Origin of the sequence: Paenibacillus sp. P32E (assembly GCF_001909085.1) — a bacterium.
In the GTDB taxonomy this organism is placed as follows: Bacteria; Bacillota; Bacilli; order Paenibacillales; family Paenibacillaceae; genus Paenibacillus_AQ; species Paenibacillus_AQ helianthi.
Genome location: NZ_LVYY01000004.1, coordinates 173,015 through 228,488, shown reverse-complemented (window position 1 = coordinate 228,488; position 55,474 = coordinate 173,015). Strand labels below are relative to the sequence as shown.

The 55,474-nt window shown below is 51.8% G+C and carries 51 protein-coding genes, 2 tRNA genes, 2 pseudogenes and 1 riboswitch; of the genes and pseudogenes, 18 read left to right on the top strand and 37 right to left on the bottom strand.

The window, feature by feature from the left end; genetic code table 11:
- The 4 genes and pseudogenes from A3848_RS06010 to nrdR form a co-directional block, all read right to left on the bottom strand.
- Window positions 1-567: pseudogene (locus A3848_RS06010) on the bottom strand (hypothetical protein); the annotation flags it as partial.
- A gap of 810 nt (window positions 568-1,377) precedes the next feature.
- A tRNA-Lys gene (locus tag A3848_RS06005) sits at window positions 1,378-1,450 on the bottom strand.
- Between the two features lie 12 nt (window positions 1,451-1,462).
- A tRNA-Ala gene (locus tag A3848_RS06000) sits at window positions 1,463-1,538 on the bottom strand.
- Window positions 1,539-1,843: 305 nt separating this feature from the next.
- Complete coding sequence (nrdR, locus tag A3848_RS05995) at window positions 1,844-2,320, bottom strand: transcriptional regulator NrdR (protein ID WP_074084047.1); 477 nt, start codon at window positions 2,318-2,320, stop codon at window positions 1,844-1,846.
- Window positions 2,321-2,485: 165 nt separating this feature from the next.
- On the opposite strand from nrdR, the gene A3848_RS05990 reads away from it, so the two are divergent.
- Complete coding sequence (locus tag A3848_RS05990) at window positions 2,486-2,704, top strand: alpha/beta-type small acid-soluble spore protein (RefSeq protein WP_074084046.1); 219 nt, start codon at window positions 2,486-2,488, stop codon at window positions 2,702-2,704.
- A gap of 119 nt (window positions 2,705-2,823) precedes the next feature.
- On the opposite strand, the gene A3848_RS05985 is transcribed toward A3848_RS05990, so the two are convergent.
- From A3848_RS05985 to pnpS, 9 genes are all read right to left on the bottom strand, one after another.
- A complete protein-coding gene (locus tag A3848_RS05985; protein WP_074084060.1) occupies window positions 2,824-3,387 on the bottom strand; it encodes a lytic transglycosylase domain-containing protein in 564 nt (187 codons plus the stop codon).
- Entirely contained in the window at window positions 3,384-3,980 is a 597-nt protein-coding gene (gene coaE, locus A3848_RS05980) for a dephospho-CoA kinase (RefSeq protein WP_074084045.1), read from the bottom strand. The genes A3848_RS05985 and coaE overlap by 4 nt, the downstream gene beginning before the upstream one ends.
- Window positions 3,981-3,989: 9 nt before the next feature.
- Window positions 3,990-4,736 (bottom strand): manganese efflux pump, encoded by a 747-nt coding sequence (locus tag A3848_RS05975; protein ID WP_074084044.1) that lies wholly within the window; start codon window positions 4,734-4,736, stop codon window positions 3,990-3,992.
- A gap of 195 nt (window positions 4,737-4,931) precedes the next feature.
- Window positions 4,932-5,768, bottom strand: coding sequence for a DNA-formamidopyrimidine glycosylase (mutM, locus tag A3848_RS05970; RefSeq protein ID WP_074084043.1), 837 nt, complete (start codon window positions 5,766-5,768; stop codon window positions 4,932-4,934).
- A 50-nt stretch (window positions 5,769-5,818) separates the two neighbouring features.
- Window positions 5,819-8,491, bottom strand: coding sequence for a DNA polymerase I (polA, locus tag A3848_RS05965; RefSeq protein WP_074084042.1), 2,673 nt, complete (start codon window positions 8,489-8,491; stop codon window positions 5,819-5,821).
- A gap of 206 nt (window positions 8,492-8,697) precedes the next feature.
- Window positions 8,698-9,357 (bottom strand): phosphate signaling complex protein PhoU, encoded by a 660-nt coding sequence (gene phoU, locus A3848_RS05960; protein ID WP_074084041.1) that lies wholly within the window; start codon window positions 9,355-9,357, stop codon window positions 8,698-8,700.
- A gap of 68 nt (window positions 9,358-9,425) precedes the next feature.
- Window positions 9,426-10,181 carry a phosphate ABC transporter ATP-binding protein PstB gene (gene pstB, locus A3848_RS05955; protein ID WP_074084040.1) on the bottom strand — a complete coding sequence of 252 codons (756 nt, stop codon included), beginning with the start codon at window positions 10,179-10,181 and terminating at the stop codon, window positions 9,426-9,428.
- A 241-nt stretch (window positions 10,182-10,422) separates the two neighbouring features.
- The gene (locus A3848_RS05950; RefSeq protein ID WP_074084039.1) at window positions 10,423-11,151 is read right to left on the bottom strand and encodes a response regulator transcription factor; all 729 of its coding nucleotides are present in this window, start codon (window positions 11,149-11,151) and stop codon (window positions 10,423-10,425) included.
- 195 nt (window positions 11,152-11,346) lie between these two features.
- Window positions 11,347-13,140, bottom strand: a complete 1,794-nt coding sequence (gene pnpS / locus A3848_RS05945) for a two-component system histidine kinase PnpS (RefSeq protein WP_074084038.1) — start codon at window positions 13,138-13,140, stop codon at window positions 11,347-11,349.
- Between the two features lie 250 nt (window positions 13,141-13,390).
- On the opposite strand from pnpS, the gene A3848_RS05940 reads away from it, so the two are divergent.
- Window positions 13,391-13,744, top strand: a complete 354-nt coding sequence (locus tag A3848_RS05940; RefSeq protein WP_074084037.1) for a LacI family DNA-binding transcriptional regulator — start codon at window positions 13,391-13,393, stop codon at window positions 13,742-13,744.
- A gap of 147 nt (window positions 13,745-13,891) precedes the next feature.
- Here the strand turns inward: A3848_RS05940 and A3848_RS05935 are convergent, their stop codons facing one another.
- Window positions 13,892-16,867, bottom strand: a complete 2,976-nt coding sequence (locus A3848_RS05935) for an alpha-amylase family glycosyl hydrolase (protein ID WP_074084036.1) — start codon at window positions 16,865-16,867, stop codon at window positions 13,892-13,894.
- Between the two features lie 416 nt (window positions 16,868-17,283).
- On the bottom strand, window positions 17,284-18,957 hold the full coding sequence (locus A3848_RS05930; protein WP_074084035.1) for a fumarate hydratase: 1,674 nt from the start codon (window positions 18,955-18,957) through the stop codon (window positions 17,284-17,286).
- A gap of 103 nt (window positions 18,958-19,060) precedes the next feature.
- On the opposite strand from A3848_RS05930, the gene yfbR reads away from it, so the two are divergent.
- On the top strand, window positions 19,061-19,720 hold the full coding sequence (yfbR, locus tag A3848_RS05925; RefSeq protein WP_074084034.1) for a 5'-deoxynucleotidase: 660 nt from the start codon (window positions 19,061-19,063) through the stop codon (window positions 19,718-19,720).
- A gap of 167 nt (window positions 19,721-19,887) precedes the next feature.
- On the opposite strand, the gene thiH is transcribed toward yfbR, so the two are convergent.
- From thiH to A3848_RS05900, 5 genes are all read right to left on the bottom strand, one after another.
- Window positions 19,888-21,000: a 2-iminoacetate synthase ThiH gene (gene thiH, locus A3848_RS05920; RefSeq protein ID WP_074084033.1), complete on the bottom strand. Its 1,113-nt coding sequence runs from the start codon at window positions 20,998-21,000 to the stop codon at window positions 19,888-19,890.
- Window positions 21,001-21,030: 30 nt separating this feature from the next.
- On the bottom strand, window positions 21,031-21,795 hold the full coding sequence (locus A3848_RS05915; protein WP_074084032.1) for a thiazole synthase: 765 nt from the start codon (window positions 21,793-21,795) through the stop codon (window positions 21,031-21,033).
- A gap of 140 nt (window positions 21,796-21,935) precedes the next feature.
- Complete coding sequence (gene thiS / locus A3848_RS05910; protein WP_074084031.1) at window positions 21,936-22,139, bottom strand: sulfur carrier protein ThiS; 204 nt, start codon at window positions 22,137-22,139, stop codon at window positions 21,936-21,938.
- 65 nt (window positions 22,140-22,204) lie between these two features.
- The gene (locus A3848_RS05905) at window positions 22,205-22,807 is read right to left on the bottom strand and encodes a thiamine phosphate synthase (protein WP_074084030.1); all 603 of its coding nucleotides are present in this window, start codon (window positions 22,805-22,807) and stop codon (window positions 22,205-22,207) included.
- Window positions 22,808-22,931: 124 nt separating this feature from the next.
- Window positions 22,932-23,033: riboswitch (TPP riboswitch) on the bottom strand.
- A 168-nt stretch (window positions 23,034-23,201) separates the two neighbouring features.
- The gene (locus A3848_RS05900) at window positions 23,202-24,071 is read right to left on the bottom strand and encodes an SDR family oxidoreductase (RefSeq protein WP_074084029.1); all 870 of its coding nucleotides are present in this window, start codon (window positions 24,069-24,071) and stop codon (window positions 23,202-23,204) included.
- A 236-nt stretch (window positions 24,072-24,307) separates the two neighbouring features.
- Here A3848_RS05900 and A3848_RS05895 point away from each other — a divergent pair, with 236 nt between their 5' ends.
- Complete coding sequence (locus A3848_RS05895; RefSeq protein WP_074084028.1) at window positions 24,308-24,733, top strand: NUDIX hydrolase; 426 nt, start codon at window positions 24,308-24,310, stop codon at window positions 24,731-24,733.
- Window positions 24,734-24,815: 82 nt separating this feature from the next.
- Here the strand turns inward: A3848_RS05895 and A3848_RS05890 are convergent, their stop codons facing one another.
- The 4 genes from A3848_RS05890 to citZ all read right to left on the bottom strand — a co-directional run bounded on the left by A3848_RS05890 (window position 24,816) and on the right by citZ (window position 28,951).
- The gene (locus A3848_RS05890; RefSeq protein WP_074084027.1) at window positions 24,816-25,241 is read right to left on the bottom strand and encodes a hypothetical protein; all 426 of its coding nucleotides are present in this window, start codon (window positions 25,239-25,241) and stop codon (window positions 24,816-24,818) included.
- A 122-nt stretch (window positions 25,242-25,363) separates the two neighbouring features.
- Window positions 25,364-26,305, bottom strand: coding sequence for a malate dehydrogenase (gene mdh / locus A3848_RS05885; protein WP_074084026.1), 942 nt, complete (start codon window positions 26,303-26,305; stop codon window positions 25,364-25,366).
- A gap of 90 nt (window positions 26,306-26,395) precedes the next feature.
- A complete protein-coding gene (gene icd / locus A3848_RS05880; RefSeq protein ID WP_074084025.1) occupies window positions 26,396-27,691 on the bottom strand; it encodes an NADP-dependent isocitrate dehydrogenase in 1,296 nt (431 codons plus the stop codon).
- A 147-nt stretch (window positions 27,692-27,838) separates the two neighbouring features.
- The gene (gene citZ / locus A3848_RS05875) at window positions 27,839-28,951 is read right to left on the bottom strand and encodes a citrate synthase (protein ID WP_074084024.1); all 1,113 of its coding nucleotides are present in this window, start codon (window positions 28,949-28,951) and stop codon (window positions 27,839-27,841) included.
- A gap of 388 nt (window positions 28,952-29,339) precedes the next feature.
- Here citZ and ytvI point away from each other — a divergent pair, with 388 nt between their 5' ends.
- Window positions 29,340-30,455 (top strand): sporulation integral membrane protein YtvI, encoded by a 1,116-nt coding sequence (ytvI, locus tag A3848_RS05870; protein WP_074084023.1) that lies wholly within the window; start codon window positions 29,340-29,342, stop codon window positions 30,453-30,455.
- A 115-nt stretch (window positions 30,456-30,570) separates the two neighbouring features.
- Here the strand turns inward: ytvI and A3848_RS05865 are convergent, their stop codons facing one another.
- The 3 genes from A3848_RS05865 to A3848_RS05855 form a co-directional block, all read right to left on the bottom strand.
- Entirely contained in the window at window positions 30,571-30,969 is a 399-nt protein-coding gene (locus A3848_RS05865; RefSeq protein ID WP_074084022.1) for an FxsA family protein, read from the bottom strand.
- Window positions 30,966-31,493: an acyl-CoA thioesterase gene (locus A3848_RS05860; protein ID WP_074084059.1), complete on the bottom strand. Its 528-nt coding sequence runs from the start codon at window positions 31,491-31,493 to the stop codon at window positions 30,966-30,968. The genes A3848_RS05865 and A3848_RS05860 overlap by 4 nt, the downstream gene beginning before the upstream one ends.
- An 80-nt stretch (window positions 31,494-31,573) precedes the next feature.
- Entirely contained in the window at window positions 31,574-32,755 is a 1,182-nt protein-coding gene (locus A3848_RS05855) for an MFS transporter (protein WP_074084021.1), read from the bottom strand.
- 117 nt (window positions 32,756-32,872) lie between these two features.
- On the opposite strand from A3848_RS05855, the gene A3848_RS05850 reads away from it, so the two are divergent.
- A complete protein-coding gene (locus A3848_RS05850) occupies window positions 32,873-33,616 on the top strand; it encodes a G1 family glutamic endopeptidase (protein WP_074084020.1) in 744 nt (247 codons plus the stop codon).
- Between the two features lie 123 nt (window positions 33,617-33,739).
- Here A3848_RS05850 and pyk read toward each other — a convergent pair whose 3' ends face one another.
- The 6 genes from pyk to A3848_RS05820 all read right to left on the bottom strand — a co-directional run bounded on the left by pyk (window position 33,740) and on the right by A3848_RS05820 (window position 42,119).
- Window positions 33,740-35,164 carry a pyruvate kinase gene (gene pyk, locus A3848_RS05845; RefSeq protein ID WP_074084019.1) on the bottom strand — a complete coding sequence of 475 codons (1,425 nt, stop codon included), beginning with the start codon at window positions 35,162-35,164 and terminating at the stop codon, window positions 33,740-33,742.
- Between the two features lie 330 nt (window positions 35,165-35,494).
- Complete coding sequence (locus A3848_RS05840; protein WP_074084018.1) at window positions 35,495-36,496, bottom strand: acetyl-CoA carboxylase carboxyltransferase subunit alpha; 1,002 nt, start codon at window positions 36,494-36,496, stop codon at window positions 35,495-35,497.
- Between the two features lies 1 nt (window position 36,497).
- On the bottom strand, window positions 36,498-37,391 hold the full coding sequence (gene accD / locus A3848_RS05835) for an acetyl-CoA carboxylase, carboxyltransferase subunit beta (RefSeq protein WP_074084017.1): 894 nt from the start codon (window positions 37,389-37,391) through the stop codon (window positions 36,498-36,500).
- A 75-nt stretch (window positions 37,392-37,466) separates the two neighbouring features.
- A complete protein-coding gene (locus A3848_RS05830) occupies window positions 37,467-37,655 on the bottom strand; it encodes a glutamate decarboxylase (RefSeq protein WP_074084016.1) in 189 nt (62 codons plus the stop codon).
- 146 nt (window positions 37,656-37,801) lie between these two features.
- Window positions 37,802-38,302, bottom strand: a complete 501-nt coding sequence (locus A3848_RS05825; RefSeq protein ID WP_074084015.1) for a phosphatidylglycerophosphatase A family protein — start codon at window positions 38,300-38,302, stop codon at window positions 37,802-37,804.
- Window positions 38,303-38,375: 73 nt separating this feature from the next.
- Complete coding sequence (locus tag A3848_RS05820) at window positions 38,376-42,119, bottom strand: DNA polymerase III subunit alpha (RefSeq protein WP_074084014.1); 3,744 nt, start codon at window positions 42,117-42,119, stop codon at window positions 38,376-38,378.
- Between the two features lie 146 nt (window positions 42,120-42,265).
- Between A3848_RS05820 and A3848_RS05815 the strand changes: the two genes are divergently transcribed.
- The 4 genes from A3848_RS05815 to A3848_RS05800 all read left to right on the top strand — a co-directional run bounded on the left by A3848_RS05815 (window position 42,266) and on the right by A3848_RS05800 (window position 44,340).
- Window positions 42,266-42,589, top strand: a complete 324-nt coding sequence (locus A3848_RS05815) for a YtrH family sporulation protein (RefSeq protein ID WP_074084013.1) — start codon at window positions 42,266-42,268, stop codon at window positions 42,587-42,589.
- A gap of 7 nt (window positions 42,590-42,596) precedes the next feature.
- Entirely contained in the window at window positions 42,597-43,100 is a 504-nt protein-coding gene (locus tag A3848_RS05810) for a sporulation membrane protein YtrI (protein ID WP_074084012.1), read from the top strand.
- Between the two features lie 69 nt (window positions 43,101-43,169).
- The gene (locus tag A3848_RS05805) at window positions 43,170-43,457 is read left to right on the top strand and encodes a YtpI family protein (RefSeq protein WP_074084011.1); all 288 of its coding nucleotides are present in this window, start codon (window positions 43,170-43,172) and stop codon (window positions 43,455-43,457) included.
- Between the two features lie 31 nt (window positions 43,458-43,488).
- Window positions 43,489-44,340, top strand: coding sequence for a leucine-rich repeat domain-containing protein (locus A3848_RS05800; RefSeq protein ID WP_074084010.1), 852 nt, complete (start codon window positions 43,489-43,491; stop codon window positions 44,338-44,340).
- A gap of 159 nt (window positions 44,341-44,499) precedes the next feature.
- Here A3848_RS05800 and A3848_RS05795 read toward each other — a convergent pair whose 3' ends face one another.
- Together A3848_RS05795 and A3848_RS05790 are read right to left on the bottom strand one after the other, a co-directional pair.
- Complete coding sequence (locus A3848_RS05795) at window positions 44,500-45,834, bottom strand: DRTGG domain-containing protein (protein WP_074084009.1); 1,335 nt, start codon at window positions 45,832-45,834, stop codon at window positions 44,500-44,502.
- A 206-nt stretch (window positions 45,835-46,040) separates the two neighbouring features.
- Window positions 46,041-46,328: a hypothetical protein gene (locus tag A3848_RS05790; protein WP_074084008.1), complete on the bottom strand. Its 288-nt coding sequence runs from the start codon at window positions 46,326-46,328 to the stop codon at window positions 46,041-46,043.
- A 175-nt stretch (window positions 46,329-46,503) separates the two neighbouring features.
- Between A3848_RS05790 and A3848_RS05785 the strand changes: the two genes are divergently transcribed.
- Complete coding sequence (locus tag A3848_RS05785; protein WP_218618690.1) at window positions 46,504-47,079, top strand: LURP-one-related family protein; 576 nt, start codon at window positions 46,504-46,506, stop codon at window positions 47,077-47,079.
- Window positions 47,080-47,185: 106 nt separating this feature from the next.
- On the opposite strand, the gene A3848_RS05780 is transcribed toward A3848_RS05785, so the two are convergent.
- Window positions 47,186-47,530 (bottom strand): YlbF family regulator, encoded by a 345-nt coding sequence (locus A3848_RS05780; protein ID WP_074084006.1) that lies wholly within the window; start codon window positions 47,528-47,530, stop codon window positions 47,186-47,188.
- A gap of 137 nt (window positions 47,531-47,667) precedes the next feature.
- On the opposite strand from A3848_RS05780, the gene A3848_RS05775 reads away from it, so the two are divergent.
- The 6 genes from A3848_RS05775 to A3848_RS05750 are packed head-to-tail and all read left to right on the top strand — an operon-like array spanning window position 47,668 to window position 54,377.
- The gene (locus A3848_RS05775; protein ID WP_074084005.1) at window positions 47,668-49,035 is read left to right on the top strand and encodes a YheC/YheD family endospore coat-associated protein; all 1,368 of its coding nucleotides are present in this window, start codon (window positions 47,668-47,670) and stop codon (window positions 49,033-49,035) included.
- A gap of 10 nt (window positions 49,036-49,045) precedes the next feature.
- Window positions 49,046-50,188 (top strand): YheC/YheD family endospore coat-associated protein, encoded by a 1,143-nt coding sequence (locus A3848_RS05770; RefSeq protein WP_074084004.1) that lies wholly within the window; start codon window positions 49,046-49,048, stop codon window positions 50,186-50,188.
- A gap of 40 nt (window positions 50,189-50,228) precedes the next feature.
- Window positions 50,229-51,602, top strand: a complete 1,374-nt coding sequence (locus tag A3848_RS05765) for a YheC/YheD family endospore coat-associated protein (RefSeq protein ID WP_074084003.1) — start codon at window positions 50,229-50,231, stop codon at window positions 51,600-51,602.
- Window positions 51,599-52,711 carry a YheC/YheD family endospore coat-associated protein gene (locus A3848_RS05760; protein ID WP_074084002.1) on the top strand — a complete coding sequence of 371 codons (1,113 nt, stop codon included), beginning with the start codon at window positions 51,599-51,601 and terminating at the stop codon, window positions 52,709-52,711. Before A3848_RS05765 ends, A3848_RS05760 begins: the two co-directional genes overlap by 4 nt.
- Before the next feature lie 32 nt (window positions 52,712-52,743).
- Window positions 52,744-53,265, top strand: coding sequence for a GNAT family N-acetyltransferase (locus A3848_RS05755; RefSeq protein ID WP_074084001.1), 522 nt, complete (start codon window positions 52,744-52,746; stop codon window positions 53,263-53,265).
- Window positions 53,247-54,377: a YheC/YheD family endospore coat-associated protein gene (locus A3848_RS05750; RefSeq protein WP_074084000.1), complete on the top strand. Its 1,131-nt coding sequence runs from the start codon at window positions 53,247-53,249 to the stop codon at window positions 54,375-54,377. The genes A3848_RS05755 and A3848_RS05750 overlap by 19 nt, the downstream gene beginning before the upstream one ends.
- Before the next feature lie 297 nt (window positions 54,378-54,674).
- Here A3848_RS05750 and A3848_RS05745 read toward each other — a convergent pair.
- A pseudogene (locus A3848_RS05745) lies at window positions 54,675-55,061 on the bottom strand (transposase); the annotation flags it as partial.
- Window positions 55,062-55,123: 62 nt separating this feature from the next.
- Here A3848_RS05745 and A3848_RS05740 point away from each other — a divergent pair.
- The gene (locus A3848_RS05740; protein WP_371916012.1) at window positions 55,124-55,333 is read left to right on the top strand and encodes an ImmA/IrrE family metallo-endopeptidase; all 210 of its coding nucleotides are present in this window, start codon (window positions 55,124-55,126) and stop codon (window positions 55,331-55,333) included.
- Window positions 55,334-55,474: the final 141 nt, after the last annotated feature.

Below are 55,474 nucleotides of genomic sequence, written 5' to 3'. Positions count from 1 at the left end.
CCAATCATATCTTACTCGAATTAAATTGATTTTATTGTTCCATGCTGAAAAATCTTTTGTATCATCCATCTGTTCATCAATATCAATAGCTTTATTAAAATCATCATAGGTTACTATGTTATTACTGGAATAGACCCCTTTTTCATTAAAACCAGATGTATAAAACGTTTTAGCTGATTTATCGTGTCCATGTAACAACACATCATGGGGAAAGTGCCAGCACATATAAGGTTTTGTATTAGGTATGTAATACTCATCTATATAGGTTATTACATAAAGGTTACGATCAATTGCATCTGTAAAAAAATCTACCAACTGGTTCTTGTTAGGGATTAATTCCTTTTCAATATAAAATCTTTCGATTATTGGGCATAAAATAAAATAATCCCAAAAGGAATAATAATTCAAAGGGTTTAGCGTATCTTCTTTAGAAAGACTAATTTGTATATAATTCGAGCAAAACCAATTCATAAAATCTGGATGGTTTGCAGCAATCGATAAGGGAAAAGCGTGATGTTGGTATGTTGTTATGATTGGTTCTTGTATCGGAAGTTGTATTTTCGTCAAATTACTTCACTCCTCTTTGTCTTAGAGCTTGTTATCTAAATACAAGAATTACATAAATTCATCGTGGAAATTTTCATCATAAGCAGTTATCAATTATTATTCGTCAAATAGAGTATTGATTCTCACGGGCAAGTTTGATAATTTCATTATTGTTTTCAAAATTGACATCATTCAATTTCAATTCGCACTTTCTTATTCGGTTGTATTCGAAAATCTTTGATATAAGAATACCTCTATCGTACTTCCAAATAATCCCTATGTAAACTTATTACAGTTGAATACTGTTAAAAAAATATATTCAATGACAAATTCTAGAATTGGTTGACAAATCAATCATAGAAACCGCTTTCGGGAACAGCAATAATTTGAAGATAATTAACCCGTTAATTTGATAGCTCTGAATTAATTGATGATCTAGTTCCTTTTCAGCTTCTCTTATACCATTTGCTTTTATGGATATCGACTGTAAATAGTCCTCAACACATCTATTTAAGTAATCTAAGAACATATGAAGTTACGACATAAAACAAGAACAAACTCATGAAACCAGTATCTTATTGCCGCAGGTAACGGCATTGCTCCCAAATCAAAGGTATTTCTACCTCTCGTTCTGCTTGCTAGCCCGCTTATGGCGAGATCAGAGGTATTTCTACCTTTCATTCTGCTCTCTAGCCCGTTCACGGTTAGTTCAGAGGTATTTCCTTTCCCCTGGTCTCTTTCTTCACGTTTATCCCTCTAACTTTCATCGGAGTTATCACAGTATAATTCCCTATACAGCAAAGAAACGGCATTTCTGCCGTTTCTTTAGGATGGACTCTCAGGGGCTCGAACCCTGGACAAATAGATTAAGAGTCTACTGCTCTACCAACTGAGCTAAGAGTCCATATGATGTTATTGGTGGAGCCAAGGGGGATCGAACCCCTGACCTCATCGCTGCCAGCGATGCGCTCTCCCAGCTGAGCTATGGCCCCATGAAGCCTTTTAGAAGTACAATATGTATTCTAAAAACTGACTTTATCTGTAACGTTCATGTCACTTAGAAGTTAATTTGTTTCGTAGGCGACTTCTATATAATATAAAATTCCGGACTCAGTGTCAACACTTTTGTTAAAAAAGTTTTTGGAGTGATCCTCTGACCGTCCGCCTAAGGATTTAGGAGTAGCAATAAACCACCTTACAGTACGGCGGCTTATTGCTTCACAGGGACAGTTCCACTCAGCTTGCAGGCTAAAGAGAGAACGCTCTCACTCCACGTAGTATAACCTTCAGCAGCTCCCTATAATCCCTCCAGCTCTCCGGTACTCTTGGACAATAGGCCTTTGAGCTCCTTCATGAACATGTTGATGTCCTTGAACTGGCGATAGACAGAGGCGAACCGGACGTAAGCGACTTCATCTACAGGGTAGAGCTGCTCCATAACGAGCTCGCCGATCTGACGGCTCTCCACTTCGGCCAAGGCGATACCGCGCAGGGACTTCTCGACTTCGGAGACGATGACCTCCAGGCGCTCGACGGAGACGGGACGTTTCTCGCAGGCGCGGATCAGGCCGCGCAGGATTTTGTCGCGGCTGAATTCTTCGCGGCTGCCGCCTTTTTTGATCACAATCAGTGGCGTTTCTTCGATCATCTCAAACGTGGTGAACCGCCGACTGCATGACTCGCATTCCCGCCTGCGGCGGATTGACTTATTTTCATTGGCCGGACGGGAGTCCAGCACTTTGGTATTCGTGTGATCACAGTATGGGCATTTCATAAGCTTAATCACTTCCTTTTGCAATATAGGTGTCGTCCCGGTCCGGCAAGGAATCCGGCTTTGAGGCGCTCATTCTAATTTCCATAAATCACCGTTTATTTATTGTTATGAAGATGGCAAGTCCAGCACATAATACAGTTACCAACCGATAGGAGGTGAACAGTAATGAGCCAAAATAACAGCTCCAATAACCTGGTAGCTCCAAATGCACGCGGTGCCTTGGATCAACTGAAATACGAAGTTGCCCAAGAACTCGGTATTACGCTCTCCCCAGATGGATACCAAGGCAATAAAACTTCTTATGAAAATGGTTCGATCGGTGGTTACATCACTAAACGTCTTGTAACCCTGGCTGAACAATCACTGGCAGGTCAGTTCAAATAAACATTTCACCATAAGTTTGCCAAGAAGTATTATTCGACTTTTGGGTCGTGTAATACTTCTTTTTTGCATAAACAGGGGACTAACTTAAGGAAATTACAGAAAATGTAAGATTATGCACTCTAGAACTCATTATAGATCTCTGTGTACTGTTCATAATAATAAATGACACGCTGCACATAATGACGGGTCTCGCCAATCGGAATATCTTTCACTGCCGCCTCGCTCCCGTCCCAGTCCCCTTCATCCAACCAGCGCTGCACCTTGCCTGGGCCAGCGTTATATGCAGCAATAACCGCTATGCGGTTGCCGTCAAACTTGCGGGACAGCGAAGACAGATACCAGGTACCCAGCTCAATGTTAGCGGATGGCTCTTCCTTAAGCCTGTCCAGCGATACATCCGGGAGCTTGGCCTTTTCGAGCGCCCACTTGGCGGTATCCGGCATCAGCTGCATAAGACCTATGGCGCCTTTTTTGGACTCACGTCCGGTTTTATAATTCGTCTCAACCCGGATGATTGCCGCCACAAGGAACGGATCCATCTCATAGGTAAGACTGTGCTTTCGGATCTCATTCTTATAATAAATGGGATAAAACCAGGACATCCAATTCGTACTCAAGAACAGAATGGCTGTAAAGCCAACGAACAGCAGGAGCAGCACTCTTTTTTTACGCAGCCATTTCATGATAGACCCAGCCTGTCCCATAAAGCTGCAACCTGCTGCCTTGTATTATCCAGATTACCACTGTTGTCGATGACATAGGTGGCTTTACTACGCTTCTGCTCAATGTCCATTTGGGCACTCAATCTGCCTTCAGCCTGCTCCATTGTAAGCGTATTGCGTTCCATCAGACGGTCCAGCTGAAGCTCACGGGGAACGTAGACCACGATGATCTCCTGAAACAGATTGTCCAGACGGGATTCATACAAGAGCGGAATATCCACTATAACCAATTGCTGGGGTACTTCCTGTTCCAAAGCATACATACGGTTCTTAATCTCCCGGCGGATCGCCGGATGTGTCAGCTCATTCAGCTTCTGCCGGGCATCAGGATCGTGAAAAACGATCTCTCCAAGTCTGGCCCGGTTCAGCGTTCCATCCGGCTGCAGGATTTCTTCTCCAAACTCTTGCACGGCTGCGGCCAGCACCGGAGACTCCGGAAGCATTACCTCTCTGGCAATGACATCGGCATCAACCAGTCGCGCCCCCTTATCCACAAAGATTGCGGATACGGTGCTTTTTCCGGAGGCAATGCCTCCGGTTAAGCCCATAATCATGTACTCACCTCATAATAGCTTCATTATTCCCATTGCAATTAATAATAACGCAGGAAGTAAGGCAGCATGCCTCATCCAGTAGCTTCCTGACAGCTTCAGCCCCGTCTTCATCCCAAGCAGCAGGAAGGTTCCGCTAAAGAGAGCAATCATCAGCGACGTAGAGACCGGACTGAATCCCAGTAATGCTGCTCCAAGGCCCGCGCCGAATGCATCCAGCGACAGTGCAATTCCAAGCACCATCGCTTCCATAGAGGATATGCTGCCGGAAGCATCCATATCGGCGGAAGAAGGTGTGCGAAGAATCTGGATCACTACTCCAAGATGCCTCAGCTCCAGTGAGAAAACTTCCGATTTAGACGGCTCTCCGTCCTCTGCTTCCAAGGAATTCTCAACACCATTGCTCCCGGCAAGAGCAGCAGCCGTCTCCCGTCTAGCCGCGCCGTCGGACTTCCCGCTTTCGTCTTCCGTACGATGCTCTTTTTCCTTCTGCATCAGCATCTGGAACAAAGACCAGCAGCCCATCAAGACGAGAATAACCGCTCCAATACTGGATGCGGCATGAGGAGAAACCACCTTGGCCAGCAGCACACCGACCTGCATAGAGACACCGATAACGATCCCCGAGCACAGCGAGATAATCAGGATCGAGAGCAGCGGTATTTTCATTTTACGCAGCCCATATGTAACACCTACACCAAAACCATCCAAACTCAGGGCAAACGCCAGCAGCAGCAGTGAAAAAAATGGGCTGAACACCCGCAATCCCTCCCGTGAAGAACCGGCAGCCCGCCCGGATGGCTCCGGGCAAGGCTCCGTTCGCTCTAATCAGCATTCTTCACACAGTATATGGGCGGGACAGGTATTGAGTGCCTGGCTTTTATTACTGCATGGACAATATTAGCGTAAAACCGGAAGTACAGCAGTGCCAAATCTTACGATGTAACGCTTACTTTAAATTCCCTTTTGCGGCTGACAGTTTGGGCAATAATGCGTGCCTCTGCCGCCCACCACACTTTTCTCGATCAGCGTGCCGCAGCTCGCACAAGGCTGATCCTTGCGTCCGTAGATGAGCAGCTGATGCTGGTAGCTTCCGCTCTCTCCCTGGCCGTTGACATACGATTTCACCGAAGATCCTCCTGCATTCACAGCCTCAGTCAACGTTGCGACAATGGCATGATGCAGCTGATCCAGCTGATTTCCGGTAAGTGACTTGGCGCCCGTTTCCGGGTGAATACGGGCACGGTGCAGTGCTTCATCCACATAAATATTTCCGATGCCGACTACATATTCCTGATTGAGCAGCAGCGGCTTAATTTTGGTGCTTTTGCCTGATACGATTTCCTTGAAACGTTCCGGTGTAAAAGATGGATCAAGCGGCTCCTCTCCCAGCTTCTTCAACGGCGGCAGCAGCAAATCTTCCCCCGGCTGGAACAGATGCATCGTCCCGAACTGGCGCACATCTGTGTACCGCAGCTCCGTACCATCCGTAAAATGAAAAATCACATGGGTATGCTTGTCCAGCGGCTCCTCTCCCTGATAAAGGCCGTAGCGGCCCTCCATCCGCAGATGGGATACCATGACAAGTCCATCCAGCACAAAACGTAAAAACTTCCCTCTGCGCTCCACTTGTACTACAGTATGGCCTGCCAGCATGCCCGCAAAAGCCTGAATATCGTCCGGACGTTGGATGATCCGCGGCAGCCGGACGGTGACGTTCTGTATCTGCTTGCCTGTAATCAAGGCATTAAGTGTTCTTTTGACAGTTTCTACTTCCGGTAATTCCGGCATAATGGCTCACCTCCCCTTCATTATACCGGATATACGATCCTTGCGGGGGCCTATTTCGCCTCATACCAGTTGCTTCCATAACTTACCTCTGCCTTGAGTGGTACAGATAGCTTGAGCGCTCCTGCCATTACCTCCGGCAGCAATTGTTTCATTAGCTCAAGCTCATCTTCGGGTACTTCGAACACCAGTTCATCGTGTACCTGCAGCAGCATGCGGCTTTTAAGACCGCGCTGGTGCAGCGCCTTGTCCATGTGAACCATAGCCAGCTTGATGATATCCGCCGCTGTCCCCTGAATTGGAGTATTCATCGCTGTACGTTCTGCAAAAGAGCGCAGATTGAAGTTCTTCGCATTAATCTCCGGCAGATAGCGGCGGCGTTCCAGCAGTGTGGTTACATAGCCCTGCTTGCGGGCTTCCACTACAATATCGTCCATGTAACGGCGCACACCTTTGAACACTTCAAAATACTGCTCAATGAAATGTGCAGCCTCTTTGCGCGGAATATTCAGATTCTGGGACAGGCCGTAATCACTTATCCCGTAGACAATCCCGAAATTGACCGCTTTGGCGGAACGTCGCATGTTGCTGTCCACTTGGTCGGCGGCAACACCGAACACATCCATCGCTGTTTTGGTGTGAATGTCCATATCCTCCAGAAAAGCTTCCTTCATCCGCTCATCGCCGGAAATATGCGCCAGTACACGCAATTCGATCTGCGAGTAGTCTGCCGCCAGTATCGACCAGCCCGGCTCGGAGGGCACAAAGACCTTGCGGATTTTGCGGCCTTCCTCCAGCCGGATCGGAATGTTCTGCAAATTTGGAAACTGGCTGCTAAGTCGTCCGGTTGCTGCGATCGTCTGACGGTAAAAGGTATGCACCTTGCCGGTCTCCGCAGAGATTTCCTTAAGCAGACCTTCTACGTAGGTGGACTGAAGCTTGGCAATGGTACGGTATTGGAGAATCAGCCTTACAGCATCATGGTAGGGAGCCAGCTTCTCCAGCACCTCGGCATCCGTGGAATAACCAGTCTTCGTCTTTTTGACAACAGGCAGGCCTAGCTTCACGAACAGAATTTCCCCCAGCTGCTTCGGGGAGTTGAGGTTGAACTCAGTACCGCAAATCGAATAAATATCCGATACCAGCCTGGAAATCTGGGCCTCAAACTCCTTGCCGAGATCGACCAAATCCTGTTTGTTGACAGCAATCCCCTGCTTCTCCATGTCAGCCAGAATGCGTGACAGCGGCATTTCCAGATCGACAAACAGGCCGGTCATATCCGTGTCCGTCAACTCCTGCTGCTGTTTCTGCACGATACCAAGCACAGTGGCGCTTTTGCGGGCGACATGATTGCCCAGGATTTCAAGCTCCGGTATTTTATATTTAGCGCCTTTGCCGAATACCTCTTCATCCGGAGACAATCGGGGCAGACCATATTTGGCTGTAAGGTCATTCAGATTCTGGTTGGCTTCCGTAGGGTCCAGCAGATAGGCAGCTAGCTGAACGTCATTAGCGGCTCCGGCAAAAGCAATTCCCTGCCAATGCAGCGCCAGATCTGCTCGGTGCAGATCATATCCGCTTTTGGGTGCTTTCTCATCTTCGAGCCAATCCCGCAGCTTCGCCGCAGCAGGGCTCTTCAGCAGTGCAAAGGGCACGAAAAAGTGCTGCTCTGGCGAGGACAAGCCGATGCCGATCACTTCCGAACGATGCGGATTCTCACCGTTTGTCTCCACATGCAGCGCAGAAATGCCAGGCAAAGCAGCCAGCAGCTCCGGCAGCTCCGGTTCCCCTACGACGGTGATATCCAGCTCCGCAACCGGAGCCGCTTCAGTTCCGTCTTCAGGGTCTTCACCTGCAGGAGCATAGGCGCTCAGTGACAGACGCTCGAGCAGGGACTTGAATTCCAGCTTGGCCAGCGCCGGACCGGCAGTATCCTTTTTGATTCCGGTGAAGACCATATCCTCCCAGGCATGCTCCAGTGGAACCTCACGGTAGATGGTCGCCAGTTTCTTACTCATTACAGCGCTGTCTGCATGTTCCTCCAGCTTCTCCTTCATTTTACCCTTCAGCTCATCCGTTCCGGCCAGCACGCCTTCTACCGAACCGAACTGCTGCAGCAGCTTCAGTGCCGTCTTCTCGCCGACCCCTGGAACGCCGGGGATATTATCACTGGCATCTCCCATCAGACCCTTGAGATCGATGATCTGCTGTGGTGTGAGGTCGTATTTGTCGCGGATTTGCTGAGGCCCGTACATTTCGACCTCGGTAACCCCTTTACGCACCAAAGCCACTGTCGTATGATCCGAAGCCAGCTGAAGCATATCCTTATCCCCGGACACAATCATAACCTGGCGTCCAGCCTCATCGGCTTCCCGGGATATACTTCCAATGATATCGTCAGCTTCGTAGCCGTTAATTTCAAATTGCGGCACACCGAGATTGCGGAGCAGGTCTTTTAGCATCGGAAACTGTTCGGAGAGCTCAGGTGGTGTCTTTTGACGGCCTCCTTTGTAGTCTTCATAGCCTTCATGCCGGAATGTGATCTTCCCTGCATCAAAGGCTACAATCATATGGGTGGGCTTATGCTCTTCAATCAAGCGCAGCAGCATGGTTGTAAATCCGTACACTGCGTTGGTCTGCTGCCCTGCGGTATTCGTCAGCGGCGGCATTGCGAAAAATGCGCGGTAAATAATGTTATTGCCATCTATTAGAATCAACTTGTCCATTTCTGCACCTCGCCTTTATCTTGCATACTTCTTTACATTTTACCATATGCCCTGCTCAAGCAGAAACAGCAAGAGGTCGTTCATCGCGGAAATGCTCTAGTCATACAAAAAAAAGCAAGCCTTCACTGAAGAAAGCTTGCTGTCTGAGTTTCAAAGGCAATATCGCCCCTTCTTATCAACGTGTCTAATGAAAACAGATCATTCTGCTATTGATTCAAATCAGGACGTTTGCCGGTCACCAGGTAGACTACACTCTCGCCAATGTTGGTGGCATGATCCGCAATCCGCTCGATATACCGGCCAACCAGCGTCAGCAGCATCGCCTGATTCAAGAACTCCGGTTTTTCGACCATATAAGCATACAGCTCATTAATCATCCCGCTGTACAGTTGGTCCACCAGGTCGTCATCTTGAGCCATTTTGTAGGCCAAATCGGTATTTTCGTCCAGATAGGATTGAATCGCTTCCGTAATCATTCCCGATACAATCTCTGCCATACGCGGAATATCCACAAGTGGCTTAATCAGCTGTTGACCTTGGATCCGCATAGTGACCTTGGCCACATCCAGTGCCAGATCCCCCATCCGCTCCAGATCGCTTGATATTTTGAACGCTACAATAATACGGCGAAGGTCCTTCGCTACCGGCTGCTGGGTGATGATGAGCCGCGAACCGATTTCCATGATTCTGTCTTCCATGGCATTGAGCCGCAAATCCGCCTTCACGATCTCCTGAGCTCGCTCAGTGTCCAGGTTCTGCAGAGCAAGTACCGCACCTTCCAGCGCGTCTGTTACATGCTCGCCCATCTGCTGCAGCAGGCTGCGCAGCTCTTCCAAATCTTTATCGAATTCTTTTCTGCGAATCATTATAAAAGCGATCCTCCTCAAAAACGTATGGTCAGCCTGTCACTCCGGGAATATGCCAATCAGTTGGATCAGCCGAAGCGTCCTGATATATAGTCTTCAGTGCGGGAGTCCTTCGGATTCGAGAACAGCATCTCGGTATCCGCAGCCTCCACGATTACACCGTTCAGGAAAAACACTGTGCGGCCCGATACCCGTGCGGCCTGATGCATATTATGTGTGACCATGACAATCGTATACTTGTCCCGCAGCTCCTGCACCAGTTCCTCGATCTTAAGTGTGGATACCGGGTCCAGAGCGGAGGTCGCCTCATCCATCAGGAGAATGTCCGGCTGTACCGCAAGCGCTCTGGCAATGCAAAGACGCTGCTGCTGCCCGCCGGAGAGACTGAGAGCCGATTTCTTAAGGAAATCCTTAACTTCCTCCCACAGGGCGGATTGGCGCAGGCTCTGTTCCACCAGCACATCCAGCTCCGCTTTGCCGCGTACTCCGTGCAGACGGGGACCGTAAGCCACATTGTCATAGATCGATTTGGGGAATGGATTCGGCTGCTGGAACACCATGCCTACCTGCTTACGCAGGCTTTCCACTTCCACCTCGTCGCTGTAAATATTTTTGCCGCTAATGTTAACCTTACCTTCAATACGTGTACCGGGGATCATATCGTTCATACGGTTAAGAGTACGCAGAAGGGTGGACTTCCCGCAACCGGAGGGTCCGATAAATGCGGTTACCTGTTTCTCAGGCACTTGAAGGTCCACGCTTTTCAGCGCGTGAAATGACTCATAGTAGAGATCTAGCTTCTCTATGTCAATGATGGATTTCATTAGTTTTTGTGTCTCCTTCTCATCATCTTCGTACCCCATGATAAGCTTTCAGTGTAAATAGAGTTGAAGAGAATTGTTAACAGAATGTTAAATCATATGTAAGGTTTGGATGACAAGACAACAGGAAACAAAAAGCCCTCACATTGTGAGGACTTGCCACGGTCAACCTACGAATCCAATTCATAGCTTTTGCCAAAATGCTAGATATTTATGCATTCACTTATAAAAGAACACCTTTATTTTACATGACCGGGCTTCTTTTTTTGTTCACCACAAGTTTGTAGCCCACTCCGCGGATCGAATCGATATGCACGGATTCCGGATCCAGCTCAAGCTTCTTGCGCAGGGAACTGACATGCACGTCTACGGTGCGCTGTCCTCCAATGTAATCAAAGCCCCAGACGGCATTCATCAGATCATCACGTGTAAGCACCACCCCCGGCTTGCGGGCCAGATACAGCAGAACCTCGAATTCTTTGGGCCGGAGATTGATGCTCTGACCACCCAGTAATACCTCATACCGCTCAGGGTAAATCTCCAGTTGTCCCAGGATTATGGTAGATGCGGGTACTGAAGTATCCGGCTGAACTTCTTCGGCCAGCCCGGAAATCCGGCGCAGAACTGCACTGACACGGGCAAGCAGTTCAGATACGCCAAAAGGCTTGGTTATATAATCATCGGCGCCTGATTTCAGCCCCCGCACCACGTCCTCTTCGGCATTTTTGGCAGTCAGCACGATTACAGGCGTACGGATGCCTTGACCGCGCAGCTTATCCAGAATATCAATCCCATTCATTCCAGGCAGCATCAGATCCAGTACGATTAAGTCAAAAGGTTCTCTAGTCGCACGGTCATATCCTGCCGTTCCATGATCCTCAACGGTGACCTCATAGCCTTCCTGCGTCAAATTATACGACAGCAGCCGGGACAGTGTCGGTTCGTCTTCAATGACAAGCAATCGTTGTGCCATAGTTTCCCCCGTCTTCATATGTTTTCAATTTTACAAAACTGCAGGCAAGCCCATCATATCACCAGAATGTTAACCCGGTGTAAAAAAGCAAAGGATTCATAATTTTTAAGCCTCTAGAATTAATACTAGCTCTTTGAATCCTTGCTGGCAATCCGGGCAGCGAACAAAACTCCCCCTGATATTGACACTGTCCGTTTAGTGAGAACCTTCCTGCAGCAGTGGAAGTTCCAAAATAAAGGAGCTGCCGATTCCAAGGTCGCTTTCTACAGAAATCGATCCGTGATGCAGCTCAACCAAATGCTTGACAATGGACAATCCAAGCCCGGTTCCGCCGGAGCTTCTGGATCTGGCTTTGTCCACCCGGTAGAAGCGTTCGAAAATCCGCGGCAGGTCCTTCCGTGGAATTCCCATGCCGGTATCTCTTACGGTAAAGGTAACCGTCTCTATCCCGTCATTCTTTTGGGTGTTAACCACAATTATATTTACGCTTCCGCCTTCATGAGTGTAATTAATCGCATTGGACAACAGGTTCATGAAGATCTGGCGCAGCTTATCTTCATCCCCCTCCATGAACAGCTCTGCAGGCACATCCGCGCGCAAGCTGATATTCTTCTTCTCGGCTACCTTGCTGAGCGTTTCAAGCACGGAATCGAAGAATTCAATCAAATGCACCGGTGAGCATTCCAGCTGGACGCGTTTGGATTCTATTTTGGAGAGTTCCAGAATGTCTCCGATCAGGCGGTTCAGCCTCTCATTCTCATCATAGATAATTTGCAGAAAAGAGCGCGCGGTTTTCTCGTCAGTGACTCCTCCGCCAAGCAGGGTCTCGGCAAAACCTTTTACTGCAGCGACCGGAGTCTTCAGCTCATGGGATACATTGGCTACGAACTCGCTGCGCATTTTCTCCAGCCGGCGGATTTCCGTTACCTCCTGAAGCAGGAACAGCATCCCCCGGCATGAACCGTCTTGAATCATCGGCACGCCGTCCAGCCGCACGATCCGTTCCGCGGGATTATATATGCTCCGCTCTTCATGGATCGGCTCTTTGCGGGAGACACCCTCCTCGATCAGGCGTGTAAGCTCATAGTGATGCTTCAGCTCCTTGTACGAACGCCCTGCCATCTCACTGTTCTTCACATCCAGCAGCCGCTCAGATGCCCGGTTCAAGAGAGCAATTTCACCTTCTGCATTGATCATTACAATACCGCCGGTCATATTGTCCAGCACGCTCTGCAGCAGATCCTCGTTATTCCGGATCGTCTTGAGCTGGTCCTGAAGACTGTCTGCCATCGCATTGATTGCATTGGCAAGCTGACCGATCTCGTCTCTGCGGTTCATCGGAACCCTTGCATCATAATCCAGATCGGTAATCCGCCGGGCGACTCTGGTAATCTGCTCAAGCGGAGAGGTCATGCTGGAGGCAACCTTGTAACTAACAAAAGTAGCTGCAATGAACAGCAGCACCAGTCCGCCTGCCATGATCATCCAGGCCCGGTTCAATCCCTCTGTGACTGCATCGAGCCCCATGGAGAGCCGGATATAGCCATCGAAGCCCTGATCAGATACAACGGCCCCGGCTACGTACAGCATCTCCCGGTTAAGGGTATCACTGTAACGGATCGCGCGCCCAATCCCTTCTTTCGCTGCCAGTACTTCCTCTTCACGCGTGGAATGGTTGTCCATCTCCATCGGATTTTTCTCTGAATCGCCAATGACTTTGCCGTCTTTCAGAATAAAAGTAATGCGGGAACTGGTTAACTTGGCGATATTCTCTGCCTGCTTAGTATAATAGCTGACTGCGTCCGGACTGGCCGTATCTCTAAATTGAAGGGTGCCGGACAACAGATTTATTTCCCGGGACATGTTTTCTTCCAGCGCGGAAATATGTGAATCCTTAAAGAGCTTGGCCATGGTAATACCTGCACCGATCATGGATATGCCAATCAAGGCCATTAGTATCAGTGTAAGACGAATGCGAAACGGTCTCATGAATTGTATCCTCATCCTTATGATTGTGTCCTTGAGAACATCCTACCTTCATTTTAAGTAAAATACCAGTTCCCGCACCGATTATCAACGCCGTGTAAAATCGGGTAGCGGAATGACCCCGCACTGCAGAAAACAAGCTTAAAGTGCGTGAAATCATGAAACAGATGAACTACATTCCAAGGAGTATGGCTACAGGACTTGCGAAAAAGAGCAGCCATACGATCGAACTCCTGTTTGACATGTACAAAAAGTGAATTGCTGTATTGAAAGCGCATTCGAGCCTCAGGGGTACGAACTGACCTTCTGCAATATTCAGCATCAAGATGCAAAAGGCCATTTTCTAAGCAGACTTGTGCTGAATCAGCGTGTGGACGGCATTATAGCAAATATTTCGGTGTTATCAGAGGATCTGTCCAGGGAGCTGGACCGGCTGGCCTTTCCTTACGTCTCCATTGGTGAAATAGATATTGCTGTAAGCTGGGTGGATTATGACAACGAAGCAGGCGGCAGAATGCTGACCATCCATTTGAAATCGGGCAAGGCTATTGCAAGCCGGCATTTATTGGCGGTGAAAGGAACGAGAGAATCTTCAGCCGCCGGCTAAGCGGCTACCTTCAGGCTTAGGCATTGCCCCTTCATCGCTTTCACAATCCTTCTGTCGGACAATAACAAGGAGCGGCTCTGGACTGAGCCGCTCCTTGTCTGAATGCCTGCATGGTTAAATGTGCTGTTGTCAGCAGCTTTGATCCTGCTATAGATCCTTCCAGCGCTGCACGGTAAGGCTGACGGTCTGCGCCCCACCCGCAGGTGTAAGTGACCGGTTTGCAATATCCGCCCCGCTTGTGCTGGTCTCTACTGACGCCCAGCTGCCGCGTGTAACCTTATATTGTACCGCCGTTCCCGCCGGCAGGCTTAGTGTGATGGAATATACGCCATCACTACCTTTGGTCAGCTGGTACGCAGGGTCCGCTGCATTCCAGCTATTGAAGCTGCCAGTTAAATATACCGGTCCGCTTGCTGGAGTCGTATTTGGAACAGTAACCCTGAAGGTCACACTGTCCGCTTGCGGCACACCTGCTGCGATGCTGCCGTTTACTACACTCCACGTGCCTGCTCCGAAGTGATAATTGCTGCCTCCGTTGTTGTCCCAGGTCCCGCTGCCGTTATTAAAGGCTGCTGTCAGGCCAGCAGCACTTCCCAGCTGAATCGTAGCCGTTTTATAACCCGTGTAGGATGACGACTGCAGCTGCACTCCCGGAGATGTGGTCCAGACTGCCGATCCATCCAGACTATAATGAATATAAGAATTCGTATAAGCGGTATTCTTGTAGTAAATGGTCACTGAATTGCCAACAGGGGTTGCCGTAGGTGAAACTGTTGGCGTTGGGGTCGCTGTTGGTATTGCCGTCGGGGTCGGCGTTGGAGTAGCTGTTGGTGTTGCTGTTGGTGTTGCTGTTGGCGTTGGCGTTGCAGTTGGTGTAGGTGTTGGGGTCGCTGTCGGCGTCACAGGGCCGCCTGCCTTGATGTTTCCGGTTGGCGTGTAGGTCCAGGTGCCAGTGCCAAATAAATAGTTGCTGCCGCCGTTACTGTCCCATGTCCCGCTGCCGTTATTAAAGGCTGCCTCCAGCTGTGTGGCAGAGCCGATATTGATCGTGATTTTATTATAGCCGGTTACTTCAGCTGCTGGCATAGCCACGCCAGGTGATGTCGTCCAGGTTCCGCCTACAGGACGGTAATGAATATATGGCGTCGTGTAGCCTTGCTTGTAATAAATGGTTACACTATTTCCGGGCGGTGTGAAGACCAGAGCGGCTGCGCTAAGTGCCGACAGATTGCCTGCGGCATCAAAAGCTTTTACCGTATAGCTATAGTTAGTCTGCGATGCCAGTCCGTTGTCCGTATAAGAAGTGTTTGCTGTTGTTCCAACTTTGACTCCATTGCGGTAAATTTCATAACCGGTTACCCCGACATTATCCGTGGAGGCAGTCCAGCTTACGAGCACATTGGATGCATTTTGCACAGTAGCTGTTACATTGCTTGGAACAGAAGGAGCCACGGTATCGATTATCGGCTGGGTTTTGGAATAGATCTTAGCCGAATTCGCTCCCACAGTTACAGTAATTTGTTTGCCGGTTGCGCCTCCCGATTGCACGGTTACAGTGTCAGAAGTATTCAGTTGATTAATGAGTACTGTACCTGCAGTTAGTGTGCTTTCTGCGCGCAGCGGGATGGTAACGGTCTGTGAACCGTTGGAAGCATTGCTGAATACAGAGATGACTTCCTGGCCCACATTAGTTCCGCTGTCTACACGCCGAGAGAAGGCATACAGGTTCTGGGCGGACCACATTTCACGCTGGGTACCTGTGCGGAGTGCAGGATTATTTTTGCGGATTTCATTCAGTTTGGCAATATGCTTATAAGTGCTGGTATTCTCATTAAAATAGTTCTCGAGGACATTGCCGCTCGCATCCCGTTTCACCATTGACCAGCGGTTCCAGGTATCAGCGATCCCGCCTGTCATAATCTGGCCGTTGCCGTTGCCTTTATTCTGCTCTGTACCCTGGAAGACCACGGGTGTTCCACGGACAGTATAGATGAAGGACAAAGCATTCTGCAGTTTATCCACGTTGCCGCCAGCTTCCGTCAAAAAACGGTTGCGGTCATGATTGTCGAGAAAGGTAACCATATGGTTCGCATTTCCGTTGTAATAAGTATCCTGAGCAAGCGTGCTTTTGATGTTGGAATCAAAGGACTGCCCGTAAGCAAAACTGTTCAGGACCGAGAAGAACATAGGGAAATCAAGCATGCCCCATTCCTTGTTGTTGCCTACCCAGCGGGAGACAAATTCGGCGTTGCCGTCAAAGTTCTCACCAAAGGTATTCACGCCTAAAAGATTCTGCAGTTCACCGATGTCTGTCGGCTTGACCAGCTTGGCAGCATCCACGCGGGCACCATCTGCACCCGTATAGTCAAACCAGCCTTTAATAGAATTGAATACAGCCTGTTTGGCGGCAGGAACATCAAAGTCGATATCATCCAGCCCGCCGAGATCGTGATTCTCTAAATAATCCTGAGCCCATTGATCGTATCTTCCGTCTGCCAGTGACCAGTTGATATCCCCATTATGGTGATACCAAGCCGGATTATTAAAAGGAGCCGCAGGCTGCAGACCTGCTATATCATAACTGGCCTGACTGCCTAGCATATAGTCCCCAATATGATTCGGCACTACGTCGATAATCACCTTAATCCCAAGCGCATGGGCGGAATCCACCAGTTCCTTAAGCTTCTCTTTGGTTCCAAAGTAAGGATTGGCCTTATTGGGATCCTTTACGTTGTATCCATGGTAGGCTGTATTTTTACCTGTACCATTGTTGTCGCGGTTAGTCATCTGCGGTTCTGCCACCGGAGAAATCCAAATCGCGGTATATCCCATGTTATGAATATAGGGCAGTTTGTTGATGATACCCTGCCAGTCTCCGCCTTTCATATAGCGAAAATCTTCATCGGAAGCTTCTCCGTAACGGATAGCGGCACCGGTGGCATTATTGGAGGTATCCCCGTCATTGAAGCGGTCAACCATAATCTGGTAGATTGTGTCATTCTCAGTAACAGTACCAATACTCGCTGCTTCAACCCGTGCGGTTGGCAGCACAAACAAGTTAGCCGTAATGGACAGAACAATTGACGTGATTAATGCCGGAATAAGCCATAGCTTGCGTTTCATTCCTCATCTCCCTCTCATAAGAGCGCATATCGAACCATACTGCCTGTGAATACCATTCCATCACTTGCAAGACGATGCTGCGGACAAGGAAACCGGTTTCCCTCATAAAAATTACCATGGCTATGTATGCGTTGTCAAGTATAATAATTAGCGTCCGCTGACAGTGATCCCCAGGCTTTTGTACAAAGGTGTCCCGCCCCTGCCCCCGAAAAAACAAAAACAAAATTACCCCGGCGGGTGAACTCAAAGGTACTTCTACCTTTCATTTCCGCAATCAGCCTACCCGGCTCAAATCAAAAGCACTTCTACCTTTCATTTCCCTATTCAGCCCGCTCCCGGCGAATGCAAAAAGCCCTCCCCCATTAGCAATGGAAGAAGGCTTACGGAATATTTACACGCTAGCTTTATTTCACAGCTTATTTAAAAACCGGTTCCCGGAACTGCGCCAGCTTGGCTGCAGAATCCTTTTCCACATCTGCATGCAGACTGTTGCCGTGCGCGTCCATGGTTACAATGGCCGCGAATCCTTCTACTTGTAAATGCCACATGGCCTCCGGAATCCCGAACTCCATGAAGTCGACGCTGTTCACCTTCTTAATGCACTCTGCATAATACTGCGCCGCGCCTCCGATGGCATTGAGATAGACACCGCCAAGCTCCTGCAGCGCCTGTAGTGTCTTGGGTCCCATTCCGCCTTTACCGATTACGGCACGGATGCCGAATTTCCGCATAATATCACCTTGATACGGCTCTTCACGGATGCTGGTAGTCGGGCCTGCCGCTTTTACATGCCAGCCTTCATCGTCCTTCAGCATGACCGGGCCGCAGTGATAGATCACCGCCCCGTTCAGATCCACCGGTGCATCATGATCCATCAGATACTTGTGGAGCGCATCGCGCCCGGTGTGCATCTCTCCCGACAGAATGACTACATCCCCCACCCGAAGACTGCGGATATCTTCCTCACTGATCGGTGTCGTCAGCCGGATCTCGCGGGATTCTCCAGCAGCTGCTGCCGCTTGCTCCCCGGCCGGATTCGTTGCTGCTTCAGCAGCCGAGAGTACTGCAGGTGCTGCAGGAATCGCCGCATCTTCTGGAACAACACCTGAGGCTACTACGTCTGCGGCAGAGCCAACAGCCTCAAGCACAGCAGCAGGTACGAAGCTATCTTCCGTCTCTACGGAGATTCCCGTACCACTTTCATACAGCCATTCCTGAATGGTTCCAGCTGCCGGATCAACCAGGATGCCCTGACGGCGGAACGCCCAGCAGTTATAGGCCACGGAGACGAAAAAACTGGCCGGCAGCCGGTTCATTACTCCAATCTTGCAGCCCAGCAGTGTGACTTCACCGCCAAAGCCCATCGTACCGATTCCCAGTTTGTTAGCATTCTCCATAATATAGTCTTCAAGCTTGGCCAGATCCTGTATGGGATTCACATCCTCCACCTTGCGGAACAGCTGTTTCTTGGCAAGCTCATACCCGGTGGTACGGTCCCCGCCGATGCCGACCCCGATGAAACCGGCACTACAGCCCTGGCCCTGTGCCTGAAATACCGAATGAAGGATGCATTTGCGGATGCCGTCGAGATCGCGGCCCGCTTTGCCAAGGCCCTCCAGTTCCGCAGGCAGGCTGTATTGAATATTCTTGTTCTCGCAGCCTCCGCCCTTCAGAATCAGCCGCACCTCCACTGCTGCTTCTTCCCACTGCTCAAAGTGAATCACCGGAGTCCCTGCACCCAGATTATCCCCGCTGTTCTCCCCTGTCAGCGAATCTACAGAATTGGGGCGCAGCTTGCCATTCTTCGTCGCACGGATAATGGCGTTATGGATGTCCTTCTTCATCTCGATCTGATTCACACCCACAGGTGTATGAATGATAAAAGTCGGCATCCCTGTATCCTGACAGATCGGAGATACCTGCAGCTCAGCCATGCCAATATTCTGTGCAATGGTAGTGAGTGCGAGGCCGGAGCGGGTAGCCCGGTCCTCCAGAGCACGTCCCTTGGCTACTGCCCGGCGCACATCGCCCGGCAGATTTGTTGAGGTTTCCACGATCAGATCATACACACTGTCTTCAAAATGCTGCATCTTCAGTCCAGCTCCTCTCCATGCGTTCGCGGTTGTCCAAACTCTGTTACAATTAGTTTTATCATAACATATTAAACCACGCATGAAAGGGGTTACGTAAAAATTGAATTACCATTTTTCAGCCTATTTGTACCGGCTTCAATATATCCAGCGCTGGAGCCTTATGCGAAGCACAGCACCGGAGAACGTCGCGCAGCACTCGTTCCAGGTTGCCCTGCTGTCGCATATGCTCTGCTCCATTGGCAACGTCCACTTCGCCCGCTCGCTGAATGCCGACCGTGCGGCCGCAATGGCGCTGTTTCACGACGCCACTGAGGTCTTCACCGGCGATATTGCTACGCCGGTCAAGCACAACAATCCGCGTCTACTGTCCAGCTTCCGCGACATGGAGCGGGTCGCCGCCGAACGGCTGAAGGGGATGATTCCGCCGGAGCTTACTTCTGTTTACGCGCCGCTTCTGCAGCCTCAGGACAGTCCTTCCGGCTCCGAAGATGCCCTTTTGCTGCGTTATGTCAAAGCGGCAGATCATCTGGACGCTTACCTGAAATGCGTCTGGGAGGTTGCTGCAGGCAACCGTGAATTCGCAGCGGCCAGGGTACAAACCGCAGCCAAACTGCGCGGGCTTGAAATGCCGGAAATGGAATACTTCCTGATTCATATGGCTCCCGGCTTCGAGATGTCCCTGGATGAGCTGTCCGCCGGTTCGGACGGAGGATCTGTGGATTGCGGACAACCGGTGGATGGCGCGGACAACATGTTATAAACAGTGGACTCCTATGATCGGACCCGTAGGAGCTCAATCAAATTCTAATCTGTAGATACAGAACAGGCTGCTTCAAGCAGGAGTAGCACCAGAGTCACAGATTCTCTGCATATTTTTCTGACAATTAGCTCCTCAGCACCTTAGCACGGTTACCACGGCAACCCTTATCATGCCTGCAGCTTCAGCAGGTCCCAATCCTTAAAGACGGGCTGCAGGCCGGCTGCCTGAAGCATATCCGTGATCTCCTGCACATTCCGTTCATCCGAGATTTCGAATTGCGGAGTCCCGCCATCCTGGGTGTGTCCCCCTACTTCGGTGGAGACACCTGCCGACATTTTGGTGATCCCAAGATGGATCAGGTGATCCCGCAGGGAGGCGGGCTCCCGGGTGGACAGGGTAATGCCGGAGCGTGGCAGAAACAGGCGATACGCCAAAATAATCTGCACCAGCGCACGGTCGGTAACATCGCTCTCCGGGTTGAACTCGCCCAGATACGGACGAAAACGCGGGGCGGATAAGCCGATTTCACATTCCGGATATTTGTCCTGCAGATAGCGGGCATGCATCGCGGTCATGAAGGCTTCCTGGCGCCAATCATACATGCCCAGAAGCGCACCGATGTTGACCGAGCGGAAACCGGCCTGACACCCTCGTTCGGGGGCATCCAGACGGTTCCGGTAGACTCTTTTGGGACCTTTCACATGCAGCTTGCGGTAGGTTTCCTGATGGTACACCTCCTGATACAGGGTCAGCCCGTCCACTCCCGCTTCCCTAAGCGCCCGATACTCCTCAGTAGACAGCGGGTTCACCTCTATACTGACAGAAGAGAAGTATTCATGCAGAATTTCTACGCATTCCTTCACATAAGCGGCCGGACTATCCCTGCGCGATTCCCCGGTCAGAATCAGAAGTTGGCGCAGGCCCGTGGAGGAGATCGCTATAGCCTCTTGTCTGATCTCCTCCGGAGTCAATCTTTTTCTAGGAAAATCATAAATCGAGCTGAAGCTGCAATACGTACAGTGATTCACACAGAAATCAGCCAGATACATCGGTGTGAACAGCTGCATCACATGCCCAAAATGCGAACGGGTCAACCGTTGCGCACGCTGAGCCATCTCCTCCAGACAAGATTCCGCAGCCGGAGACAGCAGGGCCTGCAGGTCTTTTTCATCCAGACGATCCTTGAGAAGTGCCCGCTTCACATCCTCCACCCGGTACTCCTGCCACAAACTCCCGTAAGGCAGTTGCTCCAGACGAGTCAGTGGTTCAAAAAAACTCATGTTACTCCCCCATTTCCGTTAGCCAGTGAGTCACTTCAGAAATCCGGTCAATGGCGAAGACGCAACAGCCGTCTCTTCCACTGGACCGAGTCCTGCCAAATAGGCCTTGCGGCCTGCAGCTACCGCCTCACGGAAGGCCGCAGCCATCAGCAGCGGATCACGGGCGGTAGCGATTGCCGTATTGAGCAGCACAGCGGATGCGCCAAGTTCCATCGCTTCTGCCGCTTCGGACGGGCGGCCGATGCCGGCGTCGACGATCACCGGTAGATCCACCTCAGAGATGAGAATGCGCAGCAGCTCTGTGGTACGCAAGCCGCGGTTCGAGCCGATGGGGGAGCCAAGCGGCATGATGGCGGCGGCCCCCGCTGCTTGCATCCGCAGCGCGGCTGAGAGGTCCGGGCTCATATAGGGCAGCACTACGAAGCCTTCGGCGGCCAGTATTTCTGTGGCCCGGATAGTCTCCAGGTTGTCTGGAAGCAGATATTTCTGATCATTGATTACCTCAATCTTGACCCAATTGCCAAGGCCTGCGGCTCTGGCCAGTCTGGCGATCCGCACAGCCTCCTCAGCCGTGCGCGCACCCGAAGTATTTGGAAGCAGAGTCATATGGGAAGGAATATGGCTGATAATATTGTCCTGGCTCTCCGGATCTACACGGCGCAGAGCTACCGTGATTACCTGTGAGCCTGAAGCTGAAACCACCTCGGGAATCAGTGTATTGCGGCTGTATTTGCCGGTACCGATGAACAGCCGGCTCGATAACGTAATGCCGCCAATCACCAATGGATCTAACATGAACTCGCCTCCTGGGATGAAATTCGACAAGGGAAACGGCTTCACCGTCATTTTTAAGACGGTATCCGTTTCAGTAAAAAAATAGAAGGATAATTTTTAGCGTGAAAAAAATTCAAATATTTTATGATAGCCTCATGGCTTCAGCCCCCGCCTACAAAATGCACCAGCTCCAGCCTGTCGCCTTCACATAATATCTCCGACCCGTAATGCTCCTTGCTGACAATCTCACCATTTCGTTCCACGATCACAAGCCGAAAGCTCCATTCGGGCCGGCTTAACAGATCGGCAACGGTCCGGCATTCTTCCGCAACCACTCCTGGCTTGCCATTAATGATCAGATTCATGCGCTCTCACCTCCTTGGCGTGGTACCATTCACCGATTTACTGGAGTCACAATACACCACAGGTCCTACGCCTCCTGAACCGCCAACCGGTAAGCACGGGCAGCAGATACGGGGTCATCCGCTCCGCAAATGCCGGACATGACCGCAATCCCGGCAGCACCGTGACGGATCACTTGACCTGCATTTCCAGGCTCCACCCCGCCGATAGCAATCAGTGGAATACGGGTGCTGCGCACCGCTTCCTCCAGGAGCGCCAAACCGCGCCCCCGCTGTCCGGGCTTGCAGCCGGTAGGGAAAATATGGCCGAACAGGCAGAAGTCCGCCCCCTGCCTGCCTGCTTCCGCTGCTTCTGCCGCGGAGTGCACCGACCTGCCCAGCCGGAGACCTGGAGCGGCTGCACGGGCTGCTGCAGGCGGCAGGCTGTGCCAGGCTAGCTGGACAGCGCCTGCACCGGCGGCCAGCGCAACATCCAGCCGGTCATTGATGACCAGTCTGGATGCGGGGATTCCTGCACGCAGCAGTTGCTCTGCCATGCTGAGCAGCTCCAGGGCAGACCGGTTTTTTTCCCGCAGATGAATAAAGTCCACGAGCGGATGCACAGCAGCCGCCAGGCTGACGAAACGCCCAAGCTCAAGCTTCCCGTCCGATATTAAATGAATTTCCGCCACTTCTTCACCTCCTGCTCCACACTATTGCAGCAAAACGCGCAACACAAAAAAACCGCCCCCGCGATAGGAGGCAGTCATAAATTTGTACAGGAATACGGGTGTAAGAAATACAACCCCGCTGCAGTTCATTCATTCTCCGCTTTCCTACGCTGGTTTTAACCAGATCAGGTTCAAAGGGTCCGAACGTCACGTTCGTCTCAGCCTTGCGGCACCCCTAGGGACAATTGCAGTATTCAATTGCTGACGTGGTTCATATTAACATATTAATCCTCGGAAAAGCTATCCCTTTTACCCAAAGCTTCATCTTATATGGTACATAAAAAAGAGCAGACCGCATGGGCCTGCTCTTGAACTGTTATATTTTCCAGAAACCTACTTGACCGTACAGCAACTTCTAGCCGTTGACAATTTCCCCGCCGTTGACATGCATTACCTGGCCGCTAACATAGGATGAATCATCCGAGGCCAGATAGACGTAGGCTGGTGCCAGCTCTTCCGGTTGTCCCGGACGCTGCATGGGCTGTGTGCCGCCGAACTCGCTGACCTTTTTGGCATCAAATGTGGATGGAATCAGCGGTGTCCAGATCGGACCCGGAGCTACAGCATTCACGCGGATGCCCTTTTCCGCCAGATTCATCGACAGCGAGCGGGTGAAGCTGAGAATCGCGCCTTTGGTGGACGAATAGTCCAGCAGCTGCGGACTGCCGCGGTAGGCGGTGATCGATGTCGTGTTGATGATCGTGGAGCCTTTTTTCAGATGCGGCATAGCTGCCTTGGTCAAATAGAACATGGAGAAAATATTCGTACGGAACGTCCGCTCCAGCTGCTCGGAGGTAATATCCTCGATCTTGTCCTGCGGATGCTGCTCGGCCGCATTGTTAATCAGGATGTCCAGCTTACCGAGCCCCTCTACCGCCCGGTTGATCAGATCCTGGCAGAACGCTTCTACGCCGATGTCACCGGCGATCAGAATACACTTCCGTCCCTCCTGCTCTACTTGGCGTTTGGTCTCTTCGGCATCAGAATGCTCATTCAGATAGGAAATGACCACATCCGCACCTTCTTTGGCAAAATGAACGGCAACCGCCCGTCCAATACCGCTGTCGCCTCCCGTAATGAGCGCCGCCTTACCCAGCAGTTTGCCTGCCGCTTTGTAGCTGGACGTTTCAAATTCAGGGCGCGGATTCATCTCGCTCTCGATACCGGGCTGACGGTCCTGCACCTGGGGAGGCAAGGTTTTGGTAGTCTGCTTATTTTCTGGCATGATCCATTCTCCTTTCGCTGTGTACCTTTTGTTGAAGTAACCACATCGTATTAGGATGGCTTCTGCATCATCAATTATACAATCGCTTTACGTTAAGTTACTTACCACACTTCCCGGCTGTCCAAACAAAAATACAGTCGTTTTTGACTTAAAGGGCCGATATAATTTAGTGAAGTATAGATCCGAGATAGGATCCGGAGCGATTAACCCATAGGATAAGGAGGCGCATAAGTTATATGACCAGAAATACACGGAGCATCATCGTTGCGGTCAAAGGAGTCATTCTGCATCAAGGCAGAATCCTGCTCGTACAGCGGGCAGCTGCAGATGCGATAGGAGCAGGCAGCTGGGAATGCCCCGGCGGAAAAATGGAATTCGGAGAAGGCCTGGAGGCTGCACTCGAGCGGGAGATTAAGGAGGAAACCGGACTTACGGTCACGGTGGAAAGGCTATTGTATGCCGTGTCCTTTCTGACCGATCCGGGCAGGCAACTCGTCATCATTACCTACTGGTGCCGGACCGATGAGAATACAGTGGTGCTCTCCGAAGAGCATGCAGACTATAAATGGTGTACCCGTCACGAGCTTCAGACCCTGCTCCCACCCGGAATACAAGCGGAATTTGAGAAAAGCAATGTGTTTTTGTCAGAGGACCTGCTATAAGGTAATCAGGCTGGAATGCAGTAAAAGCCCGCCCCCTCGAATCAGGGGCAGGCTTGACGGTTTGGTGAATAATCATCCTTACCTAGATAATGTGTCTATACACCATGAAGAATACCATTACGATCAGCACAACCATCAGCAGCAGGCTCATGGTACGAAGCTTCGCGGTTTGGTCTGACACATCACGGTTCTCACGCATGCCGGCTGTGGCCAGACGCAGCGGCTTGCCCATAATACCGCCCAGAGCAAACATTGCCAGCAGGAGTACAACCACGACAACCATCCAGGCTACGGTGTAATCCCCCTTAGAGATCATGTATCCGCCAGTCAGCAGCTGAATGACCAGACCATACTGGGCAAACCGGTTCAATCCGCCAATGGCGCTAAGCGTCCCTTCTTTGGCTGCTGCAGACAGCTTACCGGTGCCGCTCAGAATAAACGGAAGCACCAGATAAAAGCCGACCGCCAATGTCCCGATCATATGTAAGAAAAAGAAAATCCGATCCATTGTTTAACCTCCTCACTTTTCGCTGTGATATAAGTTACATTCTTATTATACCCAACCCCGCCGTCCATGAAAAGAAAGCCCTCATTTCCATTCAAGAAATGAGGGCTTGTGACCGCTGGGAATCATACCTTAACCACTGAAGTAACCGCACGTACAGAATCTGCTGATTTATCCAGAGCCGCCTTTTCTTCCGCGGTCAGCTCCAGCTCGTAGATCTTCTCAATACCTTCCGCACCAAGCAGCGCCGGGATACCCATGAACAGTCCGTCATAACCATATTCCCCTTCCAGCAGGGCAATGACGGGAATAATCCGCTTCTTATCCTTCAGGATCGCTTCAGTCATTTGCACCAGAGATGCTGCAGGAGCGTAGTAGGCACTGCCATTACCCAGGAGGCTGACAATTTCGCCTCCACCGGCACGGGTACGCTCTACAATATCAGCAATCCGCTGGGCAGGAATCAGCTTATCAATCGGAATGCCGCCGGCACTGGAGTAACGGATCAGCGGAACCATATCATCCCCATGGCCACCCATCACAAAGCCGCGTACATCCTCTACCGAAACATTAAGCTCTTGAGCAATAAAGGTGCAGTACCGCGCGGTGTCCAGCACACCGGATTGACCGATTACACGATTTTTAGGAAAGCCTAGGGTATTATAAGCAACGTAAGTCATGGCATCCACCGGATTACTCAGGATAATTACTATGGATTCCGGAGCTACTCGCTTCACATTCTCACAGACTGATTTTACGATGCCCGCGTTCGTATTCACAAGGTCATCGCGGCTCATCCCCGGTTTGCGGGCAACTCCCGCCGTAATGATGACGATATCTGAATCGGCAGCATCGCCGTAGCTGGAAGTTCCTGTGATCTGGGCGTCATACTTCTGCACCGGACCGGCTTCCTGCATGTCCAGCGCCTTCCCCTTGGTCTGGTTCTCAAGCTGGGGAATATCCAGAAGCACCACATTGCCAAGCTCCCTCTGGGCAAGCATCAGCGCCGTGGTGGCACCGGTAAAACCGGCGCCCACAACTGTAATTTTATGACGTTTGATAGCCACGAGTGATCCTCCTAAGCGTTTGTTAGGAATACCGTATTGAATTCCTTCGTACAAACTCACTTCGTAAGCATATGCAATTGATTTCAGGGACTACAGGTGATTAATGATCTCGTCAGCAAATGCCGAGCATTTCAGTTCTGTTGCGCCTTCCATCTGACGGGCGAAATCATAGGTTACGGTCTTATTGTTAATGGCCGTGCTCATGCCATTGTAGATCAGATCAGCCGCTTCCTGCCAGCCCAGGTGCTCCAGCAGCATGACGCCGGACAGAATCACTGAACCCGGATTTACCACGTCCTTATCCGCATACTTAGGTGCAGTACCATGGGTAGCTTCAAAAATAGCGTGACCCGTAATATAGTTGATGTTCGCGCCGGGAGCGATGCCGATGCCGCCGATTTGCGCAGCCAGTGCGTCGGATAGGTAATCGCCGTTCAGGTTGAGCGTTGCAATCACATCGAAATCGGTTGGACGGGTCAATACCTGCTGCAGGGCAATATCCGCAATGGCATCCTTGATGATGATTTTGCCCGCTGCTTCTGCTTCCTTCTGAGCAGCATTAGCGGCAGCCTCACCGCTCTGCTCCTTGATGGCATCATATTGATTCCAGGTGAAGACATGATCGCCGAATTCCTGCTCGGCTACCTCATACCCCCAGTTCTTAAATGCGCCTTCGGTAAACTTCATAATATTGCCTTTGTGTACCAGTGTCACACTCTTGCGGCCATGCTTGATTGCATATTCAACAGCGGAGCGCACCAGACGCTTCGAGCCTTCCATGGATACCGGTTTAATGCCGATTCCGGATGTTTCCGGGAAGCGGATTTTGTTCACACCCATCTCGTTTTGCAGGAATTCTATAACCTTCTTCACTTCAGCGGAACCTTCCTGATACTCGATTCCGGCATAAATATCCTCTGTATTCTCACGGAAAATCACCATGTCCACTAGCTCAGGATGCTTCACAGGTGAAGGCACTCCATCGAAATAACGCACTGGACGCAGGCATACATACAGATCCAATTCCTGTCTCAGTGCTACATTCAGGGAACGGATGCCTCCACCGATTGGAGTAGTCAGAGGTCCTTTGATCGCTACAATGTACTCGCGAATTGCTTCGAGCGTATCATTCGGCAGCCATTCACCATATGTATTGAAGGCCTTCTCGCCGGCAAATACTTCGTACCAGGCAATCTGTTTCTTACCGCCGTATGCTTTGGCTACTGCGGCATCCAGTACCCGTTTGGAGGCTTTCCAAATGTCGCGGCCTGTACCGTCACCCTCAATGAACGGGATGATCGGATGATCCGGAACGAGCAGCTTGCCATCTTCGATTGTAATTTGTTCGCCTTCTGTCGGCAGATCGTATTTTTCCAGTTTCAACATTAGTGGGTATTCCTCCTAAAAATTTTGTTTTGTGAGCCTAGACTTCCTTGAATGATTTTTGTTCAAAAGTCTTTCCGGAAGCATAGGCTTTGAGTTTGGTTTATAGTTCATTCTACTAAAGGGGTGCAGCGGCCCGCAAGGGCTGCTTTATCTCTCGTCCACCGGAACGTATTTTTGTTCGGACATTCCTGTGTATTCCGCACGCGGGCGAATGATGCGGTTGTCCTCATACTGCTCCAGAATATGCGCAGTCCAACCCGAAACACGGCTGATCGCAAAAATCGGTGTGAACAGCTCCCGCTCAATGCCCAGCTGCGTATAGACCGAAGCCGAATAAAAATCAACGTTAGGCTTCAAGCCCTTGCGCGAAGTAATCAGCTCCTCGACTTTGACAGACATATCGTAGAGTGTAGTATCATTCTTCATTATCCCCAGCTCACGGGACATCTTCATCAGGTGTTTGGCGCGCGGATCGCCATTTTTGTAGACCCGGTGCCCGAAGCCCATGATCTTCTCCCGGCGCTCCAGCTTGCCGCTGACGTACGATTCCACAGCATCCAGACTGCCGATTTCCTCAAGCATCTTCATAACTGCTTCATTCGCGCCCCCGTGCAGGGGTCCTTTGAGCGCGCCGATAGCCGATGTGACCCCTGAATAAATGTCTGACAGTGTAGCAACCGTAACCCGGCCGGCAAAGGTGGACGCATTCAGCTCATGGTCGGCATGAAGTACAAGCGCGGTGTCTAGTGCCTTGACCGATACAACATCCGGCTGCTTGCCCCAGAGCATATACAGGAAATTCTCGGCAATGGTCAGACCTTCTTTGGGGGCTATAGGCTCAAGTCCCTTACGAATACGGGCCAGCGCAGCAACCACTGTCGGGATCTGCGCCTGTAGCTTAACGGCCTTGATCTCATTAGCTTCACGGCTCATATCGTCGGCGGCCGGGTCATACAGGGCAAGGCTTGATACGGCTGTGCGGAGTGCGGCCATCGTGCTCACTTCTTTGGGGAACAGCTTCATTTGTGCAATCACCTGATCAGGGATTGGCGCAAAGGCACTGAGATCCCGCCGCAGGGCCTGCAGCTCAGGAGTCGTCGGCAGATTGCCGAACCACAGCAAATATGCGGTCTCTTCGAAAGTAGCGTTCTCCGCAAGATCATCGATATCGTATCCGCGGTAAGTGAGTACGCCATCCACAATCGAACTGATCGAGGAGGTTGTGGCAACAATGCCTTCCAATCCTTTAGTAGCTGTCATAGTATCTCTCTCCTTTGCCAACTAGGTATAAATACTGTTATTACAGGGATGAAAACATTTACATTTTGATATATCCAAACAATTAATAATCATGCAGAATGACATGCTGCAGAGAATGCAACGAACTTTCGATGTGTAACCTTTAATAATCATACCGGATTTTGACGGTTATGTGAACAACGTGGAAGCTTTGGGACGCATCAAATGATTTTATCGGACAGATAGAAAAAAACTTCTGAAATCCCTGTTTCATGTTCGCGCTTTCAGTTTATACAGGCTGCTGTGAAAAAGCGGATTCCTGTATCCGGATAGTCTTTATATCCAATTTCTGAATATATATTAGACGAGCTGGTTCAGTAGCAGCAGCCTTTATTTGGAGGGATATGACATGGATTCGCTGGTATTAAAAAGAGTGCTGCGCGGCCTGTGGGTCTTGCTTGCGGCCTCATCACTGCTGGTGGCAGTCTATGTCCTGCTCCCGCTTATGTACCCTCTGCTGCTTGCCTACCTGCTTGCCTACCTGATGCATCCTCTGGTGCTTATTCTAATAGGCTTCAAACTTCCGCGCTGGCTGGCTGTGTCGTTGTCACTGCTCTTTTATGTAGGGGGTACCGCGCTTGTACTAACTGCACTGATCACCCGCCTTGTTAAGGAACTGATTGTCTTGCTGCAGACCTTCGATCTGCACACCGACCAGTGGCGGGAGCTGCTGCTGTCCATTAGCCGGAATGCCAGCATTCAAAATATTATTAACCAGATCAATCAGTTTTACCATGATAACCCAAACTATCATGCCACGATCGACAGTAATATCAGCAGGACAACGGAAACGGTAGGCCAAGCCATGACTCAATTCATTACCGGATTTTTCAATATGATCCTGAAGCTGATCTCCGCATTGCCAAGTCTGGGTACCATCCTTATCGTCATCATGTTATCCGCCTTCTTCCTCAGCACCGGTTGGGACCGGCATAATGCGAAGCTGAGAGCGCTTGTGCCTTCACCAATGCTCAGACCGGTATCCGAGATCTGGCAGGATCTGCGCAAGGCGCTGTTTGGCTACCTTAGGGCGCAGCTGGTGCTGATTTCAATCACGGCTATTATCGTCATTACCGGGCTCCTGGTGCTTGGCGTAGATTCTGCATTTGCCATTGGGCTGACGATTGGACTGGTCGATCTGGTGCCTTATCTCGGGGTGGGCATTGTGTTGCTGCCATGGGCTCTATACTCCTACATGACCGGCAATCTGGCGCTTGGCATCGGATTATCGGTGCTCTATGCCGTAATTCTCATCACCCGCCAGATTTTGGAGCCTAAGGTACTTGCAAGCAGCATTGGCCTGGACCCGCTTGCGATGCTAATCGGCATGTTCGCCGGCTTGCAGCTGTTCGGCATGCTTGGTCTGATCCTTGGACCCGTCCTATTGGTCGTGCTTGATGCCTTTCACCGGGCCGGCGTGTTCCGCGCACTGCATAGCTATATCGTGAGCGGCAGGCTGCATTAAAGCTGAAGCGTGCTTGTAGTGGAATTGAGTAAATAAAAAAAGCGTTCTACTGCATGAATCTGCAATAGAAACGCTCCAGCTGAACCGGGAATTCCGGCACCTTCCTCTTACCGGCTTATCTGCGGTAAAAGGTGAAGGTGCCGTTTTTCATTTTTTTCTCAATCCATTTCAGCAGAAAAACCCGGTACAGCGGCCGGGTCAGCGGAAACACCAGCGAAAATCCGACGATATCCGTCACAAAGCCCGGCAGAATCAGCAACAGGCCGCCAAAAAAAATGCACAAGCCGTCCAGCATGGTCCGCCCCGGTACCCGGCCCTCCTGCATCTGTGTTCTGCTGTCGAGCAGCACCTTCTTGCCTTCGAAACGCATCATCAAGAAACCGATCACAGAGCTGGCCAGCATGAGCAGCATTGTCTTGGGTGCTCCGAGAAAACCTGCCACATAAATAAACCCGAATAATTCCACGGCCGGGATAATGAATAATGCAGCCCACAGCCATTTGTTCCTGATCATACTGCTCCTCCTTCTTCCCTAAGCGCCAAGGTTATGGCGTAAAACAATTCCGGAAGTATCCGGTCCAGTCTAACTGGCTTCCAGTCCATATTCAGCCACACGTGGCTGGTTGAACCGGCAACGAGCAATTCACCAGGCAGCTTATCAAGATATACAGGCCCGGCTGTAAGCGCGGAAGAATCAGGTTCACCCGTTTCCGGCTCCGCCAATCGGCGGATTTCATATTCGTATACGACCCGCAGTGCTGAAAAAGTGGTCAGGCGCGCATACACAGCGACAAGATCATCATATCGCGCCGGACTTTTAAATTGCAAATCTGCAGCCGTGACTGGCAGAAGCACACCCATATTTTCCAGTGTACGGTAGGCAAAGCCAAGCCCCCGGAACATTTCTGTGCGTCCGCTCTCAAACCAGCTCAAATAATTAGCGTGATAGACCACACCCATCTGGTCTGTCTCCTGATAGCGGACACGGAATGAAGTAGCATGCCAGCGGCTGGCCAATCCCGGATTACGTGATCCCATAAATACTTGCCCCTTTCTAAGCAGAAACGGCTGCTGCGTTTTCATCTTCTCTATAGGAATGTTATTTGTTACAGTACCTCCTAGAGGCTTGCTCCTTCAGATGCCACCGGCCGCGGAACATTTCTTCGCGAGCTTCGAACGACGTAGAAAATCAAAAGTGCACCCGCCGCAGAACTGATCATACAGGACAAATTCATTAGCCACACACCACCCTGGTCCAGTAAAATCCCGTTCAGCAGATTGCCCAGAATCCCCGCAAAACCGGAGAAAACGATGTTGAACACACTTTGGCCGGTAGCCTGCATCTCAGGCAGCGTGATGTGCGATACATATTCCACCGCGGCGATGTAAAAGAGTCCGAAGGACACACCATGCAGTACCTGAACACCAATCATTACCGCAGGGGCTGGAAAAGCGAACTGGATTCCCCACCGCAGCACATAGATCAGCGCACCCAGCAGCAGCGTGCGCTCCCTCCCCAGCTTCCGGATGATCTTGGAGGCAAACAGCATGGAGGGGAAGTTCGTGAACGAAGCGATGAACAGCGCGATCCCCGCATGGCTGGTCGAGCCTCCTACCGATTGAAAGGCAATCACAAAGTAGGTACCGAAAGCTGTCATGGTCTGGTTGACCAGAAAGCTCCCGCCCAGAAAAGCCAGAAAGATCTTATTGCCCAGCAGATTTTTGATTCCTTTGGAGAACGACTGGCTCATCATCCGGTTCTCTTCTGCCTGCTTGGGCAGGGTGAACGCAATAATAACCGCGACACTGTTCAGAATCAGAAATGGCAGCCAGATCGTGGATACAGAAAAATGTGACACATACTGTGACCCGGCATAGGCCCCTACGGCCGCTCCTATGCTCAGCATCATCCGGATGCTCCCGTAAGTGGAACCTGCCTGATTCGCCGCTACAATGGCGTAGGAATCGGCAATAGGAGCCTGTGTAGAGGAGAAGATGGTAGATACGGTATAGACCATCAGCAAAACAATGAAATATTCCGACTGGTAAAAAACCGCCAGCACTGCAGGTACGGCCACACTGAGAATCAGCACCAGCCGTGCCTGATTGTAGCGGTCTGAGATTACGCCCCACAGGGGCTGAATACAGATAGCAATCAAGGTTCCCGTCGCCATCAGCATTCCGATCCGGCCGCTGCCGAGTCCATTGTCTTTTAGCAGTAGTGTAAGATACGAGCCAAATGAGCCGCCGGCAAGTCCCAAAAAAAGATAAAACCCGCGCAGCTTCAATAATTTATCCATTTGTACGATAAGTCCTCTCTATTCCTTTTTAACGGAATACCCATACTTTATAAGTCTACATCGCATTAAATAGAGCAGCAGACCTAACTTCTCATATTGGTAAAAGGCGGTGAAACTGTGAGCAAAGCTAATCTTTCAAAAGGTACACGGCCTTGTATTACGGATAAATCCCATGCAGGCAGAGCCCAAAGCACCGGTTTTGGCTGGACCTCCGGCAACTGGAGCGGGTATGCCATCTCAGGCAAAAGGGCTTCCTTCCGGCGGATTTCCGGTGAATGGACAGTTCCTTTTGTCAAACCCACTTCCAGTCCCACCTATTCCTCTGCCTGGATTGGAATCGACGGCTTCAGGAATAGCAGTCTGATTCAGACAGGAACCGGTCACGAATCCATAAACGGAGTTCTACACTACTATGCCTGGTGGGAAATTCTACCTGCAGCAGAGACTGTAATCCCGCTTCCTGTTTCTCCGGGGGACCACATGCGGGCTTCCATCGTCAAGCTTAGCAGCGGCAAATGGCGAATTACACTCTGCAACCTCAGCAAAACCTGGACTTTCCGTACTGTTCAGCGGTACTCCGGTCCGCAAACCTCTGCCGAGTGGATTTTGGAAGCGCCCCAGGTAGGAGGCAGCATCGGGGGACTGGCCAAAATGTCGCCCACCCGGTTCTTTAGCTGCCGGGTGAATGGAAAAAGTCCAAGACTTACGCCTGCCGACGGTGGAATCATGGTTCAGAATAAGGCTACTGTAGCTATTCCTGCCTGCGCTAATGCAAGCGGGGATGCCTTTATCGTCAAACGCGTCTATCGTAAAGGGAAACCTCTGATTCATTCCAGAAGCCCTATTTTTGTCCGATCTTAATGTACTTTCTTCAAAACTCTCCATTCAATATATAACATCCATATTAATAAAAAAAGCAATGGCGTCTTGCACCATTGCTTTTTGGGGATTCAATCATACATGGCTGAGACAGATTCCCGAAGACTAGTCAGCAGGGATCGTGTCTACTTTTACCAGGTTAGTGGAACCGGAACGTCCAAGTGGAATACCGGCTGTAATGACAACCAGATCTCCAGCTTTCACCAGGCCGGATGCTTTACCGCCTTTAAGAGCAGTTTCGAGCAACTCGTCTGTCGAAGTAGCTTCCAATCCGTGAACCGGAGTTACACCCCATACGAGAGCCAGTTGACGCATAGTTCTTTCTTGTGTTGTCACAGCGATAATCTGTGATTTCGGACGGTATTTGGAAACCACGCGTGCAGTGTGGCCCGTTACAGTCGAAGAAATAATAGCCTTAGCATTCAGATCCAGAGCGGAGATCGCAACGGATTGGCTGATTGCTTCAGTTACAGTAGTTTCTTGAGCGATTTGCTGCTTCATGAAAATTTCACGGTGGTTCAATGCAGATTCAGCCTTCTCAGCAATGCGGGACATGGTGAGTACGGATTCTACCGGATATTTCCCGGCAGCTGTTTCACCGGACAGCATGATTGCATCGGTTCCGTCGAAGATTGCGTTCGCTACGTCACTCGCTTCGGCGCGGGTAGGACGCGGGTTACGCTGCATGGAATCCAGCATTTGTGTAGCAGTGATTACCGGTTTGCCGGCAATGTTACATTTTTGAATCATCAATTTTTGAGCCAAAGGCACATCTTCAGCTGGAATTTCTACACCAAGGTCACCACGGGCAACCATTAGGCCGTCTGAAGCTGCCAGGATTTCATCAAGGTTGTCAACACCTTGCTGGTTCTCGATTTTGGAAATGATTTGGATGTGGGAAGCGTTGTGCTTCTCAAGCAATGCACGAATTTCCAGAACGTCGCTGGCTTTGCGAACGAAGGAAGCGGCGATAAAATCGATGTCCTGTTCAATCCCAAAAATGATATCATTGGTGTCTTTTTCCGTAATGCCCGGCAGGGAGATTGCAACTCCTGGTACGTTAACGCCTTTTTTGCTCTTGATCGTACCGCCGTTAACAATGCGGGTCTTGATTTCTGTGCCTTGAACGTCAACAACGGTAAGTCCGATTAGGCCGTCGTCGATCAGGATAGTGGATCCCACTTGAACATCGTTAGGCAGGTCGCTGTATGTGATGGAAATACGGTTTTGGTCGCCAAGGATTTCTTCCGTAGTCAATGTCAGATACTCGTCCTGAACCAGTTCAATCGGTTCTACTTCCAGCTTGCCTGTGCGAATTTCTGGTCCTTTGGTGTCGAGCAGGATAGCAACGGTTTTGCCAAGTTCTTTGGAAGCTTGACGGATCGTTTTGATCCGGTTGCCGTGCTCTTCAAAATCGCCGTGGGAGAAGTTCAGACGGGCTACATTCATACCGGCCAAAATCAATTTTTTGATATTCTCCAACGATTCACTAGCAGGACCAATCGTACATACAATTTTACTTTTCCGCATTAGGTTTTCCTCCGTTTTTTCGTTCTCTCTGTCTCACTTTTTCCAACTACAAAATCTACTATAAGGCATGCAATCTGCATAGGAACTTTGTCACATGTACCTTTTACTGCACCCTTATGAATATTACTGCAACTTGGACACAAAATCAATGTTGCAGCGACTTTTTACAGTAAATTTACTCCGGATTTTCAAAGATGGGCAACAAAATAAAAACAACCCCGGAGCGATCACAGGGTTGTTCTGGTGGTAATAAATGTATACGGCTGCCCGTCCAGATCGAAGGCTGCCAAATCCCGATTTATGTCTAAAAGTGCAAATGGAAACTCATAATTAGTCGACGATTTGCACTTCGGCCTCAGCACTGATCAGCTCAGCCTCGGCTTCGGCAAACACACCAATTTTGCGGAATTTAAGGTAACGATCCTCCTTGAGCTCAGCGCAGTCCATTCCCGACAACTCCTGCAAATGTCGCCATAAGGCATCCTTGATCGCCGCAGCGGTCTCTTCGTAGTCACGGTGAGCTCCGCCTCTAGGCTCAGGAACGATCTCCTCAATCACTTCCATCTCCAGCAGATCGGCCGCTGTAATCCTCATGGCTTCCGCAGCCTGCTCCGCCTTGGAGGCGTCCTTCCACAGAATCGAAGCCGCGCCATTCGGAGAAATCGCTGAATAGATGGCATGCTCCAGCATCAGGACGCGGTTGCCCACCGCCATAGCCAAAGCCCCGCCGCTGCCGCCTTCGCCAATGATTACACAAATAACGGGTACCGCTAACTGCGACATTTCATACAGATTTCTCGCAATAGCTTCCGACTGCCCTCTTTCCTCTGCCGTATTGCCGGGGTAGGCCCCCTTGGTATCGACAAAGGTAATGACCGGACGGCCGAACTTCTCGGCCTGCTTCATCAGCCGCAGTGACTTGCGGAACCCTTCCGGGTGGGCACTGCCAAAGAAGCGCAGAATATTCTCCTTCGTATCCTTGCCCCGCTGCTGGCCGATCACCGTAACGGAAGTCCCGTTCAGCTTGGCAATTCCGCCAACTACGGCGAGATCATCTCCGAACAGGCGGTCTCCATGCAGCTCAATAAAGTCGGTAAAGATCAAGCTCATCAGATCCATTGAAGTCGGACGGCCGTGATGCCGCGCCAGATGCATCTTCTGGGACGGCGAAATATTAGAGTATATTTCATCTTCAAGCACACGGTAGCGTTCTTCAAGACGGGCGATTTCATCGCTGAAATCAATCCCTTTTTCTTCGCCGAACTGATTCAGTTCGGCAATTTTCTTGCGCATTTCTAACAGAGGCATTTCAAAAGGCAACTCTCCCGCCAACCTAAAAGCCCCCTTTCACATCGTGTAAATCCAGCAGCTTGGCAAGGGTTGCACGCATTTCCTTACGGTGCACCACCAGATCAAGCTGTCCATGCTGCAGGTTGAATTCAGCAGTCTGGAAATCGTCCGGCAGCTTCTGGCGGATCGTCTGCTCAATGACAATCCGTCCGGCAAAGCCGAAAACCGCTCCTGGTTCGGCGATGATAATATCGCCCAGACTGGCAAAGCTTGCCGATACACCGCCCGTTGTCGGATCGGTAATCACGGAGATATACAGCCCGCCAACCTCGCCAAATCTGGCAAGCGCGGCACTGGTTTTGGCCATTTGCATCAGACTGAGGATGCTCTCCTGCATCCGGGCACCGCCCGACGTGGAGAAAATCAGCAGCGGCAGTCTCTTCTCGGTGGCTTCTTCCACCGCACGGGTAATCTTCTCGCCGACTACCGAGCCCATGCTGCCGGTAAAGAACTCAAAGTTCATCACAGCCACAATTACAGGATGGCCGTTAATGGTTCCCTGGCCTGTGATGACAGCTTCAACCTGTCCCGTTTTGGATTGCTGCTGTTCCAGCTTAGACGCATAGCCGGGAAACTGCAGCGGGTCCACAGAGGCCATTTCACTATCAAACTCAATAAACCCTTCAGGGTCCAGCGTCATTGCGATCCGTTCGGAAGCGTTCAGGCGCATATGGTAGCCGCAGGAAGGGCATACCTTCAGGTTCTTCTCCAGCTCCTTGCTGTACTGGATCGTTCCACATTTACTGCACTTGCTCATTAGCCCCTCGGGAATCTCCCGTTTGGGCCGTTCGCCTTCCGCCGATCCGCCGGTCCGCTCCACACGTTCTGAAGGAATGGTCGCGTACTTCCGTTTTTTCTGAAATAAATCTTTGAACAAGGGTCGCACCTCTTCAGCCGTTTATTTGCGTATACAGCAGCATGCCGCTGTTATGACTGTAATCTAAATGTTATCTCAGGGATGCAGAATCAGATTAAGGACTTCCTGCACTTCCTCAAGCTCACCTGAAGGAACCAGAATCTCAAACTGCTGCTTGGACATATTAATCGGACGGCATTTTATCAGAAATCCTTCTTCCGCAAGCTTGCTCTGAATCATATCCGCCACTCTGGCGGTCGGCGCTATATAGATTACCGTCCACATGCCCTGCAAAGCCTCCCTAATCTTAATTCCCAGCCGTATCCCGTATAATGGAATCATGATAACACAGTTTTCTTTTTTCCCGCAACAGGAGCAGAGCGATAGAATTCAGACCAGGGGGCATCATCCGGCGTTTCCCGTGCAGGTAATTATTCCGTCCCGTTGATATGGGGATATACCTTTGCTCCTTCGTGCCGGTGAGCAATTCTTGCTGAAGCTGCCGCTGCAATTCCGGCGACAAGATCATCCAGAAAAACGTGGATGCTCCCTTTATCATCGTTCAATTTCCCGATAATTCCCAGCTTTATTTTGTCAAGATATCCGAAACCTGTCAGCCCGATCATCCCATATACGCCCGTAATGCCGAGTGCCAGCGTCTCATCTGCACCGTAAAGCGATTCATCGGCTTCCAGTACCGCCTGCAGCGGCTGGGGAAGCAGACGTTTTTCCGCCAGTTCATCCAGCGCAACACCGGTCATCAGCGTGTATTGGACCTCTCTTTTGCCGAGCACTGCCTTGACACTGGACAGACACTCTTCCTCCGTTAAATCCGCATAATAAGCCGATTGCAAAATATATACGATCTCAGCAATGGACGACAGGGATACTCCCCTGCGCTCCAGCAGCTCTGCTGCCATTTGATAGGACATGATGACCTTCCCCTTTCCGCACGGGCCTTGCCCTGTGGTTTCCTAATGTATGCGGAAAAGGGCGGAAATGTTCTTATTTTATTCGGACGGTCCCGGTTCCCATCATCGCCTCGATAGCTGCAACCAGCTCGTCCGAGGGCTTAATCCGGTAGCCGTCGCTGAGCGCCAGCAGCTTCTGGTTCCGCTCATAGAACAGCAGGGTGTCAGCCGGGCCAGGGTGGGTCTGCAGCAGCGCCTGGAGACGTGACAGGAGCGCTGGATTCTCAGCAGCTGGCGTGATCTTGATAAAGACACGCTGGCCGCTGCCCGCTGCCCCGGAGTCCCGGGCAGCGGCCTCTCCGGCGGCCGGGCCGGGCTGGCCGCCGGGTCCCTGCGCCGGACGCGGGGCGGCGCCTGCAGCCGCGCCCGGCGCTGACGCAGCCGCAGGCGCAGCAGCGGCTCGCGGCGCTGCAGTAGCCGGCGGGGCCCCGCCGCCGGCATTGCTGCGGAGGGCGCCGGTGCCGCCGGCGCCCGCTAGCTGCGCCGGAGCCCCGCCGGGCGCTCCGGCTGTGGCCCCCCGGCCGGGGCCTCCGGCCCGGGCGGCGGCTGCGCTGCGGCGCTGCAGCAGGCCGCGGAGCGTGTCCGCGCCAAGCGGCGCTACCTCTTCGGCCAGCAGCTTGAAGCCCTCATCCTCCTGCTGCACCTTGGCGCGCAGGGCCAGCAGAGCGCCCTTCACGATCAGGGCGCGGCTGCGTTTCCAGACCTCGGGGAAGAGTACGACCTCGCAGCGCTCAATCTGGTCTTCCCATTCCACGAAGGCCATTGCCTTCCCGGCCTTCGTGGTGATTTCCTTGACGGACACGACCATGCCCGCGGTCACGGTCTGGCTCTCATCCGCCGCTTCGCCCAGATCCATGAGCCGCTGCATGCCCGGCTCCTCAAGCAGCTCTGAGGCATCGTCCAGCGGATGCCCGGACAGATAGAGCCCGAGCAGTTCGCGCTCCAGCTCCAGCTGCTGGGTGACCGTGAAATTTGGAATATCCGGGTAGCGGATTTCCCAGTTCGGCGTTTCTATCAGATCGTCGAAGAGCTGAATCTGCAGTTCGTCGCGTTCCTTGCGCCACTTCAGCGCGGCATCCACAGTCTCGTCCAGCATGGCAAGCAATTGGGCACGATGGCCTGGAAGACGGTCGAATGCTCCCGCCTGCAGCAGAGACTCCACCACCCGTTTGTTGCAGACACGAAGATCCACACGGCGGCAGAAGTCGAGCAAGCTGTCAAACGGCCGCTCCTTGCGGACCTCCATAATATTCTCCACGGCCAGGGTGCCGACATTCTTGACGGCTGCCAGTCCAAAGCGGATATGCCCTGCACCTTCGCCCGGGACGGGAGTGAACAGCACTCCGCTCTCGTTGACATCCGGAGGCAGCACACCGATCCCGCTGCGGCGGCATTCCAGTACATATTCCGCCACCTTACGGTGGGTGCCCATCACAGCCGTCAGCATGGCTGCCATGAACTGGACGGGATAATGAGCCTTGAGATAGGCCGTCTGGAAAGCCAGCACGCCATAGGCCGCTGCATGGGCGCGCGGGAAGCCGTAGTTGGCAAACCGCACAATCATGTCATAGACAGCATTGGCATCCGCCTCTGTATAGCCCTGCTGGAGGCTGCCCTGCACGAAATGGCCGCGCTCCTTGTCAAGCGTCTCCCGCTTCTTCTTGGAGACCGCCCGGCGCAGCAGGTCCGCTTCTCCGAGCGAAAATCCTGCCATCAGCGAGGCGATCTGCATGATCTGCTCCTGATAGACGATAATGCCGTAGGTATCATCCAGGATCTGCTTCAGATCGGCATGCGGATACTCCACTTCGATCTGGCCATGCTTGCCTGCGATATATTTAGGGATGAACTCCATCGGACCGGGACGGTACAAAGCCACCACCGATACGATATCCTCGAAGCCTGTAGGCTTCATATCTTTAAGAACACGCCGTACGCCTGCAGACTCCATCTGGAAGACCCCGGTGGTTTCTCCTGCGCTCAGCATCTCATAGGTTAGAGGATCATCATCCGGAATGATGCGGAAATCCGGAGCACTGCCGGTCATTTCCGTAATCCAGTTCATGCTGCGCTCAATAATGGATAGCGTGCGCAACCCCAGAAAATCCATCTTCAGCAGACCCACGCTCTCCAGATGCTCCATGGAGTACTGGGTTAGCGCTGTGCTCTCATTGCCAGCCTGAAGCGGTACGGCATCGGTCAGGGGCCCCTTGGAGATCACGACACCTGCCGCATGGGTCGATGCATGGCGGGGCATGCCCTCAACCTTCATCGCCATGTCAAGCAGGCCTTTGATCTTCAGATTGCTGTCATAGAGCGCCTTCAGCTCCGGTGCCCCCTCCAGCGCCCGGGTGATGCTGATTCCCAGTTGCCCCGGGATCAGCTTCGCCGCTTTGTCCACCTCGTTATAGGGCAGATTGAGCGCCCTTCCCACGTCACGCACTGCCGCTCTGGCAGCCATCGTTCCGAAGGTAATAATCTGCGCCACATGCTCTTTGCCGTATTTATCCACCACATAAGCGATAACCTCATCCCGGCGCTCGTCGCTGAAGTCGATATCAATATCCGGCATCGTAATACGCTCGGGATTAAGAAACCGCTCGAAGAGCAGGTTGTACTTTAGCGGGTCCACATCAGTAATCCGCAGGCAGTAGGCGGTCAGGCTGCCTGCGGAGGAACCTCTTCCCGGACCTGTAACAATCCCGTTGCGATGGCAAAAGGCAATGAAGTCCCATACGATCAGAAAATAATCGCTGAACCCCATGTTCTCAATCACGCCCAGCTCATAAGCCAAGCGCTTCCCGGCTGCTTCCTTCTCTTCTGGCGAAGACCAGCGCGGCGTATCCGCATAGCGGGCTTCCAGCCCGCTCCAGCAGAGCTCACGGAGATAGGCGGCAGCATCCATGCCTTCTGGCAGCGGAGAATAGGCCGGCAGGATATGCTCGCCAAAGGTCAGCTCCAGATTGCACTTCTCGGCGATTTGGAGTGTGTTCGCCAGCGCCTGCGGCACATGCGGGAACAGCGCGGCCATTTGCTCACCGCTCTTGAGGAATAGCTGGTCGGTTCCAATCTTCAGACGCTCCTCGTCATCAACGGTCTTCCCGGTGCCGATGCAGATCAGCACATCCTGGACCTCGGCGTCCTCTTTGGCCAGATAATGGACATCATTCGTGGCTACCAGCGGGATGCCGCATTCAGAAGCAAGGGCAATCAGTTGCGGGTTCACCCGCTTTTGCTCGGGAATCCCGTGATCCTGCAGCTCCAGATAGAAATCCTCGCCAAAAATCTCCTTGTACCGCAGCGCCGCTTTGCGTGCCTCTTCTTCGCGTCCATGCAGCAGATGCTGCGGGACCTCACCGCCAAGACAGGCGCTTAAGCAGATGATACCCTCGGCATGGGCGGCAAGGGATTCCATATCAATGCGCGGCTTATAATGCTGGCCCTCCAGATGGCCGATGGACACCAGCCGCATCAAATTTTTGTATCCGGTCTCATTCTTCGCGAGCAGGATCAGATGGTAGATCGGCTGATCCTTGCGGCTGCCCCGCTCACGGCGCGAGCCTGCGGTCAAATAGGCTTCACAGCCGATGATCGGCTGGATACCGCTGGCCTTGCACGCTTTATAAAAGGGGATGGCCCCATACATTACTCCATGATCCGTAAGCGCCAGCGATTTCATGCCGTATTCGCCGGCCCGGCGCACCAGATCTGTAATGCGTGCCGCCCCGTCCAGTAAACTGTACTCGCTGTGCACATGCAAATGCACGAAAGGGCTCATATCCCCACTTCCCTTCAGGTTCCAAAATCAAAACATAAGATGAAACTATTTTATCATATTCAAGGGGGAGCCGCCCATAGAATGAAGAAAGAGCACAAGGACAGGCTGAGTCAAGTACGGCCTGGTTCGGAAAGGGGCCTTTTTGTATGAATATTTTTTTGAGCAAAGCCGTCCTCGATTTCTTTATTGCTTTCGGGATTGTGCTGGGAGGAGCCATGCTGGGCGGCATGGGGGCAGTAGTCTCGCTGCAGCCGCCGACACAAACTATGCTGGACGTGGCCGACCGGATTAAGATCTGGGCACTTGCCGCCGCCGTCGGCGGAACTATCGACCCGATGCGGGTCATTGAGAGCAACATGCTGGGCGGCAATCTCTCACCAGCCATCAAGCAAGTTCTTTATTTAGTCTTCGCCTTTCTAGGCGCTCATATGGGCAGCGAGCTGGTCAAATGGGTGTGCGGCAAGGGGTGAGCAGGATATGAGGGTTCCTCCCTTCCAGCGCTACCGCCGTTTTTCGCAGATTTCCGCCGTCTTTGTGCTGGGAATGGTTGTGGGAAGCGTCATGTATAACGCCATTTTTCATATGGGCTATAATGTGCTCTGGCTGAATAACCAAGCTCTCCGCGTGCAGATCGAGCAGTACCGCAAGGATATCCAGACACTCAAGAAATACAACAACACCTCTACTGTGATCCGGGAAATCAAACTGCGCACGGAGGAAAGCACAGGGAAAGAAGGCACTGCACCCCTCGATCCCGTCACCATGAAGGAAATTATCCGCAAAATGAGTACAGACCTTGAGCCGATGCGCGGGCGCAGCATGTTCGATATTGACACTGACGGCAAGCTGGCCCGGCTTCTTTTGGACGGCAAAATCTACATTGTGCGCGAGAAGGAATACGCTGTCCGCATCCGCACGATGCTCGTCATGGAAGGCGTACTGCAAATCTGGGTTGAAATCGGTCCCTATAGACGCAGCTGAGGACAATCATGGTACAATAGTTGGCAAAACACGGCTTTTACCATCCGGCTACAAAGGAGCTGCCTGTCCATGATTCTGTTCATCAAATATGTGCTGTTCATCCTGATGATGGTCTGTTTGATTGGTGCCGCCGTCTACAGCTTCTATTCCCGCAGAGCACAGGACCCGCTGGAAAAAGGAGTCAAACGCTCTATCATGAACATTCTGCTTGGCGCCATGCTGGTGTCGCTCTCCCTGATCTGTATGTTTGTGTTCCGCGGCTCCACGGTCAATGTGATTATCGAGGCAGTGTTTCTACTGATTGGGGCATTCAACATTTTTTCCGGGCTGCGAAGCTATGGATTCTACAAAGCTTGAAAAATGAAGAAGATACTCAGGAGGTAACACTGTGAAAATCGATGGATCCCACAGCAGGCTGGCAGCAATGCCGGATCTGGATCAGCCCTTAAGTGAAGTAACCGACTTGAATCTCTATGACAATATGTTCAGCAGCATTCCCGATGAGGTATTCCTGATGCACAATCTGGAAATCTTAAATCTATCAGTCAATAGGCTGCTGAGCATTCCACCTGAAATCCAAACCCTCTGCAAGGTCAAAATGATGGATTTCGGTCATAACCAAATCGAAACGGTCCCGGCAGAAATTGGAAAGCTGGCACAGCTGGAGGATTACCTCTATCTTCATAACAATCGTCTCCGCACCGTCCCTCCTGAAATAGGACAACTGGAAAAGCTGAAATATTTGAACCTTAGCGATAATTCACTTACGGAATTACCTGCTGAGCTTGGCGGTCTTACCAGAATGGTCGAACTGCGGGTTATGAACAATCATTTAACTGCCTTACCCGAAGCTTGCGGAAAACTCGTTAACCTTAGGGAACTGCATCTCAAAAAAAACCGTCTCTCCGGACTCCCGGAGATATTTGGCGGACTGACGCTTCTCCGGGTAATGGATGCTGAAGATAATCAGTTGCTTCATGTGCCGGAATCTTTAACCGAATGTACCAGGCTGCGGAGGCTGAATCTGCGGAATAACCGGCTTTCCGTGCTCCCTGAGAGAATCGGACGATTGACGAATCTATTGGAGCTGGATCTGAGAAGTAATTATCTGATGGAAATCCCCGAATCTTTACTGGAAATCAAGGGGCTGGAACGCTTGGACCTGCGCTGGAATCAGGAGTTGACCGTTCCGGGCTGGCTGCGGAGGCTGGAGGACAACGGCTGTATCGTATATTTGTAATGGGTGGTATCGCAAAAAGACTATCTCCGGCCTGCGCACGGGATAGTCTTTTTGACAAGTATAGCAGGACTGACGTTTAAAAAGAGTCCATAGTTGAATCTAGTCGCAGCCGGCAATTGATTAGCACTCGCTTGTCTGCTTAACGGAAAACCGCGGCCATTAGCCATGATCTATCGACTGCAGTAGCAGCACCGCTTTGGCGACAAGAGTTTCCAAGTGGCTGATTTCGATTTCCATTTTGCAGGACCGGCGGCTAATTTCCAGCAGCTTCGGCATCACCATAATCGAGTGCTCGATTTGAACCGGACGGATAAAGTAGGTAGACATGTTATCGAGCACATAATCATTGCCCGTGATATCCTTGGCCGCCTTGAAGGCGGAGAGCGTCATCAATGTTGACAATACGCCTTCGGAGATAGTCCCCAGGTCCGTTGCCATCTGCGGGGTAATAAAGCCATGGAAAAACAGCTTCCCCTCCTCGTCCCGCTCATCGGCAAAGCCGTTCCAGATCAGATGATCGAAGGTTTCTCCGAGCTGAGGCTGGTTGCTGACATCCCGCAGGCTCTGCAGCACCTCTCTGCGGGTCAGTGAGCCAACCAGCTTGCGGTTGCGGTCAACGATCGGCAGGAAGTCAATACCCTCCCACATCATAATCTGAGCCGCCGATGCCAGCGAGGTCTGAAGCCCAGCAGTAATCGGGCTGCGGATCATGGCTTTCTCAATACTCAACCCCTCGGCATGCTCCTCTACATCGCGGCGGCCCACGATCCCAATGACCCGGTTCCACTCATCCGTTACCGGGAAGCGCTGTTCCCCGCTGTCTAAGGACAGCTGACGGAGCTCGCCGACCGTACTGGAAATTTTGAGTGTGTTCAGGCGGGGCTTGTTATCTACGATATCTTCAACCAGCATAATTTTCTTCTTGATCAGCCGGTCAAAAATCGCCCGGTTAATCATCGATGCCACCGTAAACGTATCATGCCGCGAGGAAATCACAGGCAGATCCAATTCATCGGCCTGTGCCTTGACTTCACGGCTTGTCCCGAAGCCCCCGGTCACCAGCACCCCTGCTCCCTGCTCTAGTGCAAGCGAGTGCACATCCTCACGGTTCCCGACGATCAGCAGGCTGTCCGCATCAATATAGCGGATCATCGCATCCACCTTCATGGCGCCAATAACATATTTATGCAGATGTTTGTTCAGTCCATCCGCTCCGCCCAGCACATGGCCTTCTACGATATCAACCACATCCCCGAAGGTCAGCTGGTCGGAGATGTTGCGGGGTTTCTTTTCCACCCGGACGGTGCCGATCCGCTCCTTGGTAATGACGATGCCGAGGTTCTCGGCTTCCTTTACTGCACGGTATGCCGTACCTTCACTGACGCCCATTTCCTTTGCCAGCTTGCGGACGGAAATTTTGGTCCCTACCTTCAGGCTCTCGATGTGTTGCAGCAGTTGTTCATGTTTGGTTATGTTATCGACTTGACCTTCCAACTGTTACACCCCCATGCTCCGATCTGTACTATTCTGTACCCATTATACACGTTTGGAACACAGGAGCACAACCGCTTGTCCGGGCATTTGGATGGCATGGATTGTCCAGTGGAAAACCTGATGTTCGCTGGGGGACCATATGAAAAATCCCCCGATCCCGCTGCTATAGCGGACTCAGGGGATGAACATATCTGCTATGCCGATGCTCAAGATCTTTGCGACACTCTGGCCGGTTCATCCTTCCACTTGCTCTGCCACTGCTCCAGCTTATGCTTGCGGACAGCCTCCAGCCGTTTGTGCTTCTCTTCATCCACGCCGATAATGAAATGCAGATGTGAAGCAATGACCAGAAAGGCAAAAATACACCAGACGACACCGAAACCAAGCACCCAGCCGGGGCCGTTCTGAAAAGACAGCTGCGGCAGCGCGTAGAGCAGCATGGCCAGTGCCGCCAGCATGTAGATGACATGCTTGAATTTGTTTCTTTTTTTCATGAAGACCGCTCCTTTTCTCCCAAGAGTTGTTCAATTGAATCTATATCTCTACTCTATGAACCCGCTAACTGAATTATGAGACAAGTTATGAAAAAACATATGAAGTTGAAGTTTTGCTTATAGCAAGGACCGCTGGGTTATGAGATGATGGATGCATTCCAGGGAGGGATTTCCATTGAACAATGCATTTAACTATTCCGAGTACATAATCCGTAAAAAAGTATTCTCCATCATGGGAGCCAAACTGCATATCTACAACAGTTCAGAGGAGCTTGTGCTGTATTCGCAAATGAAGGCTTTCAAGCTGAAAGAAGATATTGCCATCTACAACGATGAGAGTATGACAACGGAACTGCTGCGCATCAAGGCGCGCAATGTCATTGATTTCAGCGCCACCTATGATGTGCATGACTCGGAGACTGGCGAACATCTCGGCGCACTGCGCCGCAAAGGGCTCAAATCGATTGTGAAGGATGAATGGATTCTGCTGGACAGCCACGATTCCGAAATGGGATTGATCAAGGAAGACAGCGCTCTCATGGCGCTGCTGCGGCGTTTCATTACACTGATTCCGCAAAAATATAACATTGAGCTCAGGGACGTTACCATCCCTGCTTTCCGGCAAAACTTCAATCCCTTTGTCACCAAAATTATCGCCGACTTCTCCGAGGACCGCAAAGGCCTGCTTGACCGCCGTCTCGCTCTGGCTGCCGGGATTCTGTTGTGCGCGGTGGAGGGGAAGCAGGATTAGCCTACAGCTGCTGAAATTAGGTTGAAACTACAAAACGGGGGTCGTCCTCCAGCCGCATAGGCTGAAGGACGACCCCCGTTTTTTCATGATGGTGCAGGCTGAGAGATTACTGTGCCCCGCCGTACATTTGCGACAGGCTGTCTGTAATGATTTTGTTCACATCCTCAATAACCACGCTGAGGCGTCGTTCCGCATCGAACAATCTGCGGATGCCCAGATTCAGGTTCAGCACCTCGAACAGCTTCTCCATCTTCTCCATTTCCTCCTGTGGAGGCATTTCTCCGCTCATCATCCGCTGCTGCAGCTCAATCTGGTTCTGACGGAAGTTATCGAGCATACGCTTGCTCTCCTGATCCGCTTCAATCACCTTCATTGCGCTTGCAATATCTGCGACCTCGCTGCTGTCTTTAATGGCACGCGCCAATTCATGCGCCTTGTCAATTACGTTCATATTAGTTCCTCCTAAAGTTTTGTGAGTATAAAGAATAGGTCAATCACCAAGGGTCAGATGTCTCCATATGATGAATGATATGTAACCCTAAAGATTCAATAGCCGGCATCATGCTGCCTACCGGAAGGAGATCCACGATGTCTAAGTTCAAGATCCCGGTCCAAACGGTCCACTCGGGCATCCTGCAGGAAAACGCTGTAATGCTTGGCGACAAATCCATGAAGAGGCTCAAAATACCGGCGCATGGTTCCATCCAGCTCACCTTCGGGTCATTGCGGCAGGAGGTTACCGTCATTCCGGTTCCCAAAACCGACAGTCTGCGTGTCAGTGAAGCACTGGCCCGCCGGCTCGGGCTCAGACAGCGGCTTACGCTCAATGTCTCCTACAGCTCGGGAAGCCGCACCTTGCGCCTCGGGCCGATGATCGGTGTACTGGTGAGCCGTGACTACCCGGATCATCCTGACCGTTTGTTCGGCCCGATCACCATGTTCTGCCGGGAGCTTACCAATGCCTGCCATGCGCAAGGCGCCTATGTCTATTTCTTCACCCCTGAAGCACTGGAATCGCGCAGCTCTTTCATTCAGGGCTGGGTATATGATGAGGGCTGGCGGAAGCTGAGTCTTCCTGTTGCCGATGTGATCAACAATCGGCTTACGACGCGAAAGGTAGAGAACAAACCTAGCGTACAGCATTTTCTGGCCGATGTAAAATCCCGCTATGGTACACATTTTTTCAATGAAAAATTTCTTGACAAGACAGAGGTGTTTGAAGCGCTGGCGCAAGATGCCACGCTGCAGAGATATTTACCGGAATCCCATGCCCTGAAAGGTTTTGCGGTGTTAAAGAAAATGTGCGGTACCTATAACAGTGTGTTCCTCAAACCAGTTCGCGGCAGTCTCGGCAAAGGGATTCTGCGCATTTCCAAGGAAGAGGGCGGTGGTTACCAGCTGTTATCCACTACCCCGCTGGGTACCCGCAAACAAAGTTATCCCAGCCTGACCAAGCTGTTCCAGTCCTTCGCTCCCAAGATGAAGACCACGCGTTATCAGATTCAGCAGGGTCTGAACCTGATGGAGCTGGGGCGGCGGCCTGTCGATTTCCGCGCCCTTGTGCAAAAGAACGGTACCGGCAAATGGGGCGTTACCTCCATTGTCGCCCGTACGGCTGGAAGCAATCATTTCGTCTCCAATCTGGCCCGGGGCGGGACGCTTAGCACTGTACGGGAAGCGATCACCAAGAGCAATCTGCCCTCTGGCGTAAAAGAGAGCTCGCAGGTCCAGCTGCCCCGGGCGGCTCTGGCTATCGCCAGAGGTGTAGAAACATACATTCCCGCGCATTTCGGAGAGCTGGGTATCGACCTCGCTCTGGACCAATCCGGGAGAATTTGGCTTTTGGAGGTCAATTCCAAGCCATCCAAGAACGACAATACCCCGCTGAACGATCAGAAGATCCGGCCTTCTGTGAAGCAAATGATTCTATATTGCCGCTATCTGGCCGGGTTATAAGGAGGACATCATGTCGGAGACAGCATTGGGGTTCCTGGGCATTATGACAGGGCGAAGCCATGGGAATCCCCCTATCGCAGAACCGGAGTTCTGCACAAGGCTGTGCCGGGCGGCCCCGCTGTACGATCTCCAGGTCATTGTGTTCCACCCGTATGGCGTAGCCAGCGACGGCCGAACCGTCAGCGGATATACCTGGGAGGATGGGCAATGGAAGTCTGCATGTACCTCTGCCCCGGATGTCCTGTACAATCGTTGCCTGATCACAAGTCCGCAGGAAAAAAGAGCAGCTTCCTCCGCCTTGGCCGCCCTTTCACGCTCCCTCCCCTGGTCGCGCGGAATTCCGGATAAATGGGGTGTCTACGAAATACTCCGGCGCAGCCGAAGGGCTGCCGGGCTTCTGCCCGAAACCCGGCTCTACAAGGATACCGGGGAGCTCGGAACCATGCTTGCGGAAAGAGAACAAGGCGTGTTCCTGAAGCCACGGGCCGGCTCGCACGGCAAACGCACGCTTCATGCTGTAAGGTTGCCCCGAAGCAAAGGCGGAGGCATTAGCCTTCGCGGACGGGATGGGGTGAACCTTCCTTTTCAACATGTGTTCGGCTCGCTGGATGAAGGTCTGGGCTGGGTCCAGGATTTCACCGGCTCGCGCCGCTATATTATACAGCCTTATCTGCAGCTGACAGACAGTTGCGGCCAGCCGTTCGATGTGCGTGTGCTTATGCAAAAGAACGGCCATGGCGCCTGGATGCTGACCGGCATGGCTGTTCGGCTGGGCAGACCAGATTCACTTACTTCGAATCTGCATGGCGGTGGGACAGCTGTCGCTCCGCTGCCGTTCCTGCTTGCAGAATACGGTAAATCCGGAGAAGAACTGCTGCAGGAGCTGGCCGCGGCAGCAGCTCTTCTGCCTCCCTTGCTGGAGGAGGCCTGCGGCAGACTCGGTGAGCTGGGTCTCGACTTCGGCCTGGATCCCGCCGGCAGAATCTATCTGCTTGAAGTCAATTCCAAACCAGGGCGCACGGTGTTCCGGCTGACGGGCGACCGCCGGGCTGCTAGGCTCGCCGCCGAGAACCCGCTGCGCTATACCAGGCATCTGCTGCTTACTTCAGCGGCGAACACCCGGGTGTTCGCCGCTGGACCGCTCCGTTATTAACGGGAGAATGAAATCAATGGTTCCTAAGGAGGATTCATAAATGGGTCTCACTTTTTGCAATGTTCATTTTACCAAGCAGCCCCAAAGAGTAGTCTACGTCTCGGGTGAACTGATGAGAAGCCTAAAACTGACCGGTAAGAAAAATATCCGCCTGCGGCTGGGCAAAGATGCGATCCCGGCGATGATTAAGCCGATCAAACGTGCCGGTAAACATCTTTTTCTCGCCTCGGGTGTGAAGAGTGCTATCAAAATTCCAAATTCCGGCGGCGTCTATCTGCGAAATTTGCAGAATGATGAAGTTCAGCTCGGTCCGCTTGTCGGCGTGTTGTCCGACGGTCAGTCTTCTTCGACACAGCCTTTTGGCTCCCGTACCGGCTTCATTAAACAGCTGCTGCGGGAAGGAAGCAACAAATGCTATATCTTCGCGTTTATGCCGCGGGACATTGACTGGCAGCAGGAGCAGGTCAATGGCTATTTCCTGAACGCCAGCGGTAAATTCGAACGCAAGCTGGTCCCGCTTCCGGATGTTGTCTACAACCGGCTCCCCAGCCGGAGAGCTGAGACTTCTCCCTACATCAACCAGCTACGTGAACGTTTTGGACGGAAGAAGATTCCTTATTTCAATTGGAGTTTTTTCAATAAATCGGATGTTTACCGGCTGCTTGAGAATGACAGCGCGGCGAGCCGCTTCGTGCCTGAAACACATAGCAACCCAAGCCCCGAGCAAATGCGGGATATGCTCGACCGCCATCATTTCGTATATTACAAACCTTCGGCGGGCAGCCTGGGGCACGGGATCTACCGGCTGACCTACCTGCCGAAGAAGGGCTACTTCGCCCGCTACCGGAAGAATGGTAAAAATGTGCTTCTGCGCTTCGCCAGCTTCGACAGCCTGATGCGGATGCTGCGGGGCCGGCACGGCCAAAGTCTGCAAAGCTATGTAGTGCAGCAGGGCATCCGGCTGATTGAAATTGACAGCTGCCCGATCGACTTCCGTTTTCACATGCACAAGAACGGCAGCAATCAGTGGGTTGTCGTCGGGATCGGCGCCAAAAAAGCCGGTCGGGGCAGTGTCACCACCCATCTTAAGAACGGCGGCGCACTGCTCACTCCGCAGCAGGCTCTGGGGCGAGTCTTCGGGGATAGAGCCGACGAAGTACTGCAGCGGGCCAAAACAACTGCTGTCAAGCTTGCCGAATCTCTGGAGATACAGCATAGGCATCTGCTCGGTGAAATCGGTTTTGACCTTGGCATTGACCAGGATGAGGACATCTGGATGTTTGAGGCAAACGCCAAGCCGGGACGCTCAATCTTCCGCCATCCTTCCCTGCGCGCTGAGGGCAAAGCTTCCGTCGAGCATATTCTGGAGCATTGTCTGTACCTCAGCAAATTCCGCAGGAGGGATGAATTGTGAACAGCCGAATTCCCGACCCCGGCAAACCTGTGATTGCCATTCTGACAACCAGCGACCGGCTGCGGCAGTTCCGCGGCAACCGCGAGAACTTCCGTGATATTATCCGTACCGGCAAGGAAATGGGATATTGGGTGTATGTCGTCACCGTCCGCGATCTGAAACTGGATGAGCGGATGGTGAACGGCTACGTCCCCTCCCCCAGCGGCAAGATCTGGTACAGTACTCCCATGCCGCTACCGCAGGTCATATATAACCGGATACCCAACCGTGAAGACGAGGAAAAAGCACCTGTCGCCCGCAAAATAGCAGAATGTCTGGAGCATCCTGAAATCCACCTTTACAATCCTAGTTTTTTTAATAAGTGGAATTTGTTTGAATGGTTGAAGGAATCACGTGCCACCTCTAAGCATGTGCCCAAAACAAGACGACTGCGCAGTGCAAATACGCTGGTTGCGATGCTGAAGAACCATGACAGCCTCTATCTCAAACCAGAGAACGGAAAAGCGGGCAAAGGGATCATGCGTCTGAAGTACCGCCTGGACACCAGCCTCCCTTTCCGCCTGCAAATTCAGAGCGGCAAAAAAAATGTGACCTATAAAGCAGCCTCCATTGAACGTCTCTGGGCACGGATCGGACGGGAACGGGGAGGCTCACGCTACATTGTACAGCAGGCGATTGCGCTTGCTGCACACCGCGGCCGCCCTTTTGATCTGCGTGTGCTTCTTCAAAAGAACGGCAAAGGGGCCTGGGCGGTAACCGGAATCGGTGCACGGCTGGCGGGGGCCCGGAGCATTACGACCCATGTTCCGCGCGGGGGCAGCATTGAGGAGCCTGCCACCATGCTGGAAGGCACCTTCGGTACCGAGCGGACGGCAGCTATTCTGAAGAATGTCCCTACGACCGCACTGCTGATCGCCCGGCAAATTGAACGGGCATCGGAAACCCGGCTTGGAGAGATGTCCATGGATTTGGGTGTGGATGAGGAAGGCGGACTGTGGTTCTTCGAGGCCAACTCCCGTCCGATGAAATTCGATGAGCCCGCGATCCGGAAGCTGTCGCTCGAACGGATCTTTCACTACGGACAGCATCTGTCTCGTCAGAGCAAGTAGCCTAAGAAATCCAGTAAAGGAAGTGACACACCATGCAGATATCCTCCATTTATGACACTGATCCGGTGCGGTGGAAAATCAGGCTGGCGGGTTTGCTGGAGTTCTTGAGGGAGCACGGTGAGCGGCGAATCACACTTCGCGGTTGCAGAGTGCTGGCCCGGCTCACACCGGAGCAGCTGTCACAGCCTGGTGTGTCTCTGCTGGTTGCCACGGTACGCGGCCAGAACGGACGACAGCTTGCCGGCGTCAGCTTCGTGTCCGGCTTCGGCAAGGATGCCAGCCTTGTTGCCGTCCATCCCTTGTACCGGAACCGTCATACCGGAACGGCGTTGCTGTCCGCACAGCTCGAACGCCTGGGCAGTCTGGAATGCACAGTAGCCTGCGACAATACGGCAAGCTTGAAGATGTGCTTCAATACTGGGCTTGTAGCGGTGGCTCTAAACGATGGCCCTACCGGCAAACCCACACTACTGCTCCGTTCGCCGTTTCTCCCAGGCAGCCCGTCCATAACTCTTCCACAAGAAGGTGAACTCCTGTGCCAGAACCCGTCTTAGGCATCCTTACGCTCTATTTGAACGAAGCGAGGCAGCTTGAAGAGAAAAGCGTATACCGGAGGATGATTATTGAAGGCAGCCGGATTGGCCTGGATGTCTTTGTTTTCACCCCCGCCGATGTTCATGCCAGCAAAGATCAGATTAATGCTCTCGTCTACGATGTGAAAAGCGGAACATGGTCGCGCAAATGGCGCTCCCTTCCGCATATGATCTATGACCGCTGCCGGATTCAGCGCAGTGAGCGGTTCCAGCAGCTGCTTCGCTTCCGCGCGAAGTACAGCCACCTGACTTTCCTGAATCGGCCGCTGCGCAATAAATGGACCGTCCACCAGACGTTCTCGCAGCGGAGCCGCTTCCGGCAGCACATGCCGGAAACGTTGCTGTATCAGTCCTCCGCTGACCTTCACCGGATGCTGAAATCCAGTCCGGTGGTCTATGTCAAGCCCATTAACGGCACGGGTGGACGCGGCATCCTGCGGATTGAACGGCAGGGCCAAGGTAAATCCCTCTACGATATCCAGGGACGCCGCCAGAGCCGGGAGATCATCGCGCCCCGGAAGGTGTCGCTGAGCCGCCTGGATTCCATTGTGCGCCAGTGGTGTCTCGGCGGACGCTTCCTGGTGCAGCAGGGTATCCCGCTGCGCCTACCGAGCGGACGCTACCACGATTACCGCATGCTTGTGCAAAAGAATGGCCAGGGCGTATGGGAGCTGACCGGCATGGCCGGCCGCGTGGGCGCCGCCCGCAGCGTCACCTCGAACCTGCACGGCGGCGGCCATGCCATCCGCGCTGAGATCCTGCTGAAGCAATGGCTCGGCAGCGAAGAAAAGGCCGGCAAAACCATGAAGACCGCAGAGAAGCTGGGCCTCGATGCCGCAGCCTTTCTGGAGGAGAGCTTCGGTGCCTTGTGCGAGCTGGCGCTGGACCTCGCCATTGACCGCGAGGGAAACATCTACGTGCTGGAGGTTAACCCCAAGCCCGCCCGCGAGGTCTTCGCCCGCTCCGGCGACAGCGGCACCTACCGCAAAGCGCTGATGCGCCCGCTGGAATATGCAATGTGGGTGTATAAGAACAAGAACACGCCGAGTTCGGTAAAGAAGGTTGAGGAATAGAAGATGTTCTTCGACACAACAACAGCCCCTCCACAGGTATGCGGAAGGGGCTGTTGTGTGTGGATTGTGCTTTAATCAGCTTCTATCCATAACGGATTTAATGAAAATCAAATTAACCATCTAATAAATAAATATTCCCGACGCAGCTATTGATCGTGGATCAGTTTTGCAAATAGAGCATTTTGCATAATTCAATTTTCGATACAAAGTCATAGTCAGGCCAACATCCAAAGCTCCATTTTTGAGTTTTGGGTTGCAAATGGGCGGACGGACAGAATTTCAATGAATCTGAAATTTTTAAGCGGCGTTCTGTACTTGTTGCCTCGCGATGGCCAGAGCAGAGCCAAGTAACACAATCGCATTTAAATATTGGTGGGTAGTGACTTTTTGAATCCCCCAAACATGGAGTTGGTCTGCGGTTAAATAGGTCTTCATTCGAGAATTACATCGTTCCACACTGGTTCGTTTATTGTAAAGTTCCTTCCAGCCTCGGCTTTCCCGATGCGGCAGAGCATAACGCCGGAGATCCGTTTGACTGTTGACTTTAACCACCATGCCATAATTGGAGGACGAACAAGCAGCCATGCCCAAAGGACAATCCACTTGACCTGTCGCATGTGGACAACGGAATTTTAAATGTACCTTTTCCTGTCCCCAATACGTCATGGGAAATCCCATTGAACAACGCGCTTTTTGCAGACCTTAAGTCTTCAAATTGTGCAGGGCTCTTTGAATTGTTGGGTGACATGTTAGGCTACTACAATTCCAGTCGTCGATTACAGATGATACATATCAATAACACTGCCTCTCAGCAGGATCAACGTTTCACTTGTGCTCATGAATTAGGGCATGTCATTTTACATCCGAACGTGAACACTCCTTTTCTCCGAAGACTCACTCTTATTCTGTGGATCGGATTGAACGGGAAGCCAATCAATTTGCAGTGGAGTTGTTAATGCCGGTTTGAACATTTAAAGAAAATTCCTGATTTTGAATTATAAATATATCTAATTGTTATCACCGGGAAAGAAATACTTTTTTAATAGAACAGGCTATGGTATGCGACTTCCGTCGCATACCATAGCCTGTTTTTCAAA

Excerpts from the sequence above, each read along its gene's own strand:
- A3848_RS05895 (WP_074084028.1), top strand. The coding sequence starts at position 24,308 with ATGACCAGAAATACACGGAGCATCATCGTTGCGGTCAAAGGAGTCATT.
- citZ (WP_074084024.1), bottom strand. The coding sequence starts at position 28,951 with ATGACAGCTACTAAAGGATTGGAAGGCATTGTTGCCACAACCTCCTCG.
- A3848_RS05860 (WP_074084059.1), bottom strand. The coding sequence starts at position 31,493 with ATGGGATCACGTAATCCGGGATTGGCCAGCCGCTGGCATGCTACTTCA.
- A3848_RS05990 (WP_074084046.1), top strand. The coding sequence starts at position 2,486 with ATGAGCCAAAATAACAGCTCCAATAACCTGGTAGCTCCAAATGCACGC.
- thiS (WP_074084031.1), bottom strand. The coding sequence starts at position 22,139 with ATGAATCTGATCATTAATGGCAAGCCAGGAGTGGTTGCGGAAGAATGC.
- A3848_RS05740 (WP_371916012.1), top strand. The coding sequence starts at position 55,124 with ATGTTAGGCTACTACAATTCCAGTCGTCGATTACAGATGATACATATC.
- A3848_RS05900 (WP_074084029.1), bottom strand. The coding sequence starts at position 24,071 with ATGCCAGAAAATAAGCAGACTACCAAAACCTTGCCTCCCCAGGTGCAG.
- ytvI (WP_074084023.1), top strand. The coding sequence starts at position 29,340 with ATGGATTCGCTGGTATTAAAAAGAGTGCTGCGCGGCCTGTGGGTCTTG.
- A3848_RS05790 (WP_074084008.1), bottom strand. The coding sequence starts at position 46,328 with ATGAAAAAAAGAAACAAATTCAAGCATGTCATCTACATGCTGGCGGCA.
- A3848_RS05775 (WP_074084005.1), top strand. The coding sequence starts at position 47,668 with ATGTCTAAGTTCAAGATCCCGGTCCAAACGGTCCACTCGGGCATCCTG.
- polA (WP_074084042.1), bottom strand. The coding sequence starts at position 8,491 with ATGGACAAGTTGATTCTAATAGATGGCAATAACATTATTTACCGCGCA.
- pnpS (WP_074084038.1), bottom strand. The coding sequence starts at position 13,140 with ATGAGACCGTTTCGCATTCGTCTTACACTGATACTAATGGCCTTGATT.
- A3848_RS05770 (WP_074084004.1), top strand. The coding sequence starts at position 49,046 with ATGTCGGAGACAGCATTGGGGTTCCTGGGCATTATGACAGGGCGAAGC.
- A3848_RS05815 (WP_074084013.1), top strand. The coding sequence starts at position 42,266 with ATGAATATTTTTTTGAGCAAAGCCGTCCTCGATTTCTTTATTGCTTTC.
- A3848_RS05935 (WP_074084036.1), bottom strand. The coding sequence starts at position 16,867 with ATGAAACGCAAGCTATGGCTTATTCCGGCATTAATCACGTCAATTGTT.
- A3848_RS05915 (WP_074084032.1), bottom strand. The coding sequence starts at position 21,795 with ATGTTAGATCCATTGGTGATTGGCGGCATTACGTTATCGAGCCGGCTG.
- phoU (WP_074084041.1), bottom strand. The coding sequence starts at position 9,357 with ATGATTCGCAGAAAAGAATTCGATAAAGATTTGGAAGAGCTGCGCAGC.
- A3848_RS05765 (WP_074084003.1), top strand. The coding sequence starts at position 50,229 with ATGGGTCTCACTTTTTGCAATGTTCATTTTACCAAGCAGCCCCAAAGA.
- thiH (WP_074084033.1), bottom strand. The coding sequence starts at position 21,000 with ATGAGTTTTTTTGAACCACTGACTCGTCTGGAGCAACTGCCTTACGGG.
- A3848_RS05985 (WP_074084060.1), bottom strand. The coding sequence starts at position 3,387 with ATGAAATGGCTGCGTAAAAAAAGAGTGCTGCTCCTGCTGTTCGTTGGC.
- coaE (WP_074084045.1), bottom strand. The coding sequence starts at position 3,980 with ATGATTATGGGCTTAACCGGAGGCATTGCCTCCGGAAAAAGCACCGTA.
- nrdR (WP_074084047.1), bottom strand. The coding sequence starts at position 2,320 with ATGAAATGCCCATACTGTGATCACACGAATACCAAAGTGCTGGACTCC.
- A3848_RS05780 (WP_074084006.1), bottom strand. The coding sequence starts at position 47,530 with ATGAACGTAATTGACAAGGCGCATGAATTGGCGCGTGCCATTAAAGAC.
- A3848_RS05890 (WP_074084027.1), bottom strand. The coding sequence starts at position 25,241 with ATGGATCGGATTTTCTTTTTCTTACATATGATCGGGACATTGGCGGTC.
- pstB (WP_074084040.1), bottom strand. The coding sequence starts at position 10,181 with ATGAAATCCATCATTGACATAGAGAAGCTAGATCTCTACTATGAGTCA.
- A3848_RS05755 (WP_074084001.1), top strand. The coding sequence starts at position 52,744 with ATGCAGATATCCTCCATTTATGACACTGATCCGGTGCGGTGGAAAATC.
- pyk (WP_074084019.1), bottom strand. The coding sequence starts at position 35,164 with ATGCGGAAAAGTAAAATTGTATGTACGATTGGTCCTGCTAGTGAATCG.
- A3848_RS05950 (WP_074084039.1), bottom strand. The coding sequence starts at position 11,151 with ATGGCACAACGATTGCTTGTCATTGAAGACGAACCGACACTGTCCCGG.
- A3848_RS05810 (WP_074084012.1), top strand. The coding sequence starts at position 42,597 with ATGAGGGTTCCTCCCTTCCAGCGCTACCGCCGTTTTTCGCAGATTTCC.
- mutM (WP_074084043.1), bottom strand. The coding sequence starts at position 5,768 with ATGCCGGAATTACCGGAAGTAGAAACTGTCAAAAGAACACTTAATGCC.
- icd (WP_074084025.1), bottom strand. The coding sequence starts at position 27,691 with ATGTTGAAACTGGAAAAATACGATCTGCCGACAGAAGGCGAACAAATT.
- A3848_RS05825 (WP_074084015.1), bottom strand. The coding sequence starts at position 38,302 with ATGTCCTATCAAATGGCAGCAGAGCTGCTGGAGCGCAGGGGAGTATCC.
- A3848_RS05855 (WP_074084021.1), bottom strand. The coding sequence starts at position 32,755 with ATGGATAAATTATTGAAGCTGCGCGGGTTTTATCTTTTTTTGGGACTT.
- A3848_RS05830 (WP_074084016.1), bottom strand. The coding sequence starts at position 37,655 with ATGTGGACGGTAATCTATATAGCGCCGACCGCCAGAGTGGCGGATATG.
- A3848_RS05805 (WP_074084011.1), top strand. The coding sequence starts at position 43,170 with ATGATTCTGTTCATCAAATATGTGCTGTTCATCCTGATGATGGTCTGT.
- A3848_RS05820 (WP_074084014.1), bottom strand. The coding sequence starts at position 42,119 with ATGAGCCCTTTCGTGCATTTGCATGTGCACAGCGAGTACAGTTTACTG.
- A3848_RS05930 (WP_074084035.1), bottom strand. The coding sequence starts at position 18,957 with ATGCAGCATTTTGAAGACAGTGTGTATGATCTGATCGTGGAAACCTCA.
- A3848_RS05865 (WP_074084022.1), bottom strand. The coding sequence starts at position 30,969 with ATGATCAGGAACAAATGGCTGTGGGCTGCATTATTCATTATCCCGGCC.